The organism is Brevundimonas sp. Leaf168, from assembly GCF_001423685.1.
Lineage (GTDB): Bacteria > Pseudomonadota > Alphaproteobacteria > Caulobacterales > Caulobacteraceae > Brevundimonas > Brevundimonas vesicularis_C.
The window spans coordinates 1-55,402 of sequence record NZ_LMOY01000002.1 but is presented as its reverse complement, the minus strand read 5'-3'; the positions used below and the strand labels follow the sequence as shown (position 1 = coordinate 55,402).

The window sequence follows — 55,402 nt, the reverse complement described above, 5'->3', positions numbered from 1 at the left end:
AGGCTTACCTCTGAAAACCCGTCGGCGATTCGATTGGAGCGCGGAACCTAGTGAAACCAACCGATGAAAGCAAGAAGTTTTTCGCTTCTTTCTTCCGTGGGACAGTGGAGATTGTCATCCCCGCCGCCCCGCCGGCCGGCCCGTTTCCGAGCGAGGCGGCTCTATACGGAGAGGCGGATTTGTCAGCAAGCGGATTCTGACAGTCCGGGGGAAGTTTCTCGCAAAACCGGAATCGGCCAGCGGCGCACGCGCCTCTCAGCCTGCAATATAGGTCCGCAAGCTCTCGGCCTCATGGGCGTGTTCGGCGATCTGGCACTTCACCACGTCGCCGATGGAGATGACGCCGACCAGACGATCCGCCTGCATGACCGGCAGATGCCGGATGCGCCGATCGGTCATTCGGGTCATCAAGGCCGACATCTCCTCGGCCGGTTCGGCATAGATCACCTTGGCCGTCATATAGTCGGCGACAGGACGCGCCAGCGCCTCGGCGCCATCGGCCGCCAACGCCTTGACCACATCGCGTTCGGAAAACACGCCGACCACGCGGTCGCCGTCACAGACGACCAGCGCCCCTACCCGCTTCTGCTCCAATTCTGCGCACGCCTGCGTCACCGTCATATCCGGCGCGATGGAGAAGACAGCGTTTCCCTTGGTCTTGAGGATTTCGGCGACGAACATCGCGGTCCCTTCTCTCTATAAGAGACGACCGCAGGGCCGGAATGGCGACAGGGCCGCTCAGGGAGCGATGATCGCTCACCCCCCGTCCGGAATCAACGCGCCTCAAGGATGAGGCGCGGCGCCCGTTCCGAACATCCGCCCCAAGGGACCGATGGCCAAAAAGCCAACGATGAAGCCGACCGCGTGGGCCTCCCAGGCGATCCTGGCCCCTTCGGCGCCGGGTAGTCCGCCAATCATTCCGGTCACGGCGTTGACCGCCATCCAGGTGATGGCCGCGCCGATCACGCGGCGATCACCCATCGGCAGGACCCTGCCCTGTCCGCCCAGCAGTCGTGTCGCGGCGCCGATCAGGCCGAAGACGGCGCCGGACGCACCGACCATCGGCTCGCTGGATCCCCAGTGGATCAGTCCATAGCCCAACGACGCCAACACGCCGCAGACCAGATAGAAAAGCAGAAAGACCGTCGGACCAACCTTGGTCCCGAACAGCCGCGCCACCGGCGTCCCGAACGCCAGCGCCGCCACCGCATTCATGATCGCGTGTGTCCAGCCGCCGTGCAGCAGCATGGCCGTGAGCAGCCCGCCCCACCGTCCCCGTTCCAGATCAATGGGCGCAAACGCCATGCTCATGCCCATTTCGGGCAGGTCGCGCTGGAACAGATACAGCGTCGGCATCGATGCCACGATAAGCAGCACGACCAGCGGCACGTTGAACATCGGCTCTCGCGCCGGGCGGCTGTTCGGCGGATCGAATCGACCGGATGCGTCTGACATGACGCCACAAATGCTCAGTGACCTGCGTCACATCAAGCGCTTCTTAATAACCTTAATGCAGGTTGGGGTGCGGATCACGCTCGTGGTCCGGCGTTCGTTTGTGCGCGAGGAACCCCGGAATGCCCGCCAAGAGGCTGTTTGTATCCACCGCCGTCATGGCCTTCGCCGCCGCTGCGAGCGTGCCGGCGATTGCGCAGTCGACGGGTTCGGGCGGCGCTTCGCGCTTCCAGCAGGGCTATGGCGGCGCGCGAACGGCCGCCAATACGGCGGCGACCGGCTATACGCGTGACGCCAACGGCAATCGTCTGATCGTCAACGGCATCATCCAGTCCGGCGCTTCATCCTATTCCAGCCAGTCCGGCGGCGCGGCCTCGGCCTATGCCGGCGCAGGCGCGTCCAGCAACGGCGGCACGACCATCGGCGGCTCCACCGCCATCGGCAATCAGCTGAACGTGGTGGTCCAGGGCAGCCGGAACACCGTCATCGTCAACTCGACCCAGACCAATACCGGCGCCATCAACGCCGGTACGGCCCTGAACGGGAATATCAACCTGCCATGAGCCGCCGTCATCTCATCAAGGGGTCCGCCGCCGTCTCGGCCGTCGCCCTTCTGCTCGCCGGCTGCGTCAGCCCCGTCGCGGGTCCGTCGGGGCAATATGCGACGCCGATCGGCAATGCGCCGGTGACCGCAAACCCCACGCCCTATTCCGCCGCGCTGTATTGCCTGGCCGACTACGCCCGTCGCTACAACCTGCCCTCGCCGCGCATGGCCGTGGGCCGGATCAGCGACTACACCGGCACGGTGTCGTCCGATGGCGGTCGCCAGATCACCGGCGGCGCCTCCCTGATGGCCAACTCGGCGCTGGCCAAGGCCGGCGCCCGCATCGTCGAACGCTACGACACCTCGGTGTCCGAGCTTGAGCTGCGCTACGCCAACAACAAGCTAATCGGCGACCAGGCTCCCGACGCCAAGGGGCCAGAGGACACCCAGTACCGCCGTATCCTGGCAGGCCAGGTGCCGGGCTCTGACTTCTATGTCGTCGGCGGCATCACTGAGGTGAATTACAACATCCGCTCCGGCGGCTTCGACATCGCCGGCGGCGAGGTGGACAGCAACCGACCCGGCTCGGGCATCGTCAATCACCGCGTCTATGTGATGAACATCGCCATGGATCTGCGCCTGGTCCAGACGACCACGCTCGAGGTCGTCGATGTCGTCTCCTATCAGAAGCAGATCATCGGGCGCGAAATCTCGGCGGGCGTCTTCGACTTCCTGAACGGCAACGTCTTCGACATCTCGGCCGGCACCGGCGGGATGGAGCCGACGCAACTGGCGGTCCGCGCCCTGGTCGAACGGGCCACGGTCGAGTTCATGGCCAACCTCTATGGCGCGCCCGGCCCCGAAATCTGCCTGAACCCCGCTAACGACCCGCTCGGCGATTCCACGGTCGGCCCGACCGGCGGCTATTATCCGGCCTATCCCACTCAGGACACCAACAATGGCCAGACCCGCGCCGATCCGTCTCGTTGGCATGATGGCCGCGACGGCGACGTTCGCCGCGCTCGCCACTGAGGCGAGCGCCCAGCAAACGCCGACCTGCGACCCGCAAGCCGGCGAAACCTGCTCCAGCACCCAGACCCAGACCGGCGACGTCACCGGCCAAGTCGATCTCAATGTGTCTGTGGACCAGCTTACGGTCAGCACTAGCGCCCAGGGCAATGCGCTCTCGGGTGGGGTTACGGGGACGTCGGCCAGCCTGGTGTCGCGCCAGTCGATGACCGGAGCCACTGTGGCCCCCAGCACCGTTATCGTGAACGGAGAAGCCGACGGTCAGCTCAGCGTCGATACGACCGCGCGCGGCAACTATCTCGGCGTCACCACCGATCGCGCAACCTTCGCCGTGGACTCGAGCCAGTCCGCGACCGGCGACCGGGTCGAGGCCGGAACCTATGTTCAGGCGCCGAACGGCCGCGTTCTGCAGGGTGGTTTCGCGACCAGCACCGCCGTCGCCAACGCCGTCGCCCTGGGCGGCCCCTCCTCGTCCCTGACCGGCGTCATCGACCAGAGGGCCCAGACCACCGTCTCCGCCGAGACCGTCGCCGACGTTCAATACATCCCCGCGCCTGCGACCTTCTCGTCCCAGGCCGTCGCCAATGCGGTCCAGACCAATACGACCGGCGCCTCGCACCAGGATCTGGCCATCCGCCAGTCCAACGCCGCCTCGACGACCGAGGCGCGCACCGACGTCTATGTCGACAACGGCTGGGACCTGACGGTCGGCGCCAACGCCGGGGCCAATCAGGCGATCACCGCCAACGCCGGCGGCTCCATGCTGATCCAGACGGACCAGGCGAACGCCGGCCGCGTCCGCGCCGACGCCCGCGTCCAGACCAACCTCCAGGGCCAGACGGTTCTGGCGGCCCGCAGCGTCGCCAACGAGACCGTCGCCGGCAACAACGACATCTATCTGAAGCTGGACAACACCCAGTTGAACACCGGCGGGGTCGAGGCCAACGCGACCTATGTCGGCGTCAACGGCTATGACGCCTATGTCGGCTCCGACGCCGTCGGCAATGCGGTGACGGGCTATGCCTGTTCCCAGTGCGGCGGCGACGTCAACGTCAACAACAACCAGACCAACAGCGGCAATGTCACCGCGACCACCAATACCACGGTCTCGTCCGGACGCACAGCCGTGGTGGGCGCCAACGCCGTCGGCAACAGCGCCAGCTTCTACATCAGCCGCCCCGGCGGCTGATCCGAACATGACAAGTCGGTAAGGTTCGCCAGCCCCGCTTGTGGCGAAGGCAAGCACACTTTACACATCCGGCATCGCGCCATCGGGGGTTGCGGTTTCGGAGTGATACTATGCGTTCTGCGCGTCATCTACTGCTTGTCGCCGTCTCGGGACTGGCCCTGACCACCGGGGCGTTTGCCGCCCCTGCTCTCGCCCAAACTGCGCCGCCCGCTGCGGCCGCCGCCGGTCAGGTCGCGCCGTCCGCCCCCTGGGCCCAGGCCGCCAGCGACATTCCCGCCGACCCGGCCGTCCGTTACGGCCTGCTGCCCAACGGCATGCGCTACGCCCTGCTGCACAATGCGACGCCTCCGGGGCAGGCCTCGTTCCGCCTGCGCATTGACGCCGGCTCGCTGATGGAGCGCGACGATCAGAAGGGTCTGGCTCACTTCATGGAGCACATGGCCTTCAACGGCACCAAGGACGTGCCGGAAAACGAGATGTTGCGCATCCTCGAGCGCCTGGGCCTGGCCTTCGGCGCCGACACCAACGCCTTCACCAGCTTCGACCAGACCGCCTATATGCTGGAGCTGCCCAACACCAAGGACGAGACGGTCGATCCCAGCCTGCACATCCTGCGTGAGATGATGTCGGCGGCCCTGATGGCGCCGGACGCCATCGATTCCGAGCGCGGCGTCATCGTCGGCGAGGAACGCACCCGCGACACGCCGCAACTGCGCGTGCTGAAGACCCAGCTCGGCCTGCTGGCGCCCGGCCAGCGTCTGTCGGAACGCCTGCCGATCGGCGACCTCGACATCATCCGCACCGCACCGCGCCAGCGCTTCGTCGACTTCTACGACGCTTACTATCGCCCCTCGCGCGCCACCTTCATCGCCGTGGGCGACTTCGACGTGGATGCGATGGAGGCCAAGGTCCGGGCCGCCTTTGGCGATTGGAAGCCGACCGCCGCCGATGGTCCGGAGCCCGACCTGGGAACCGTCGCCCCGCGTCAACCGCAGACCAGCATCCTGGTCGAGCCGGGCATCCAGTCCTCGATCCAGATTAACTGGATCAAGGCCCCGGACCTCAGCCCCGACACGGCCGCCGAACGCGCCGCCGACGTCCGTCGCGGCCTGGGTCTGGCCGTGCTGAACCGTCGCCTGGGCGAGATCGCTCGCGCCGACAACCCGCCCTTCATCGGCGCCGGCGCCGGTTATCAGTCGCTGTTCGACAGCCTGGACGCCGGCACCCTGTCGGTCGCCTTCAATCCCGGCGGCTGGCAGCGTGCGCTGGAAAGCGTTGAGCAGGAAAGCCGTCGTCTGGCGGAGTACGGCGTCAGCGACGCCGAGCTTCAGCGCGAAATCGTCAACACCCGCACCGCGCTTCAGAACGCTGTCGCATCGGCCGCGACCCGTTCGACCCCGGCCCTGGCGACCGGCCTCCTGGGCGCCGTCAACGACGACCAGGTCTTCAGCGCGCCCCAGACCAACCTCGATCTCTTCAACAAAGCCGTCGAAGGCCTGACCGTCGATCAGGTCAATCAGGCCACCAAGGCGGTGTTCGAGGGCCAGGGCCCGCTGCTGCTGTTCAGCTCCCCCGACCCGGTCGAGGGCGGCGAGGCCGCCGTCACCGCTGCGCTGGAGGCCTCGCGCAATACGCCGGTTCAGGCCCGCGCCGCCGAGGCCGAACTGAAATGGCCTTATGACAACTTCGGCGCCCCGGCGGTCCCCGCCGCCCGTTCGGAAGTCGCAGATCTGGGCGCGACCCTGGTTCGCTTCCCGAACGGGACTTTGCTGAACATCAAGAAGACCGACTTCCGCGCCGATCAGATTCTGGTCAGCGCCCGCACCGGTCTCGGTGAACTGGGCCTGCCTGCCGACACCCTGTCGCCCCTGTCGATGGCCAGCACCGTCCTGGCCCCCGGCGGTCTGGGCAAGCTCAGCCTGGACGAAATGAACCGCGTCCTCAGCGGACGCACCTACAGCGCCGCAGTCAATCAGGCCGGCGACGCCTACATCTTCGCCGGCGCCACCAAGCCCGCCGATCTCCAGCTGGAGCTTCAGGTCCTGGCCGCCTATCTCACCGATCCGGGTCTGCGCGGCGCCTCGTTCGAACAGACCAAGGCCATGTTCCCGCAGATCCTGGCCCAGCTGGGCGCCACGCCGCGCGGCGTCTTCCAACGCGACGCCTCGGGCCTGCTGGCCAGCGGCGATGCACGTGAGACGACCCCGACGGCCGAACAGATCGCCGCGATCCAGATCGACGACATCCGCTCGGGCGTTCGCTCGGCCCTGGCCCAGGGTCCGGTCGAGATCACCGTCGTCGGCGACGTCGACGTCGACGCGGTCATCGCCGCCGTCGGCTCGACCTTCGGCGCCCTGCCCTCGCGCGGTCAGGCGCCCACACCGCCCGCCGGCTCGACGGTGCGCAAGTTCCCGGCCCCGACCGCTACGCCGGTCCAGCTGTATCACACCGGACCCGCCGAACAGGCGCTGGGCTTCGTCGCCTGGCCGACCACCGATCAGGTCGAGGATCGCAAGACCGCGCGTCAGCTGTCGATCCTGTCGGACGTCCTGCAACTGCGCCTAAACGACGAAATCCGCGAGAAGCAGGGCCTGGCCTATTCGCCCAGCGCCGGCTCGACCGCCTCGGACACCTATCCGGGCTACGGCTTCATCTCGGTGACTGCGGAAACCCCGCCGGCCGCCCTGCCCAAGCTGTTCGAGACGGTCAACGCCATCGCCGCCGACCTGCGCGACAAGCCGATCAGCGAGGACGAACTGAACCGCGCCCGTCGCCCGGCCGTCGAGCGCATCCGTCGCAGCATGGCCGACAATGGCTATTGGCTGACCCAACTGTCGCAGGCCCAGAGCGATCCGGCGACGCTGGACCAGACCCGCAACCAGATCGCCACCCTGGAAGCCGTCACCGCCGCCGACCTTCAGGCCCTGGCTCGCCAGTATCTGCAGTCCGACAGCGCCTGGCGCGCCACCGTCACGGCTCAGCCGGCGGCCCAGTAACGCCCACGAAAAAGGCCCCGGTTCTCGCGAACCGGGGCCAGTCGTCAGGATCGTCGACGGAGAGCCGACGGTCGACTTATCTCATGTTCCGCCTGATCGGCGGCTGAACGGGCGTGGTTAGGTCCGGTTCAGAAGACCCGGCCGCCGACGCCGCCGTCCAAGGTGATCACCCCGGTCAGCACGGTCGCGCTCTCGACCTGTTCTTCGCGGTATTCCGTGTATTCCTCTTCGCGGTACATCGTCAGGATCTTGATCCCGGCGCCGTAGCGACGCAGCAGCGAACGCTCGTTGCAATCCCGCTCTGGCTTCTCGGGCCGGCATTCCAGCTTGCCGCCCGTTCCGTACCACAGCGCCTCATGCTTGCGGCAGGTCAGGGTCGTGCCGTGATCGAAGCTGATGTCGCCATTGTAGTCGGCGATGGTCGCCTGCAGCCATGTGCCCGACAGGCAGCGATACAGCTCGCCTTCGAACCCTTCGGCGATCTCGCGGTCCGGCCGCACTTGTGAGGCGGGGTGCGGCACCTGGCGGTCGTCGATGCAGACGGCCTGGATGACGACCCGCTTCATCATGCTGCGGAAGGCGCTGTAGGGGGTGCGCACGGTCTGGGCGATCACGCCCTCGACGGCCAGGCCCTGGATGGTGGTCGGATAGGGTTGATCGACGCTGACATAGGCCGCGCCGCCGCCTCCGCCGAAGCTGCCCGAGAACCCGCCGGCCCGCGCATTGACATAGGACCGCGCGCCCGCGTTGGCGTTGGCCCCGGCGCCCGCGTTCGCATTGGCGCTCGCGCCAAGGTTCACGTTCACATTGACGTTGGTGTTGATGTTGCCGTTCCAGTTTCCACCGCCGCCAGGACCGCAATTTCCACCGCCGTTGCAAGGCGGCGGCTCGGGCGGAGGCGGCGGCTCGCACGAGGTGCAGGGCGGCGGCTGGCAGCCGGATGTGCATTGCGCCAGCGCGGCTCCGGCGCCCGCCGAGACGGCGAGACCGGCCGCCAGGCCCAGCATCCATTTCGTGATCCGCAGCCGCATCGGCGGGAACTCCCAAGCGAATATCGTGTCGGCCGAACAAGATTCCGGCCAATCCTCCCGTCACAAAACCGCAAAAGCCTTTCGTTTCCGTTGATGAGGCCTGCGCTTCGGGATGGCGCAATGCCGCATCCGTCTGCTAGACCGCCCGCACAATGACCGTCCGCGTCTCCATTCGCCTGATTTCGATTAGCCGCCCGGCGTAGCGCTCCTGGGCCTGATGGCCCCGTGCACGCCGGGAAGACCGCCCTGATGATCGGGCGAACGAAGACAGCGACCTATTTTTCAAGACGCCGAGACGACCCATGGCCGACGCCACCGAAAACACCTCTGAGTCCACCGCCCGCGACTATCGCGACACCGTCTTCCTGCCCGAGACCCCCTTCCCCATGCGCGGCGGCCTGCCCCAGAAGGAGCCGGTCATCCTGGAACAGTGGGGCGACCTTTACGGCGCCCTACGCGCCGAGCGGCAGCAGCAGAACGCCCCCCTCTACGTTCTTCACGACGGCCCGCCCTACGCCAACGGCGACATCCACATCGGCCATGCGCTGAACAAGACGCTGAAGGACTTCGTCGTCCGGTCGCGCTTCCTCCTCGGCTACGACGTCGACTACGTCCCCGGCTGGGACTGCCACGGCCTGCCGATCGAGTGGAAGATCGAGGAGCAGTTCCGCGCCAAGGGCCGCCGCAAGGACGAGGTGTCCAAGGACGAGTTCCGCCGCGCCTGCCGTGAATACGCCGGCAAATACATCGACCTGCAAAAGGATCAGTTCCACCGGCTGGGCATCGTCGGCGACTTCGCCAACCGCTACGCCACCATGGACTTCACCTCCGAAGCGGCCATCGTCGCCGAGTTCCACAAGTTCAAGACCTCGGGCCAGCTGTATCGCGGCTCCAAGCCGGTCATGTGGTCGCCGGTCGAGCGCACCGCCCTGGCCGACGCCGAGATCGAGTACCACGACCACGTCAGCCCGACCATCTGGGTCAAGTTCCCGGTCACGGCCATGTCCGACGACCATCCCGACGACCTCCTGGCCTTCCGCTCCAGCACCCCGTCCATCGTCATCTGGACGACCACGCCCTGGACCATCCCGGCCAACCGCGCCATCAGCTACGGCCCCGAGATCGCCTATGGCCTGTATGAAGTCACGGCCATGGAGGAAGGCCTAGAGTTCGCGCCGTGGGCCAAGCCCGGCGACCGCCTGATCCTGGCCGACAAGCTGGCCGAGGACGTGTTCAAGGCCGCAAAGATCGCCGCCTGGACCCGCGTCTACGACATCAATCCGTCGGGCCTTGAGACCGCGCACCCGCTGGCCGCGCTCGACGGCGGCTACGGCTTCTCCGTGCCCCTGCTGGCTGGCGACCACGTCACCGACGACGCCGGCACCGGCTTCGTCCACACCGCGCCCGGCCACGGCGCCGACGACTTCGAGGTCTGGAAGGCCCACGGTCATCACGAGGTGCCCGACACCGTCGATCCCGACGGCGCCTACTACCCCGGTGTCCCCCTGTTCGCGGGCCTGAAGGTGCTGGAGACCGAAGGCAAGAAGACCGGCAAGTTCGGCCCCGCCAACGGCGCGGTGATGGAAAAGCTGATTGAGGCCGGCAACCTCTTGGCGCGCGGACGACTGGAGCATTCGTATCCGCACAGCTGGCGCTCCAAGGCCCCGATCATCTTCCGCAATACGCCCCAGTGGTTCATCCGCATGGATCAGCCGCTGAAGAGCGGCGACACCCTGCGCGAGACGGCGCTGAACGCCATCGACGCCACCGCCTTCCATCCCGTCGCCGGCAAGAACCGCATCCGCTCGATGGTCGAAGGCCGTCCCGACTGGCTGGTCAGCCGCCAGCGCGCATGGGGCACGCCGCTCGCCATGTTCATCGACAAGCAGACGGGCCAGCCCCTGCATGACCCCGAGGTCGACGCCCGCATCGTCGCGGCCGTCGCCGAACACGGCGCCGACATCTGGTTCACCGCGCCGGACAGCGATTTCCTGGGCGCCCACGACCCGGCCCGCTACGAAAAGGTCGAGGACATTCTGGACGTCTGGTTCGACTCCGGTTCGACCCACGCCTTCACGCTCGACCCGCGCCTGCCGGAAAACGGCTACGCCGGCGACCGTCCCGCTCACTGGCCCGCCGACCTCTATCTGGAAGGCTCCGACCAGCACCGCGGCTGGTTCCAGTCGTCCCTGCTGGAAGGCTGCGGCACGCGCGGCCGCGCCCCGTTCAAGGCGGTCCTGACCCACGGCTTCACCCTCGACGAGAAGGGGGAGAAGATGTCCAAGTCCAAGGGCAATACGACCGACCCCCTGACCATCATCAAGGAATCCGGCGCCGACATCCTGCGCCTGTGGGTCGCCCTGGTCGACTATTCGGACGACCAGCGGATCGGCAAACAGATCCTGCAGACGACGGTCGACGCCTATCGCAAGCTTCGCAACACCGTTCGCTATCTGCTGGGCGCCCTGGCCGATTTCAATGAGGCAGAACGCCTGCCGCTGGACCAGATGCCGCCGCTTGAGAAGTTCGTCCTGCACCGCCTGCACGAGTTGGACGCTCAGGTCCGTGCGGCTTACGGCGAATACCGCTTCCAGGACGTCGTCCGTCCGGTGCTGGAGTTCTGCGCCGGCGACCTGTCGGCCCTGTATTTCGACATCCGCAAGGACGCCCTCTACTGCGACCGCCCCAATGCCTTGCGTCGCCGCGCCGCCCGCACGGTGATGCACGAAGTCTTCATGCGCCTCACCGCCTGGCTGGCCCCGCTGACGCCGTTCACGATGGAAGAGGCCTGGACCACGCGCTTCCCGGACGCGGGCTCCAACTGCGCGCGGGTCATCCCCGACACTCCGGCGGAATGGCGCAATCCGGCCGAGGCCGAGCGTTGGGCGGCGATCAATACGGTTCTCGAAGTGGTCAATGAATCGCTTGAAGCCGCCCGCCGCGAGAAGCTGATCGGCGGCGCCCTTGACGCGTGGCCGACCGTCACCGCCCCGGCCTCCGCCTTCGCCCCGTTCGAAGGCCTCGACGCTGCCGAGATCTTCCGCACATCGGGCGCCGATCTTGTCGAAGGCGAAACCATCTCCGTCACGGTCGCTGTCGCCGACTACCCGAAATGCGCCCGCTCTTGGCGCCGCGTCCCCGACGTCGGCTCCGACCCCGCCTACCCCGACCTCTCGGCCCGCGACGCCGATGCGGTTCGGTATTGGGACCAGACGCACGCCTGATCGCACCAAAGTCTCCTCCCCACGCGTGGGGAGGGGGACCGCGAAGCGGTGGAGGGGCTCTTTCAGTCCCACAGAGGTCGGGGATGCGCTGAAGAGCCCCTCCGTCTCTCCGCTGCGCTTCGAGCCACCTCCCCGTGAATGGGGAGGAGACGATGCTCAGCCATCGCAATGCCGCTGGCCCCTCCCCAGCGATTTCAACCGCTTGCCGATTTATGTCCGCCTTCTCCCATCCAAGGGGTCAAACGGCCGCATAATGCACCCGTCTCGTCGCATGGAGGGCTCGCCTGGCCGGGGGCGATGGTGAAATCCCATCGCGGCGCCGGGGCTGATCGGTCGGGGAATCGCCCCGGCGTCCGCAGTCGCGTCGCAGGGTCGAGGGGGATACTCGGCCGAACCGGGATCGGGAATCGCTGCTCCGACCCGCCCGTCGCAGGCTTATGGGTTAGGCGATAAGACCGCCACCGCTCGGCGCCCCGAGCTTGCAGGCCAACCCCCCGCGCGGAGCGTCACATCCTTCGTCGAAACGGTACTTACAAACTCACACTCCGGGCGAAGGCCCGGCGCTCCGCCCAGCCCTCCAGACTTCGCAGGCCGAACGCCGCGAAGACAAAGCCGTTTTCAGTCCCGCGCGACACTGCGTCATCTTGTCAAACCGCCCCTCGCGCCCCAACTGCAAAGCCTACCCAAATCACACCTTCGCTCGCGACAGGAGCCCTGATGCCGCATGCCGACAGCCTGATTCTCACCCTGGTCGGGGGCTTCGTCCTCGCCTTCGTGTTCGGCATGCTGGCGCATCGGCTGAAACTGTCGCCCCTGGTGGGCTATCTCGTCGCGGGCGTGATCGTCGGCCCCTATACGGGCGGCTTCGTCGCCGACACCCAACTGGCGCCGCAACTGGCCGAGATCGGCGTCATTCTGCTGATGTTCGGCGTCGGCCTGCACTTCTCGCCCAAGGACCTGATGCAGGTCCGCAAGGTCGCCATCCCCGGCGCCCTCGTTCAGATCGCTGTCGCCACCGTGCTGGGCTGGGGGCTCGGCCGGTTCGTGCTGGGGCTGGGCGATGTCGAGGCCCTGCTGATGGGCTTCGCCCTGTCCGTCGCCTCGACGGTCGTCCTGCTGCGGGCGCTGGAGGAGCGCAAACAGGTCAAGGGCGAGATCGGCCGCATCGCCGTGGGCTGGCTGATCGTCGAGGATCTGGTCATCGTCATCGCCCTGGTCATGCTGCCCATGGTGCTGGTTCCGGCTGGAACCCAGACGGACTTTGCGGCCCTGGGTGCAGACGTCGGCCTGACCCTGCTCAAGGTCGTGCTGTTCGTCGTCGGCATGCTGGTGGTCGGCGGCAAGGTCATTCCCTGGCTGCTGATCCGCATCGCCCACACCAAGTCGCGCGAACTCTTCACCCTGGGCGTCCTCGCCATCGCCCTGGGCATCGCCTGGCTGGCCTATTTCCTGTTCCACTCCTTCGCGCTGGGCGCCTTCCTGGCCGGCCTGGTGATGAACGCCTCGCCCCTGGGTCACAATGCGGCCGAGCGGTCCTTGCCCCTGCGCGACGCCTTCGCCGTGCTGTTCTTCGTTTCGGTCGGCATGCTGTTCGACCCGATGATCGTGGTGCGCCAGCCGTGGGCGGTCCTGGGCGTTCTGGGCATCGTCATCGTCGGCAAGTCGGTCGCGGCCCTGGTCATCGCCAAGACCTTCAAGCTGGATCGCCCGACCGGCTTCACCGTCGCGGCGTCCCTGGCCCAGATCGGCGAGTTCTCCTTCATCCTGGCCGCGCTCGGCGTGTCCCTGGGCGCCATGAGCCGCGAGACCCATGACCTGATCCTGGCCGCCGCCCTGCTGTCGATTTCGCTGAACCCCTTCGTCTTCCTGTTCACCGACCGGATGGGTGGAAGGCCGAAGCCGCCCGCCGCCGGCGCGATCCGACCCGCAGCCGCGGACGGCCCGATCACGGATGCGGTCGCGGCGCCCTGAGCCCCTTTCCGCGCCGCCCGCCGCCCGCTATCGTTCGCTCATGGACAAAATCGCCGCAGATCAGGCCGTGCTTCACTATGGCGACGGCGAGTTCGCCGTCTTGAAGCCCGGCCGCTTCGTGCGCTGCGCCGTCACGGACAAACCGATCCCGCTGGAAGTCCTTCGCTACTGGAGCCCCAGCCGTCAGCAGCCCTATTTCGGCCCGGCCGAGTTCATCGCGGCCCAGCAAGGCGAAAAATGATCCCGTCGCGCCGCGCCCTGCTGACCGGCGCGAGCGCCAGCCTGATCGCCGCGCCGCTGATGGCTGAAGACCGCAACGCCCTGCCGCTGGCCTTGAACGGCGCCTGGCGTCAGGGCGGCTACGCCTTCGGCCGCACCGCGCCGCGCGCCCTGATCTTCGTCGACGGCGAGGCCCTGACCACCGCCTCGGCCGCCGGCCTCTTCGTGATCGGCTTCGACCGTGACGCCGGTCCGACCACCCAGATCGAAGCCCGGTCCGGCGACCGGTCGGCCCGGCGCACGCTCGACATCGCCTCCTACGCCTTCCCCTCGACCAGCGTGAACGGCCTGCCGCCCTCGACCGTCGAGCCGAGCGATCCCGCCCTCCTGGCCCGCATCCAGCAGGAGATCGCGCTGAAGACCGAAGGCTTCGCCAGCCGCATCGACTCCGACGACTTCAAGGACGGTTTCGTCTGGCCGCTGGAGAGCTATCGGGTTTCCAGCGCCTGGGGCGCTCAGCGCGTCCTGAACGGAACGCCCGCCCGGCCCCACTACGGCATCGACCTGGCCGCCCCCCAGGGCAGCGTGATCCGCGCCCCCGCCGACGGCCGCATCGCCTTCGTCCGCCCGGACATGCATTTCGAGGGCGGCCTGACCCTGATCGACCACGGCCAGGGCCTGATCAGCTGCTATCTGCATCAGTCACGGCTGGATGTGGCGCTGGGCCAGCGCGTCCGGCGCGGCGATCCGCTGGGCCGTGTCGGCATGACCGGCCGCGCCACCGGTCCGCACCTGTGCTGGCGCATGAAATGGCGCGGTCGCAACCTGGATCCGTCACTCATGATCGGGGCGCGTGTTCCAGAAAGTCTAGCCTGATCAGAGGCTCCTCTTGCGAGACTACGCATATCCACCTAGCCTCGATCCAAGATCTGGCGGGGCCCGATGTTTTCTCTGAAATCGCTGAACGTCCTGCTCGTGGACGACAACCAGAACATGCGCGCCATCGCGTCGGCCGTGCTGCATTCGGCCGACATCCGCAACGTCTATGAGGCGTCAGAAGGGGCCACGGCTTTCGATCTGCTGCGTCGCCACGCGATCGATCTGGCCATCGTCGATTTCAATATGTTCCCGCTGGACGGGGTCGAGTTCACACGGCTGGTCCGCACCAGCCCCGACAGCCCCAATCCGTTTCTGCCGATCATCATGATGACCGGCCATTCCGAACGCAGCCGCGTCTACGAGGCTCGCGACGCCGGGGTGACCGAGTTCATCGTCAAGCCGATCACCGCCAAGGCCGTGCTGGATCGCCTGAACGCCGTCATCATGCGACCGCGCCCCTTCATCAAGGCCGACGGCTATATCGGCCCCTGCCGTCGGCGCCGCGAGACGCCCGACTACGCCGGGCCCTACCGTCGAGGATCGGACGCCTCGCGCTCCAACGCCGCATAGACCTTGTCCGGCCAGCGCTTGTGGACCCAGAACCAGTCCACGGGATGCTCTTTCACTCGTTCCTCGACGAAGCGATTGGCGGCCTGGATGCCGGCCAGCGTATCGGCCGCCTTGTCCTCGCTTTGATTGACCACGATCGGCTCGTGCGCCGTCACCCGGAACCGCACGCCCGGCAGGCGCACCACTGACAGCGGCAGCATGACCGTGTCGAACTTCAACGCCAGTCTGGCGGCTCCGGGCGAGGCGTTCACCGGCTGGCCGAAGAACTCCACCTCCGGCCCCTGATTGTATTTCTGATCGACCAGCAGGGCGATGGAATCGCCGCGCCTCATCCCCGCCATCAGCTCGCGCGTCCCGTCGCCTTTGGGCGCGAACAGGCGGATCCCGTATCGCTCCCGGCTCTGGCGGATCAGGGCGTCGACGTACGGATTATTGGCGGCGCGATAGGTCACCTGACACGGCACGCCAGAAGCCATGATCACCGCCGCCATCACCTCGAAGTTGGCCAGATGGCCAGAAATCAGCACTGCCGGCTTGCCGCTGTCGCGCAGGGCGTGCAGCCGCTCCATCCCGACCACCTCGACCCGCCCGCCTTCCGGCGTCAGATGATCCATGACCGCCAGTTCGGCGAAGGTCCGGCCCGTCTGGTCCCATTGCGCCAAGGCCAGCGCCTGACGCTCCGCCTCGCCCATTTCGGGAAAGGCGATGCGGAGATTTCGCATCACCGTTTTCTGCGTGCCGGTCAGCGGCCCCAGGGTGCGCAGCAGCCAGCCGCCCAACCCCGATGCCCGCTCGACGCCCAACAGGCGCAGAAAGCCGAACAGCGCCTGAAAGCCGAAGGCCTCCAGGCGCCAGATCAGATCCTGCTTCACGCTTGTCGCGCTATCGCCCTTCGGGCTGCTCGAGCGCGTGTCTTCACCAGGCAATCGTCAATCCACCGTCCACCACAAGGGTCTGGCCGGTCACATAGGCCGACGCAGGGCTGCACAGATAGACCGCCGTGCCCGCGATTTCATCGGGCTGACCGATCCTTTTCAGCGGCGCCGGCTCGGTGACCTGTTTCAGCAGCTCCGGATTCTCCCACAGATATTTGGCGAAATCGGTCTGAACCAGCCCAGGCGCGATGCAGTTGACCCGCACGTTCGACGGTCCCCACTCCACCGCCAGATTGCGCACCAGCTGCATGTCCGCCGCCTTGGAGATATTGTAGGCGCCGATCAGGGCGTTGCCGCGAAGCCCGCCGATGGACGAGATCACCAGGATCGCCCCGTCTTTCCGCTCCACCATCTGCGGCGCGACCATCTGGATCAGCCAGTGGTTCGAGATGACGTTATTCTGCAGGATCTTTTCGAACTGGTCATCGGCGATGCCCGCCATCGGCCCGGCGTAGGGATTGGTCGCGGCGTTGCAGACCAGGATGTCGATCTGGCCGAAGGCGGCGTTGGTCTCATCAACCAGCCGCTGCAAATCCTCCTTCGAGGCGATGTTGGCGGGAACGGCGATAGCGCGTCCCTCCCCATATTTGCCGTTGATCTCGGCGGCAACCTCGTCGCACGGCCCGGCCTTGCGCGACGAGATGACGACCTTGGCGCCGTGTTCGGCCAGCCGTTCGGCGATGGCCTTGCCGATTCCCCGCGATGAGCCGGTGATGATTGCGACCTTGCCGGTCAGATCGAACAGTTCCATTGCGTTTCCCGTAGGTTTGGCGGGGATATTTGCAGCCCCGCTCTAGCCGAATGACATTGATAGCCTGATACTCAGGCGATTCCATCCGGGAGTGGCCGACCGCCAGCCGATGCGCAACGTAACAACGGGCTTTCTCTACTTCGCCTATCTGTTCCTCGGCATGACCGTGGGCGCCTTCCTATGGCGCGCGGGCTTAGGGATCGGCGCGGGCGTGGCCGGAACGCTCGGCGCGCTGGGGCTGTTGGGCGCCTTCCACGGCATCGTCACCGGCATCGCCGAGCGCCGCGTCCTCAAAAAGGAGATCGGCCAGGTCCGCGAGGCCCACCGCCTGCTCGCCGATGCGATGGAATCGACCCAGGGCGCCCTGACCGAACTGGCGCACGCCATCGAGACCGGCGTCCTGTCCGACACCGACGCCCTGACCGGCGAGGTCCGGATGCTGGAGTCGCTGGTTCAGCAGATGAGCGAAAGCATCGACGAGCGCCTAGCCGCCGCTCCGCATATCGGCGTGGAGACTTTCGAGGGCCGCCGCATGGCCCAGTCCAACGTTCTGCTGCGCACTATCCACGAAGCGCTCAGCGAAGGCCGCGTCGATCTGTATCTTCAGCCGGTCGTCTCGCTGCCCCAGCGCCGGACCATCTTCTACGAGAGCTTCACCCGGCTGCGCGACGCCACCGACCGCGTGATGATGCCGGCGGAATATCTGTCCTTGGCCGAGGGCGAGGGTCTGGTGCCGGCGATCGACAATCTATTGCTGTTCCGCTGCGCCCAGATCGTGCGGCGGCTGGCGCGTCAGGATCGCAAGGTCGGCGTCTTCTGCAACGTGGCCCTGACCTCGCTGGGCGACGAGACCTTCTTTCCGCAGTTCCTGGACTTCCTCAGCGAGAACCGCGACCTGAACCAGGCCCTGATCTTCGAACTGGGTCAGGCGACGTTCGACGCGCGCGGCGCTATCGAGGCGCGCAACATGGCTAAGCTGGCCGACCTGGGCTTCCGCTTCTCGCTGGACAAGGTGCAGACGCTGGACCTCGACTTCGCCGACCTGCAACGCTCGGACGTCAAGTTCATCAAGGTCGCGGCCGACCTGATGATCGAACAGCTGCTGGACCTAGACGGCGGCGCGCCCTTGCGCTCCATGCCCGACATTCAGGCCGCCGACTTCGCCGCCCTGACCCGCCGCTACGGCGTCGAGGTCATCGCCGAAAAGGTCGAGAACGAACGCCAGGTCGTCGACATCCTCGAACTGGACGTCGGCATGGGCCAGGGCCACCTGTTCGGCGAACCCCGCGCCATCAAGGAACAGGTCCTGGCCGAGACCGACCCCCCCGCCGAGTTCCTGCGCTCCACCCTGCGCAGCGCCGAGCAGCGCAGGCGCCACTAGAGCCACTGTTCCGTCTCCTCCCCGCCTTGCGGGGAGGTGGCGCGGCACCCCTTCGCGCCGCGACGGAGGGGTTCTTCCCCCACAACAGGCGCCGAGCCAGTTTCAAGAACCCCTCCACCGCGTCGCGGTCCCCCTCCCCATTTCATGGGGAGGAGACTTTCGCCTCTGCGTCGTAGCGGCTACCAAAGTCCCATGACCCTCCCCCACGCCCTGCCCCACCTCGGCACCGTCGCCGGCGATTATGACATCCTGCTCTGCGACGTGTGGGGCGTGATCCATAATGGCCGCGAAAGCTGGGCTGGCCCGTGCGAGGCGCTGACGCGGTTCAACCGCGAGAGCGGCCATGTCGTGCTGATCTCCAACTCACCCCGTCCAGCGTCGGACGTGATCGCTCAGCTGGACGGGCTGGGCGTGCCGCGCGAGGCCTGGAAGGCCTTTGTCACCTCCGGCGACGCGACGCGCGCCGAACTGGCCAGGCGTGCGCCCGGTCCGGCCTGGATCGTCGGCCCCGAGCGTGACGCGCCGCTGTACGCGGGCCTTAACCTCGAGCGCGCTGCGTCGCCTGAGGACGCTGCCTTCATCTCCGTCACCGGCCCGGTCGACGACACGGTCGAGACGCCCGAAGACTATCGTGAGCGGTTCGCCGTCGGCGCCGCACGCGACATCGAACTGATCTGCGCCAATCCCGACCGGGTCGTGCAGCGCGGCGACCAGCTGATCTATTGCGGCGGTTCGCTGGCCGACCTGTATGAATCGCAGGGCGGCCGGGTCGTCATGGCGGGCAAGCCCTTCGCCCCGATCTACGACCTGGCGATCAAGGAGGCGGAAGGCCTGCTGGGCCGCCCCGTCGATCGCTCGCGCATCCTGTGCATCGGCGACGGCGTCGTCACCGACGTGATGGGCGCAAACGCGCAAGGGCTGGACTGCCTGTTCATCGCCCAGGGCATCCACGGCGACCAGGCCAAGGGCGAGGACGGCGCGCTCGACCCGGCCCGCGCCGCCGCTTTGCTGAAGGCGGAAACGACCTATGCGCGATACGCCGCGCTCGAACTGAACTGGTAAGGCTCGCCATTTTGTCGCACCACCGCTAAAGCCTCATCCATGGTCGAATTGGTTCAGCAGCATCCGTCCGGTGGTTACATCCTGGACGAACTTCACGTCGGCATGGCGGCCGAGAAAATCGTCGTCGCGACGGAGGACCGCATTCGGCTGTTCGCTGAGGCGTCCGACGACTTCAACCCGGTGCATCTGGACGAGGCCTTCGCCTCCAAGACCGCCTATCGCGGCCGTATCGCCCACGGCCTGCTCAGCGCTTCGTTCGGCTCTGCGGTGGTCGGCACCATCCTGCCGGGCGCCGGCTCGATCTACATTTCCCAGACCCTGGCCTTCCATCAGCCGGTGCGGATCGACGACGTCGTGCGCATCCTGATCACCGTGATCGAGGTCGAGCCCGAGAGCGCGCGGGTCAAGCTCAGCTGCGAAGGCTTCGTCGGCGAGACCATGATCATGGACGGCGTCGCCGTCGTCCGCGTCCCCCGCCGGCGCAAACCGTCCCAGCGTTGATGCAGATTGTCCGCGACTGGCGCGACCTGCCGGACGCGCTGAAAGGCGCGGCGGTCGCCGTCGGCGCCTTCGACGGCGTGCATCGCGGGCATCAGGCCGTCATCGCCGGCGCACGCGACGCGGCGGAACGGCTGAGCGCGCCGCTGGGCGTCGTCAGCTTTGATCCTCATCCGCGCCGCTGGTTCCAGAAAGACGCCGCGCCCTTTCGGCTGATGACGGCCGACCAGATGGCTGAGGCCTTGGCCCCACTAGGTGTAGGCATCCTTTATCTGCTGCCCTTCGACGCCGAGATGGCCGGCATGACCGACGCCGCCTTCGCCGAGCGGGTGCTGGCCGGGGGCCTGGGCATCCGCCACGCCGCCGTCGGGTTCGACTTCACCTTCGGCAAGGGCCGATCCGGCTCGCCCGAGGCCCTGCGCGTCTACGGCGAGCGGCTGGGCTTCACCGTTTCGGTCGCCGAACGGCTGGATGACCCGGACGGGCTGAAACTGTCGTCCAGCGCCGTTCGAGAGGCCCTGAAGGCCGGCGACATGGCCCGCGCCGCCGCGATCCTGAGCCGCCCCTTCGCCATTCGGGGCGAGGTCATCCACGGCGACAAGCGCGGCCGCACCATCGGCGTGCCGACGGCCAATGTCCCGCTGGGCGACTATATGCGCCCCGCCTATGGCGTCTATGCGACCCGCTGCCGATTGCCGGACGGGCGGGTGATCGACGGCGTCGCCAGCTTGGGCGTGCGTCCCATGTATGCGCTGGAGACCCCGCTGATGGAGGTCTGGCTGTTCGACTTCGACGGCGACCTTTACGGCCAGACGCTGGACACCGAACTGGTCGCCTGGCTGCGCGGCGAGGAGACCTTCGACGGTCTCGACGCCCTGAAGACCCAGATCGACGCCGACGCGGCGGCGGCGCGGACCGTCCTCAGCCGCTCATAGAGGCCGAAGCTCAGCCGCGAACCGCTTCCAGTTCTGCACATAATGTTCGGCCGACATCTGCAGCACGGCGATGTGCGCCGGATCACGTTCCCGCACCACCTTGCCGGGTTGCCCCACCACCAGACTATTGTCCGGGATGATCTTGCCCTCGGTGATCAGCGCATTGGCCCCGATGATGCAGTTTCGGCCGATCCTGACCCCGTTCAGCACCACCGCCCCGATGCCGATCAAGCTGTAGTCCCCGACTTCGCAGCCATGCAGCATGGCCTTGTGCCCCACCGTCACGCCGCGCCCCAGCGTCAGCGGCGACCCCATGTCGGTGTGAAGCACGCTGCCGTCCTGAATGTTGCTGTCAGGCCCCACGGTGATCGGATCGTTGTCCCCGCGCAGCACGGCGCCGAACCAGACACTGGCGTTGGGATGGAGAATCACATTCCCTATCACCGATGCGCTTGGCGCCACCCAGTATTCGCCCCGCGGCGGAAGCTGCGGTTTGCTGTCGCCCAAGGCGTAAATGGTCATCTGTACACCGCCTAATCTTTGAAAAACGAGGGCTTTAACGGATCGCTAACCACGATAGCATCATTCTGTTGATGCGATTCGTGGGTCGCCATTTCGGCCCCGGATCCGAAACCGGATCAAGCCCGATCCGGTCATCAAGTCGGGGCTTTCGCGTGGCGCGTTGGGATCCTGGTTCGGTTGTTCGGCGGCGGGCGCACCCCGTTGCAGACGGCCCTGCTGTCGATCCGGGCCGCTGCTCTGCAGGCCTCGACCTCTTCCTCCCCAAGACCATCCAAGGCGGCGCCCGTTCGGGTCCGCCTTTTTTCATGCCCTGGAGGCGTCCATGACCAAGCGTGCTGCAACCAAGCGTCAAACGCGTGAACACGGAATCCTGGATTCGCGTGATTTCATGGAGGAGTCGAAAGTTCGTCGGCTTCACGCCCCACATCACGAGCGATCAGGGTGGTCGCCCTATCCTTCGAACGACGACCGCGACCAAGGTTATCTGAAGACGCTGAAGCCCAAGTCTGAGGGCCAGGGCGAGTTGATGGAAGCCATCGACCACCACAACCTGGTCATGGCGCTGGGTCCCGCAGGCACCGGCAAGACCTACCTCGCCGTCGCCAAGGCGGTTGAGGCGCTGGAGGCGGGCAAGGTCGGCCGCATCGTCCTCAGCCGCCCTGCTGTCGAGGCCGGCGAATCCATCGGCTTCCTGCCCGGCGACATGGAAGACAAGCTGGCTCCCTATCTGCGCCCGCTCTATGACGCCCTGTCCGATCGTCTGTCGATGAAGCGGGTCAAGGCGCTGATGGCCGAAGGCCTGATCGAGATCGCCCCGGTCGGCTATATGCGCGGCCGCACGCTGAACAACGCCTTCATCGTCGTGGACGAGGCGCAGAACTGCACCTACGTCCAGCTCAAGATGTTGCTGACCCGCCTAGGCTGGCATTCGACCATGGTGGTGACGGGCGACCCGCAGCAGTCGGACCTGCTGCCCGGCATCTCGGGCCTGTCGGACATCTCGGCGCGACTGGAGGCCGTACCCGACATCGCCGTGGTGCGTCTGGCCGAGCGCGACATCGTCCGCCACCCGCTGGTCGCGTCGATGATCGGCGTCCTCTAAAGCCCGATCCTGCAGCCGCCGCTGGACGGCGTCGGCTGCAGGCGCGTTGCACCGCGAAACCAAAAGCCATTGTCCCCGGGCGCACCGCACCGCTAAAGGTCGGCTCGCGGCTGATGAGGGATTTCGATGCGCGTAGCGATGATTGGGACGGGCTATGTGGGCCTGGTGTCCGGCGCCTGTTTCGCCGACTTCGGCCATGTCGTCACCTGCATCGACAAGGATCCCTCCAAGATCGAGCGGCTGGAGCGGGGCGAAATCCCGATCTATGAGCCGGGGCTGGATGATCTGGTCGCCGCCAATGTGCGCGAAGGTCGACTGTTCTTCACCCTGGACGGCGCCGAGGCCATTCGCCGGGCCGACGCCGTCTTCATCGCAGTGGGCACGCCGACGCGTCGCGGCGACGGCCATGCCGACCTGTCCTACGTCCACGCTGCCGCCGAGGAGATCGCCGGCCTGATCGAAGGCTTCACCGTCGTCGTCACCAAGTCGACCGTCCCGGTCGGCACGGGCGATGAGGTCGAAGCCATCATCCGCAAGACCAATCCGAAGGCCGACTTCGCCGTCGTCTCCAACCCCGAATTCCTGCGTGAAGGCGCCGCGATCGGCGACTTCAAACGTCCCGACCGAGTCGTCATCGGCATCGACGACATGACCGGCGACGCCGGCGGTCGCGCGCAGAAGGTCATGAGCGAACTTTATCGTCCGCTGAACCTGAATGAGAGCCCGCTGCTGTTCGTGGGCCGTCGCACGTCCGAACTGATCAAATACGCCGCCAACGCCTTCCTGGCGATGAAGATCACCTTCATCAACGAGATGGCCGACCTGTGCGAAGCCGTCGGCGCCGACGTCCAGCAGGTCGCGCGCGGCATCGGCTTGGACAAGCGCATCGGCTCGAAGTTCCTGCACGCCGGCCCCGGCTATGGCGGCTCGTGCTTCCCCAAGGACACCATCGCCCTGGTCCGCACCGCCCAGCAGTATGGCGCGCCGACCAAGCTGATCGAGGCCACGGTCGAGGTCAACGACGCCCGCAAGAAGGCCATGGCCGACCGCGTCGCCGCAACCTTGGGCACAAGCGTCCAGGGCAAGACGGTCGCCCTCCTGGGCCTGACGTTCAAGCCGAACACCGACGACATGCGCGATGCGCCGTCGCTGGACATTGCGCCTGCTCTGATCGCCGCCGGCGCAACCGTCCAGGCCTTCGATCCCGAAGGCATGCATGAGGCCGCCAAGCTGTTGCCGGACATCCAGATGAAGGACAGCGCCTATGACGCCGTCGTCGGCGCCGACGCCGTGGTCCTCGTCACCGAATGGGACCAGTTCCGCGCCCTGGATCTAGACCGCATCAAGCTGCTGATGAAACAGCCGGTCTTGGTCGATCTGCGCAACATCTATCGACCCGAGGATATGAAGCATCGCGGCTTCCGCTACATGGGCATCGGGCGCGGCTGATGGGCGCGCCGATCCTCGTCACGGGCGCGGCCGGCTTCATCGGCATGCACGTCGCCGAGCGGCTGCTGGACCGGGGCGAGCAGGTGATCGGCGTCGATGTCTTCAACGACTACTACGATCCGCGCCTGAAGGCCGCCCGCGCCGCTCGGCTTGAGGGTCGCGACGGTTTCAGGATGGTCCGCGCCGACATCGCCGACCACGAGCAGATGCGTGCGCTGGTCGCGGATGCCGGGGTCAAGCGGATTGTCCACCTCGCGGCCCAGGCCGGGGTCCGCTACTCCCTCGAGAACCCCTTCGCCTACGAGCGGTCCAACCTGGCCGGCCATCTGTCGATGCTGGAGGCCGCGCGGCACAATGACGTGACCCACCTGGTCTATGCCTCGTCCAGTTCGGTCTATGGCGACCGGCCTCTGGAGGGTTCGGGCTTCCGTGAAGACGACCCGACGGTCAATCCCGTCTCGCTCTACGCCGCCACCAAACGCTCGTGCGAACTGATGAGCCAGAGCTACGCCAGGCTCTATGGCTTTCCGCAATCGGGGCTGCGGTTCTTCACCGTTTATGGCCCCTGGGGCCGGCCCGACATGGCCTATTTCAGCTTCACCCAGAAGATCGTGCGCGGCGAGCCGATCGAGGTCTTTGGCGAAGGCAAGATGGCGCGCGACTTCACCTATATCGACGACATCGTCGACGGCGTGGTCGCCGTGCTGGACCGCCCCCCGGCGCGGGGCGTGCATGAAATCTACAATATCGGCGACAGCCAGCCCGTCGGCCTGATGGAGATGATCTCCACGCTGGAAACCGCGCTGGGCGTCAGCGCGAACAAGATCATGCGGCCGATGCAGCCCGGCGACGTCACCGCCACCTATGCCGACATTTCAAAGTTGAACGCCCTGTGCGGCTATCAACCCAAGGTCCCGTTGAAGATCGGACTGGAAAAGTTCGTCGCCTGGTGGCGTCAATACGAGAACGGTTGACGCAAGAAGGCTGGGGGGCCGATGCGACGCGAAATCCTGCCGGCGGGCGTCGCCCTGATGCTGTTCGGCGCAACCGACGCCTCGGCTCAGGCTTTGCGCTCGGCTCAGGACGCGCAAATCGACCTCTTCGTTCGCAACCGCGCGGTCGCCGTGCGTGACCGGCCGCAACCCTCCTATGACCCGCTCGGCATCCGGGCCGGCGGCTTCACGACCTTTCCTCGGCTTCAGTCGGGCGTCGTCCAAAACGACAACGTCTTTGCAGCCGAAGACGACCGTCAGCCTGCAACGACCTTGCGCCTGACGCCTGAGGTCCTTGTCCGATCCAACTGGTCGCGCCACGCGCTTGAAACCCGCGCCCGCGCCGAAATCGACCGGAATCTCGATTTCGACAGCGAGAACACGACCGACTGGAGCCTGGGCGGCGCCGGCCGTCTCGACATCGTTCGAGGCGCCGACATCACCTTGGCCGCCGACTACGCCCACGATCACGAGGCCCGCACCGCCGCGGGGGCCGGCCCCGTTGCTCGCCGCCCGATCGCCTTCGATCTGGCCTCCGCCTCGCTTGCGGCGACGCGCACGCGGGGTCCATTGCGCCTCCGGGCCGACGCCGCCGTTCTTCGCTATGACTACCGCGATGGACTGAGCGCTGCCGGCGCCGTAATCGAACAGGACGACCGGGATCGCACCGTCGTCCGCCTGACCGGCCGCGCCGACTACGCCCTCTCTCCCGCGACGGCCCTGTTCGTCCAAATCGCCCGTGATGACCGCGACTATCGCAAGGTGGCAGGGTCGCCGGAACGATCCTCTTCCGGCCACGAAGCCCTCGCTGGCGTGGACTTCGAGCTGGGCGCGCTGATCCGGGGCGAGGTCGCCGCCGGATACATCCGCCAGGATTTCCAGGATACAGCCTATGGCGATCTCGACGGTGTCGGCGGTCGTGCGCGCCTGTCGTGGTTTCCCACGCAACTGACGACCCTGACCACCACCGCCGGGCGCAGCGTGGAGGACACCGGCGTGATCGGCTCGGCCGGCGCCCTGCGCACCGGCGTGTCGATCGGCGTGGACCACGAACTGCTGCGCAATCTCATCCTGACGGCGGAAACGGCGTGGAGCGAAGACGACTACAACGGCCTCGACCGCACCGACACGCGCTTTGCCGCCAGCTTCAGCGCCGTCTATCGCCTCAACCGTCGCGACGGTCTGACCGCCGGTCTGACCTATCTCGACCAGTCGTCGTCCGGCGGGGCGGCGGGACCGAGCTATCGCTCGACACGTCTTTCCTTCGCCGTCGTCTCGCAGTTCTGACTGCACGGCCACAGCGCGAAGATTGACAACCTGAAGACATCATCGCACCACTGGACGGGACGATCACCGTTCGATGGCGCGATGACCCACTACGACACCGCGATCGGCGGTCCCGGCCAGCCGGCGGACGACGCCATCGACCTCCACGCCTTGATCGCCGCCTTCCGCCGTCGGCTCGGTCTGTTCACCGCTATCGCAGCGGGTGTCTTTCTGATCGTACTGGCCCTGATGCTGGGTCAGCCTCCCGTCTATACTGCGACCGCCAGCCTCCAGATCAATACACGCAAGGAACAGGTCGTGGCGGGACAGGCCGTGCTGTCGGCGCTCGACGCCGAGGCGGCCATCGTCGACACCGAGGTCGAAGTTCTGAAGTCACCCCAGCTTGCCGCCCAAGTCGTCCAGACGCTGGATCTAATTCGCGATCCTGAGTTCAACGCTCGCCTGCGATCCTCGCCCCTTACCCGGCGCCTGCCGCGCGCCACGCCTGCGGCTACCGACCCTCAGATCGAGCGGCAACAGGTGATCGACGCCGTCCGGCGACGCCTGACCGTGCGCCGCGTCGGCCTGACCTATTCGATGGCGGTCAGCGTCACCTCCGAAAGTCCGATCAAGGCGGCCCGCATCGCCAACGCCTTCGCCGACGCCTATCTCCAGTCTCAACTCACCGCCAAATTCGACGCTAACGCCCAGGCAAACACCTTCCTGGGCGCCCGGCTGGAAGATCTGCGCCGCCAGGTCGAGGCCGCCGACGCGGCCGTCTCAGCCTACCGAATAGAAAACGGCCTGCTCAGCGCCCAGGGCGCCACCCTGACGGAGCAGGAGATCTCGGCCTACAACCAGCAACTCGCCTTGGCCCGCGCACAGCAGGCCGAGCAGGACGCCCGCCTGCGCACCGCCCGCGCCCAGATGGCGGCCGGCTCCAACGGCGACGATGTCGGCGAGGCCCTCTCCTCTCCCGTCGTCCAGAACCTGCGCGCCCAGCGCGCCGCGATCAGTACGCGCGTCGCGGACCTTTCTGTCCGCTACGGCCCTTTGCACCCCGACATGATCCGCGCCCGTCAGGAGCTGTCCGACATCGACGCTCAGATCCAGGCCGAGATCCGCCGTGTCGTCTCAAATCTCGACGCCCAAGCCCAGGTTGCCCGCCAACGCGCCGCCTCGGTCCAGTCCAGCCTGGACGCCGCGCGCGGCGCGCTGGCCGACAACAATGCCGCCTCGGTGCGCCTGCGCGAACTGGAAGGCGAGGCCGAAGCAGCCCGCGCCATCTACCGCGCCTTCTTGGATCGTTATCGCGAGACCAGCGCCCAGACCGGCGTCGAACAGGCGGACGCCCGCATCGTCTCGCGCGCCACGCCTCCGACCGCGCAAAGCGCGCCGAACCTGATGATCAGCCTCGCGCTGGGCCTAATGCTCGGCGCGGCGGCGGGAAATGGCGCCGTCATCATCGCCAACGCCACGCAGACAGGTCTCAGCGGCCCCGATGACATCGAGCGCAGGCTGAGCGTCGCCGCCGTCGGCGCCGTTCCGCTGGCCTCCTCCGTGGCGACGGCTGAGGATCAGACGCTGCATCCGATCGACCTCGTCGTCCAACGCCCGCTGTCGGTCTTCGCCGAGGCTTTCCGGGCGCTGCGCACGTCGATCACTCCCATCGTCAGCGTCGTGGGCGAACCGTCCGCGCGCATCGTCGCCGTCACCTCCGCCCTGCCTGGCGAAGGCAAGACCACTACAGCCGTCTGTCTGGCCCGCGTCGCCGCGCGCTCCGGCGGACGCGTTCTATTGATCGACGGCGACCCGCGTCGGCGCGGCGTGACACGGATGCTGGGCCTGAACCCCGATCACGGCCTGGCCGAGGTCCTGCACGGCGCGGCGGCCTGGCGAAACGTCTCGGTGCTGGACCCGGACTCCGGCGCACAGGTTCTGCCCCTGTCGGGATCAGGCCTGTCGGCCGACGACCTGTTCGGCGCCCCGCCGATGAACGCCCTGCTCAACGAACTGCGGCAGGCCTTCGACCTGATCGTCATCGACACCGCACCCGTCCTGGTCCTCGCCGACGCCCGCATCCTGGCGGTCAAGGCCGACACCGTCATCCTGCTCGCCCGCTGGCGAAAAACCCCCGCGCGCGCCGTCGCCGCTGCGATCCGCATCCTCAGCCAATCCGGTGTTCGCCTTTCCGGCGTCACCCTCAGCCAGATCGATGTTCGGGCGGAGGCCGGCCTAGGTTATGGCCAAGCCGACTATGATTACCGGGCCTATAGAAAATACTATGCGGCCTGATTGTCGGAAGAGATCAGGCCGCACAATCAGCTTCATATTCTGCCATCGACGACAAGCACCAGAGTTTGAAACACAACGCCGATTGCACCAAGCAAGCTCCCGGCTATCGCGAGCAGCAAGCCGAAGGATCGTGTCGCTTCCGGCTTTGCACGCAGGGCAATCAGGCATTTCCAACATAGGGCGCCAATGCTTGCCAGGCAGAGGGCGCTGAAAGTCAGCCCGACAGCGTTCCAGGCGCCGGCGTCGCCACGCGCCACGTCGCTGGCGCTCGACAGCAGATACAGGCCCAGGAAATGGGCGGCCCAGATCAGGAGGCCGCCCAGCATCAGCAGCCAGAACCTCATGCGCCGACGCCCGGGAACAGGCGGATCAGAAGGGTCGTCGCCGCGCCCTGAACCGCCGTGAAGGCCACGAACAGGGCGACCACTTCGAACGTCGCCGGATAGCGCGGCGACACCAGGCCGCAAAGCCAGCGCAGCAGGACGAACGGTCCCATCAACAACGAAATGCCGACGAATGTCCCCTGCCAGGCCAACAGCGCATAGACGGTCGCGCCCTGGCTGGAGACGTCGGGACGCAGGCCCGAGTTCCACCAGGCCGAGGCCTCGGCCGCAAAGGCGCCGCCCGCCGCCAGGGTGGCGACCAGCATCAGGACAGAGGCGATGCCGGCGCTGCGCGGCCGGTCCAGCTTCAGCGCGCCTTGCGAAGCCCAGGCGCCGAGTCCGGCGGCCGCCAGCAAACTCAGGGTCAAAGGCAGGGAGCCGATCTCGGGCGGCGCCTGCCAAAGGTCCGGTCGGCGGCTCCACAGGAAGACGTAGGAGAAGCAGGCCATGATCGCGACCATGCCCGACACGATCAGGGTGATGACCATCGCCCACCAGCCGTGGCTGCTGGGGCCGGACACATAGGTCGGCAGTCGAACGCCGCCGCCGACATCCACCGTCGCTGGACCGCTGGGGCGATCCAGTCCCCAGCACCATTTGAGGATGCAGTAGACGGCCAGCACGCCGCTGACCAAGGAGGCGACATAGGCCTGGATCGTCAGGATCAAAAAGAAGCCGGCGGTGAATATCGCCCCCCAGACGTACCAGCTGGACGGCCGGGGCATCCGCTGGAGATATTGGGGCTCGGCGTTGATCGGACTGGTGATCATGGTCTCGCGCTCACCGCGCGGCGCGCCGGGCAGGAAATAACGGCCGGCCTCGACGTCGCGCGCCAGGTTCGGCTGGTCCCACACCGGATAAAGGCTCTTGATCACCGGGACGGAGCGTAGCGAGTAGCGACCTGCGGGCAACCACTCCAACCCCGGCCCGCCAAAGACATTGCCCGCGTCCTTTTCGCCGAAGGGCCGGAAGTTGCGGATCATGTCGATCATCCACAACACCACCGCCAGGCCGAACATGAAGGAGCCGACGGTCGAGATCATATTGGGCAGGTCCCAGCCCCGATCCGGCAGATAGGTATAGACCCGCCGCGGCATCCCCATCAGCCCGGTCAGATGCATGGGCATGAAGGTGACGTTGTGACCAACGAACATCAGCCAGAAGATCCACTTGCCCCACCGCTCGCTGAGCGGCCGGCTGCTGGACATCGGCGTCCAGTAGTAGATGGCGGCGAAGAGCGGGAAGACCATTCCGCCGATCAGGACGTAATGCAGGTGGGCGACGATGAAATAGCTGTCGTGGGCCTGCCAGTCGAACGGCACCATGGCGACCATCACGCCGGTCAGTCCGCCCATGACGAAGATCACCAGTCCCCCGACGGCGAACAGGCCGGGCGTGTTGAACCGCATCTTGCCCGCCGCCAGGGTGGCGATCCAGGCGAAGACCTGCACCGCCGCCGGAACGCTGACGGCCATGGAGGCGGCGCTGAAATAGTTGATCGAGATCTGCGGCATGCCCGTGGTGAACATGTGGTGCGCCCAGACGCCGAAGCTGATGAAGCCGGTCGCCAGCATGGCCAGGACTACCAGCCGATAACCGACCAGCTTGGTCTGGGCGACAGCCGGGATCAGGGTCGACATCGCCCCCGCCGCCGGCAGGAAGATGATGTAGACCTCGGGGTGGCCAAAGAACCAGAACAGGTGTTGCCACAGCATGGGGTCGCCGCCCTTGGCCGCATCGAAGAAGGGCCAGCCCAGCGCGCGTTCCAGCTCCAGCAGCAGGGTCGACAGAATGATCGACGGGAAGGCGATGATGATCATGCAGGCGAAGATCAGCATGGCCCAGGCGAAGATCGGCAGCTTGTCCAGCGTCATGCCCGGCGCGCGCGTCTTCAGCACCCCAACGATGATCTCGATGGCGCCGGCGATGGCCGATATCTCGATGAAGCCGATGCCCAGGAGCCAGAAGTCTGCGTTGATCCCCGGCGAATAAGTCATCGACGTCAGCGGCGGGTACATGAACCAGCCGCCGTTCGGCGCCAGGCCGAAGAACAACGAGGCGAAGAAGCACAGCCCCCCGACCAGATAGGCCCAGAAGGCGTAGGCGCTCAGCCTCGGGAACGGCAGATCGCGCGCCCCCAGCATCTGCGGCAGCAACAGCACGCCCAGCGCCTCGACCGCGGGCACGGCGAACAGGAACATCATCACCGTGCCGTGCATGGTGAAGATCTGGTTGTAGGTTTCCTGCGCCAGGAAGCCCGTCATCGGCAGGGCCAACTGGGTCCGCATCAACAGCGCCAGCACGCCTGCCAGCACGAAGAACAGCATGGCCGCGCCGACGTAATAGACGCCGATGTAGTTGTTGTTGATCGCCGTGATCCACTCCCACGGCCGCCGCGGCCCACACCAGACCTCGTCGAGTTGCTCCAGCTCGCCCTCGGGCCGGGCTTCGGTGGTGGGGAAGCGCTTATAGAGTTCGGGATCGAACCCGGTTTCCGAACTCATTTCAGACTTTCCAGATAGGCGGCGACGGCGCGCACGTCCTGGCCCGACAGGACCGCATAGGACGGCATCCGATTTCCGGGCTTCAGGCTCTGGCTGTCCGAAATCCAGCCGGCCATCGTCCCCTGATTGTTCGGCAGGATGCCGGCGCCCAGCGTCTGGCGCGAGCCGACATGGGTCAGGTCCGGTCCCGCCAGACCGTTCGCCTCGGTGCCGCGAATGGTGTGACAGGCGGCGCAGCCCGAGGCGGCGAAGACGTTACGCCCCTGGTCGATCAAGGCGAGCGGCCCCTGGGCCGAGGGCACGACGGCGGCCGGCCGCGACTGACGCGCCAACCAGGCGGCATAGTCGTCCGGCGCATGGGCCACGACCACCAGCCCCATCAGGGCGTGAGGACCGCCGCAATATTCGGCGCATTGGCCGCCGTAGGTCCCAGGCGCATCGGCTTGCAGGCGCATGAAGTTGCGGCGGCCGGGGATCATGTCGGTCTTTCCGCCCAGGCGCGGCACCCAGAAGCTGTGGATCACGTCCGCGCTTTCCAGCTCGAACACGACGGGCTGGCCGGCCGGGATGTGGACCTCGTTGGCGTCCTGGACGATTTCTCGCCCCTGATCGTCCAGATAGGCCACGCGCCACCACCACATTTCGCCGGTGACGCGCACCCGCAGTTCGCCGGGCTTGGGCGCATCGGCCACCCGCGCGGTCGTGGTCAGCCCATAGACCAGCAGCCCGGTCAGAACGACCACCGGGAAGACCAGTCCCGCAATCCAGATCAGTCGCTCGCCGCCGACCCGCCGCTTCCACTTGCGCGGCCCGAACAGGGCGATGCCCAGCGCCACCGCCACCACGACCATCACCACCGCCACCATGATGAACAGCACCCAGGCGACGGTCTGGATCGGTCCGGCGAACGGCCCGGCCGGATCCAGCACGGGCGGCGGCCAGCCGGCGATTCCGGGAGGGGCGTCAGTCTTCATCGAGCGTGTACAGATAGGCCGCGACGTCGCGGGCTTGGTCTTGCGTCAGGGGCATGGGCGGCATGGCGGTTCCGGGGTCCATCGACGGCGCGTCGATCAGCCAGCGGATCAGGACATCGGGCTGGTTCGGCAAGCGTCCGGCGATCAGGGGGCGCGCGCCGAACCCCGCAAGGTTCGAGCCGGACCGGCCCTCGGGCCAGGCGACGCCGGGAATCCGGTGACAGGCCGCGCAACCGACCTCCTTAATCACCGCCAGTCCGGCGGCCGCATCGGCCTGAACCACCGGCCGGGGCAGGTCGGACTTGTCCACGCAGGCGCACAGGGCGAGCGCCAGCGCGCAGGCCGCCGCCCGTCGTCCCATCGCTTCGCCCTTCGTCCGAAAACCCATCCGCCCCCCGAAGCTTCGCCAGAGCAATCCTCTTGTCGGACGGAGGTTCCCGACTGCGACATGGAGCCTCGGCGCATCGCCACAAGGAACCTTCGCCATAAGCAGGTGTTGCACCGCCGTGCGCGCCTCCCTTTCCGTCCTTGTTCTGCTGACCGGCCTGGCCGCCTGCGACGCCACGCCGGGCCAGACGGATCGCACCTTCACGGCGAATGGTCAGGTCATCGCCATGAGCGGCGGCGCCGGCGGGGCGGCCAACGCCTGCTTTACCTGTCACGGCCTGGACGGCGGCGGTGACGGTATCGCCGCCCCGCGGCTTGCGGGCCTGGACGCTGGCTATCTGCAAAAGCAGTTGGAAGACTATGCATCGGGCCTTCGTCCCGACGACGCCATGACCCGCATCGCCAAGGCCTTGGACCAGCAGGGCCGACGCGAGGTCGCCGCCTACTACGCCGCCCTGCCCGCGCCGCCGACGCAACCGCCCGCGCCGACGGCGCCTGCGCCCGCCCTCTTTCTGAACGGCGACCCCTCGCGCGGCATCGTCGCCTGCGCCTCATGTCACGGCGACCAGGGTCAAGGCTCGGGCCAGGGCGGCAACCCGCAGATCGCCGGTCAGCCCGCCGCCTACACGCTGGAACAGATCAACCGCTGGAAAGCGGGCAAACGCCGCAACGACCCGCGCGGCGTCATGGCCGCCGCCGTCAAATCGCTTTCGGACCCAGAAGCCCGCGCCATAGCGTCCTGGCTGTCGACGCAACCCGCTTCTCCAGCGCGCGCCAGCGCCGCTGCCACCGGGTCCGCTTCGGTCGAAGCTGCGGCACGACCGGCAGCATCGCGTGAAACACGTCGTCCCTATCGATCAGATGGTGCTTGAGCGCCGCGCCGGCGTGGATCGGGATCATCAGCAACAGGGTGATGACCAGTCCCCAGTGCATCCATTCCGCTGCCGCCTCGATCGCCCATAGCTGGGTGTTGGATAGATCCTGCAGCGGCAGCAGCGGCCATTTGATGAACCCTAAAGTCTCCAGCTGGCGTGTCCGATCCGTCGCCGAAATCATGGCCCAGCCTGACAGCGGCAGGCCGAACAGGCAGATGTAGAAGACATAGTGGGTCACATGGGCGGCCATGCTCTCCCAACCCGGCTTGTCCGCATCATTGATCAGGTCGGGCGCCAGCAAACGCCATGACAGCCGGCCGATCACCAGGATCAGCATCAATACGCCGATCGCGAAATGCAGGTCGTAGGCGGCCATCATGGCGCCGCCCACCGGCTGGCGCCCCATCCACCAGCCCCAGCCGAGCTGGAAGATCACCAGCCCCGCCATCACCCAATGAAAGCCGATGCCGACGGGCGAGTATCGACCCTCGTCATGGTGACCCGCCGCCCATTCCAGCAGCTGCCTGAACAGTCTTTCGATCATGCCGGATGCGCCTCGGCGTCAGGGCCGATCATTCGCCCCAGCCGCCACAGGGCGGCGATCAGATACAGCGCGGCCGCCGGCGCCCACATGATCAGCCCGGCCGCCTGCTGATCCTCCAGCGGCGTCAGGCCCCAGGCCAGGGTCGAATAGGCATGGGGGGCATAAACCGCCTGCCCCGCAAAGGTCAGCACCGCCCCGAGCAGCCCCATCGCCAGCATGGCCGCCAATAGGGCGATGACCGCCGCCGGCGCAGACGCCGACCGCGACGCGCACCAGAACCAGACGGCGCTCGCCAGCAGACTGATCTGCATCACCCAATAGACCGCATCGTCCGACAGGGCGGCGCCATAGGCGTCAGGCGCATGCCAAGCCCAGAACACCACCGCCTGCACCGCCGTCGCCAGGATCAGCGACCCATATCGTCTTATCGGCAAGGCCGCCGCCAGCAAGGGCGCGGCGACGCCGACCAACAGCACATGATGCACCGTCCTCACCGAGAACAGCGCCGAGCTAAGGGCGCACAGCGGGGAGACAAATCCAACGGCTAAAACAGCGACAGCCGCCAGACCATAGCCGCGCCGCCGCCCTTCCAGCCGCCAAAGTACCAGGCCCGCGGCTGCAATGAGGACGGCCAGCAAGATCGGATCAAGATTCCAGCGCCACTCGCCAAAAGCTGGCGCAGGACCGCAATACGGCATCCAACTCAAACCTGCACCCTCGCCCCTTGCCGGATCTCCTGATCCCCGTGAAAGGGAAAAGCCAAGCCAGCTGTGACGGTTCCGCGCGGATCATTTCTACGACGAATTGCCGCGATCACCCCGTTTCAGCACTAGGGGCGACTTCGGTAGCGTCCCTTGCAACCGACCGTGGCCGCAGTTGATCGACCAAGAAGTCGACGAACACCCGGACGCGAGCGGGAACGCTGGCGCCGCCGACGAATACAGCATGGATGGGCTCACGATCGCCAGGATTGAAATCCTCAAGCAGCGGCACGAGCTCACCCTTCGCAATGGCGTCGGCGACGCTGAAGTCGGCAACTGGATCGGCGGCAAGTTTGCTGACCGTTCTGTCGATCGCACGCTGATCGTCACCCTCGCCGGCCTGTCGCTCGTCCTGCTGACCTTCGCCGTGGCCATGCCTTTCGCCAGCGTAAGCGCCGTTCTCATCTTCCTTTGGGGCATCGCCAGCTTCGCGCTCGTGCCGCCGCTTCAGGTTCGCGTGATGGATGCAGCGCGTGAGGCCCCAAACCTGGCTTCGGCCGTCAACATCGGCGCTTTCAATCTCGGCAACGCCATCGGGGCCGCTCTGGGCGGCGCCGTCATCGCCGGCGGCCTCGGCTATCCAGCTGTCGCTCTGGCCGGCGCCGGCGCGTCCGCCCTTGGTCTGCTGATGATCGTGCTGATGTCACGCCGACCGGTCGTCGTGGTCGCAGCCGAATAGGGACCCCGTCCGCTAGCCATTGTCGTTTCCGGCGCTTTGGCAGCGGTGTTCGAGCGATAGTCGGCGAACGTCGGCAGCGTTTTGAAAGACGGCGCGGCTGATGAAGGCGCCCATGTCGCGCCAGGCGTTGGATATGGTCTGGAAGGTCTGTTCGTCGGTCTGGCTGGCGGCCAGGGCTTCGTTCCAGCGCGATGTCAGCGCATTGATCTCGTCCAGCATCAAAAGCCGCCCGCAGGCCAAGGTCATCCGGTAGCTCGCGCTTCCTTCTCTCATTTTCAGAACTCCTCCCAGCCGGCCGTGTCCGCCTCCTCCACAACAGCCAGCGCGGCCGAGCCGGAAGATCGCAGGGCGGCCGGACGTGTGGATCGGCTCGCGCTCGGCTTGCGCGGCGGTGGGGCGGCGAGGGCTCGGCTGCTCAGCGCGGTTTCGCGCGTCAGGCTGAAGCGCTGGACCAGATCCGACAGCTGACGGCTCTCAGAGGTCAGGCTGTGGCTGGCCGCCGTCGACTGTTCGACCATGGCGGCGTTCTGCTGGGTCACCTGATCCATCTGGTTGACGGCGGTGTTGACCTCTTCCAGCGCCGTCGATTGCTCGCGCGTCGAGGCCGTAATCTCGTTCATCAGCTCGTCGATTTCGGCGACGCGCTTGACGATGGACGACAGGGCGTCGCCCGTTTCTGCGACCAGGGTCACGCCGGACTTCACCTGGACGGACGAGGTGGTGATCAGCGACTTGATCTCCTTGGCCGCCTCGGCGGACCGCTGCGCCAGGGCCCGAACCTCGGAGGCCACCACGGCGAACCCGCGTCCCGCGTCACCCGCGCGGGCGGCCTCGACGCCGGCGTTCAAGGCCAGCAAATTGGTCTGGAAAGCGATCTCGTCGATGACGCCGATGATCTGGTTGATCTGCGACGACGACTGTTCGATCGCGGTCATGGCCTCGACGGCGCGGACGACCACCTCGCGCGACTGCTCGGCGGATTGACGCGAGGTTTCCACGACCGCGGCGGCGCGACTGGCGCCTTCGGCCGCCCGCTTCACCGTAGCGGTGATCTCGTCCAGCGCGGCCGCCGTTTCCTCCAGCGTGGCCGCCTGATGCTCGGTGCGCCGCGACAGGTCGTCGGCCGCTTCGCTGATTTCGGCGGCGCCCAGCTGCATGGCGCCCGTATTGCCGGCGATCTCGGCCATGGCGTCGTCAAGGCGCTGCATGGCGGTGTTGAAGTCGGTCTTCAGGCGCGCATAGACGCCGGTGAAATCGGACGCGATGCGGGTGCGCAGGTCGCCCTGCGCCAAAGCCGCCAGAGCCGCCGCCGTATCCTCCACCACCCGCGTCTGCTCGGCCTCGGCCTCTGCGCGCTTCTGGTCCGCCTCCAGGCGCTTGGTCTCGGCGGCTTCCAGATACAGCGAAATGACGAAATCCATGTCGAGCATTGCGGCCTTCACGACGCTGGCCAGCGTCGCAGACAAGGCCTTGCCGTCGTCGCGCTTCGAAAACAGCGACCGCGTCTTGGCGTGGGATGTGACGATCGCCTCGATCAGCCCTTCCAGGACCAGGGCGTAGCCGCCGATATACCAGCGCGGCTCCAGGCCGATCCGGGCGTGGGTCTGGCCGATGCGGCGCACGCCCTCGACATAGGCCGGATCAAAGGCGCCCGAGGCGATCAAGCCCCAATGTCGCGCCTGGGCGTCCTTGGCCCCCGCGATCTGGCTCTCCACGCCGAAGAAGCGGGCCACGTCCGGCGTCGCGCGAACCTGGTCGTAAAAGGCTTCAAGGCTGGGTTGAAGCGCCGCCTCGATGACGGGCCTGGCGTCGGCGAGGCGGGACCTTGCGGCCTTGTCCATCTTCAAGAAGCGAAGTCTTTGGTCCAGATTCATTGCGTCCGACATGACGGCCCCCTTGCATGGCGGTCAGTTGGACGAGGTTCGATCTAAAGGCCGGTTGAAGTCTCTTCAGCCCGTAGACTGTTTCACAGCGGAAGCATTGTTTGCGCCGGTCTGACGTCAGGTCGCGGTATGACCGACGTCCTTCGCCATGGTCTGCAGCAGCGGGATCAGCTGGGCGGCGGTCTTCAGACCCTCGCTGGTCAAAAGGCCGGCCAGACGACCGTATTGGGACCGCCGATCTTCGAGAACAGCGCGGCCTGCCTCGGTGATTTCCAGCATGGTGACACGCCGGTCGTTCGGATGGGGCGAACGCTTGACCAGATCGGCGCGAACCAGATGATCAACCAGACGCGACAGCGAGGCCGGCGGCGCCTGAAGCGTCGATCCGAGAGCGCATTGTTTGACACCGCGACGGCCCTCGCCGGCAATCAGGCTCAAGGCGCGGACGGCGGCATTGCTTTGACCATCGGCGCGCAGGACGCGATCAAGCTGGCGATCGAGTTCGAGCAAGGCGGTGTCGAGCGCATAGAGCGCCATCGCGGGATCATCGAACTCCCGCACGGTGAACTCATCCATCGTCCCCCGAACACCCATAGGTCCGGTGTGACAGGATTGGCCGCAACCTGCAAGATAGACGAAGGTCAACCCTTAGGGCTATCGAACTCCTAACAGCGCATCCATGAGGAAATGATTTCATACCGGCGCAATCCTAGATTGCCGCGCAAGCCTTTGGGAACAGAGTGGGTGAGGCAACAACCGGAAAGAGCCGATGGCGTCGGTCAGAAGACATCCCGCCCACCCTATCACGGCGACCCGATCGCTGGGGATGAGCACGGGAGGCGCGCTCGATGCTGAACTTCGAAGGGCGCTCGAAGTCGCCGCTATCTTGGTGACGACCGATCGACATGGGGTCATCACCGACTGCAACGAGAAGTTCGTCGCAGTCAGCGGTTACAGCCGAGAAGAGTTGATCGGCTCGACCCATCGGATCGTGAACTCCGGCCTGCATTCCAAGGCCTTCTTCCAGGATCTGTATCGCACGATCCGCAGCGGCAAGGTATGGACCGGCACGTTGCGGAACCGTCGCAAGGACGGCAGCCTCTATTGGGTCGACACGACCATCGTGCCGGCGCTCAGCGGTCCCGAAGGTCCGGCGTCCTACACGGCCATCCGTTTCGAGGTGACCGAACATGTGCTGGCTCTGGAGGCCCTTTCCGAAGCGCGGCTCGTCGCCGAACGCGCCGCCGCGCTGCGCGACACCTTCCTCGCGACGATGAGTCACGAGGTTCGCACGCCGTTGAACGGCGTCTTGGGCCTGGCGCAGTCCCTGTCAGGCGCCGACCTGCCCGACGATGCGCGCCAGAAGGTCGATCTGATCATCAAGTCGGGCGAGACGTTGAGGCGCATCCTGGACGATGTGCTGGACCTCTCCAAAATCCAGGCTGGCGAGATGAACCTGGTCAACGAACCCTTTGCGCCGTCCGACACCATTTCCGGCGCGGTCGATCTGATGCGGCCGCTGGCCAGCGAAAAGGGACTTGAGCTGATCTCCCGGTTCGACGGCCTTCCGCCCCATCTCATGGGCGACGGGGCCCGCCTGCGTCAGGTCGTGCTGAACCTGGTCTCCAATGCCATCAAATTCACTGCAGTCGGCCAGGTGCTGGTCGATGCGCGCTACTCGACGCCGTCCGGGCGTCTTCGCATCCGCGTCGCAGATACCGGCATGGGCTTTGATCGATCGACGGCCAAACTGCTGTTCTCGCCGTTCAGCCAGGCCGACGATTCCATCTCGCGGCGGTTCGGCGGCACGGGCCTTGGCCTCTCCATCAGTCGTCGTCTGGCGGAGCTGATGAGCGGCGGCCTCAGGGTGCGTTCAAAGCCCGGTCGGGGAACGCTCTTCGTTCTCGACCTGCCGATGGATCCCAGCGGCGAAATCATCCGCGAAAGCGAGAGCCATGTGGAGGCGCTGGATCGACTCTATGGCGCGCGGATTCTCTTGGCGGAGGACAATCTCGTCAACCAGCAGGTCGTCCAGGCGCTCCTCAGCGGCTTCGGCTGTCAGATCGAGGTCGCCGAAAACGGCCAGGAAGCCGTCGATCTGTGGTCAGCGCACGCCTACGACCTGATCATGATGGACATGCAGATGCCGGTCATGGACGGCGTCGAGGCCATCCGCAGCATCCGCAGAGGCGAACAGCAACGGGAGGTCAACAGGCTTCCGATCGCCATGCTGACGGCCAACGCCTCGTCCAACCATCGCGATCTGGCCTCGCGCGCCGGCGCCGACGTCGTCATCCCCAAGCCGCTGTCCGCCGATCACCTGATCTTCGAATCCGCCCGCCTCCTCAACAACGCCGCCCGCTGTCACTGGATATAGGCCCTGACAGAACAGGCTTCCGGGCTCGCGTCCGGAAGCCTGCCTTGCATCAGAAGTAGAAGCGGACGGCCGCGGTGACGGTGCGTCCAGGCAGGGCCTGGGCCAGGACCACGCCGCTGGCGGGCAGGCTGTCGGCCGACACCTCCGTCAGGGCGGTTTCGTCGAACAGGTTGTTGGCGGTCACCGACAGCACGACGCGGTCGATGGGGCGCACCTGGACGAAGGCGTTGACCGTGGCGTAGCCCGGCATCTTCAACTGGTTGGCGTCCTGCGTATAGCTCTCGGTCGTGCCGACGACGCTGGCGCCCACCGTGAACAGGTCCGTCTCGTACTGCGGCATGACCTGGAAGATCAGGTCGGCCTGACGGCGCGGCGAGTTGCCGACCAGGGCCGCATCCTCGGCCTTGGTAATCTCGGCGCTGGTGACGGTGGCGCTGCCGGTCAGGCTGAACGGACCATGACGCACGCCGGCCTCGAACTCGGCGCCCTTGGCCTCGTAGCTGCGCTGGACCAGCACCAGGCGGGTGACGCCGCCGGCATCCGCGCGGATCTGCTGGTTGGTCTCGCTGACCTCGGCCCAGAAGCCCGTGACGTTGGCGAACAGGCCGTTGGCGCGATACTTCATGCCGATCTCGGCCTGGTTCACCGGATCATAGGCCGCGTCGGCCTGCAGCAAGTCGCCGTCGACATTGCTGATGGCCGGCGAACGCAGGATCTTGTCCGCCGCGGCGCGTGCGCCCTCGCTGTAACGAGCGAAGGTCGAGAAGCTGTCCGAGACGCGGTAGTTGGCGCTGAGCGAATACGAGACATAGTCGTAGTCGTAGTCGACCGGCGTCGCGCTGGCGGCAGGCGCGAAGGCGAAGGTGCGCTCGGCTTCCGAGATGACGCCGTCGTTGTCCACGTCGATGGTACGGACGTCGGTCAGGCCGTTGGCGACCGTGCGGCCGCTGACGTCGCCGCTGTCGAAGCGGATCGACCCGCCAAGCGCCAGCTTGCCCAGCCGGTAGTTCAGCGAGGCGTAGGGCGCCAGCACCTTGTAGGTCACATCGGTGCGCGAGTTGGACCCGGCGCCCGAGGGACCGAAGAAGTTGACGACGCCGTCCTGCGTGCGGGGCGTGCCGTTCGTATTGAAGATATCGACCAAGGCCGAGTTTCCGCCGCCCACGACGTCCTGAAGGAACGGGATGTACTGGCGATCGAACTTCAGATCCTGCTGGGCCGAATAGACGCCCACGGTGGTCGTCAGGTCGCCGCCGCCGATTTTCCAGACGCGGTTGGCGCGCAGGTCGTTGGTGAAGTTGTCCAGGCTATCGATGTCGGTATGGACCAGGGTCGAATAGGCCAGCAGGCCGTTGCCGTTCAGGGTCGTCGGGCTGGTGATCGACTGACCGGCGCGCGGTCCCGTGGCATAGGCCAGGGTTCCGGGACGACGGCCGAACGCCAGCGGCGCCTGGGCCGCCGGCACCACGGCCAGCGGGTAATTGAACGACTGATCGCCCGATTGTTGCGCGTAGCGCATGTGCTCGGAAATCGTCCAGCCGTGCAGGTTGAAGCGGGTCTGGAAGCCCAGCGCGCGCACCTGGACCTGATTGCCGTCCTGCAGATTGACGCGCTTCAGGTTGTTGTCGCCGTCCAGCAGCGGGAAGACCGTGGTGTTGCGCGACGTCAGAGTGTCGCGCGTCATCGAGAAGTTCGGAACGTCGCTGTAGTTGGGATCGTCGTTCGTGCCCGAAACCAGCAGCGGCGTCGGCCCATAGGCGATGACGGTGTCGTCCAGGATCTTGCCGTACAGACGCACGAAGCCGCCGTCGAAGGTCTTGGTGATGTTGGCCTTGATCTGGCCGCCCTTGTTGCCCGTGAAGCCGGCGTCGCGCGGGCCTTCACCCTCGCGATAGAAACCGCCGACGTGGAAGCGCACCGTGTCGCTCAGGTGACCGCCATAGCTGAAGTCGCCGCGATAGGTGTCGTAATCCAGGCCCGAAGATACCTGGACCGAGCCGCCTTCGACCTCACCCGTCTGAGAGATCAGGTTGATCACGCCGCCCGGCGCGTTCGATGCGAAGGTCGAGGACGACCCGCCGCGGATGGACTCGATCTGGCCGACGTTGAAGTCGTAGCGCATGAAATAGTCGGACGTCAGCGCCAGGATGTCGCCGAACTCCAGAACCGGCAGACCGTCTTCCTGGAACTGCAGATACTTCGCGCCGGTGCTGACCATCGGCAGGCCGCGGATCGTATAGTTGCCGTTGGTCTCGCCCGTGCTGGCCTCGGCGCGAATGCCGGGGATGGTGCGGAACAGGTCGTTGATGGAATAGGCGCCGATCTTGGCGATCTCGACATCGTTGATCGAGCTGGTGGAAGTCGCGCTGTCCAGCCTGTCGCGCGCCTTGGCCACGCCCGTCACGATCACGTCGTCATTGGCCCGCGTCCGGCTGGCCTCCCAGGCCGTCTGGCGCTGCGGCGCAGGCTGCGTCTGCGCATGAGCGGGCATGGCGAGGATAAGCGGCGCAAACGCGGCCGTGAGGTACAGGGATTTCAAGGAAGCCTCCAAGGCGTTGTCCGGCAGTACAGAGACTGGACAACTGATTTTCGTTCGGAAATTCTTCCATGCAGTTTCTTGCATGGCTGTTATCAATAAAACACAGATGTGTTTGATGATTTATAATGCCAGACTACGGATTAATACTGACATAACGGCGCTTACAAAGTCCGAATTGTTGCGCCGGATTCTTCAACACTCAACTGGATCGATATCTTAGAACTCGCTCCAGTCGTCCTCGGCCGCTTCGCTCGACAGGGCGAGCGCACCGACCGTGCGGATGACCTTGGGCGCCGGCCTCGGGGCGGACGCGGTATCTCGGCGAGGCGCTGGCGCGGCCGAGGTCGTCGCATTCAACCGGAATCTGGAAACCAGGGTCGCCAGTTCATCGGCTTCGGTCGCCAGGATGCGCGCCGCCGCCGTCGCCTCTTCCGCCATGGCGGCGTTCTGCTGGGTCATGCGGTCCATGCTGCCGACGGCGCTGTTGACCTGCTTCAGGTTCTCGGACTGGACCTGCGCCCCTTGCGCGATGTCCACGATCAGGGTGTTGGCGTCGCCGATCTTGGACACGACCCGCGCCAGCATCTCGCTCGTTTCGCCCACGCGATCGACGCCCAGCCGCACCTCGTCCGACGACCGGCTGATCAATTGCTTGATGTCCTTGGCGGCGTCGACGGTGCGCTTGGCCAGTTCGCGCACCTCGCCGGCGACAACGGCGAACCCACGTCCGGCATCGCCCGCTCGCGCGGCCTCGACGCCGGCGTTCAAGGCCAGGAGATTGGTCTGCAAGGCGATGGCGTCGATCATGTTGATGATCTCGCCAATCTCCTGCGATCCGGCCTTGATGGCGTCCATCGCGACGATCGCTTCTTCAACGATCACGCGACCGTCTGCGGCGTCGCCATTGGCCAGGGTGATGGCGTTGCGGGCGTTGGCCGCGCTGCGCGCCGTGTCGCCGACCATGTCGGTGACGTGGTTGGTCGCTGTGGTGGTTTGCTGCAGGCTGGACGCCTGCTGTTCGGTTCGCAACGACAGGGTTTCGGACGCCGAGCAGATCTGCGTGGCGCCCAGCCGCACGCTCTGGGCCGACCCCGCCACGCTGGCCAGGCTTTCTTCCAGACCCTGGACCGCTACGTTGAAGGCCGTGCGCAGGCGCTCATACTCTGGGGCGAACGGCGTGCGGATGGTGTGGGTCAGATCGCCGGCGGCCAGGGCTTCCAGAGCTGTGTCGAGCTCCTCGACGACGTGACGTTGCGCGGCGTCGGCGACGATCTTCTCGCGCTCGGCGGCGTCCTTGGCTAGATCGGCGGCCGCCTTGGCCCGTTCGGCCTCGGCCTTGGCCAACGCCGTGTCGCGGAACACCAGAACCGCGCGCGCCATGTCGCCCAGTTCATCGGCATGGCTGGCATCGACGACGATGTCGTTGTCGCCCTTGGCCAGCTGCCCCATGGCTTCGGTCAAGACCGTGATCGGGCGCGCGATCATGCGGCTGAGCATGGCCGACAGGACCATGGCGATCGTGATCAGGGCGATGCCGCCGACGATCAGGGCGATGATCGCGGTGACGATCGCAGCCTGCTGACGTTCCAGATTTTTCTCGGTGACGGCGGCTTCGGCCTCGCGCAGATCGCGCAGAGGCAGGACGGCGTCGCTGACCAGCACCTTCTTGCCGGCGTCGCGCACCTCTTGCTGCGCCTGCTCGCGCTTGCCGGCGCGAACCTCAGCGATCATGCGATCACCCCAGTCGGCTCTCCACGCCAGGGTGGCGAGGCGCGATTTTTCGAGCAGCGCCTGTTTTTCGGCGTCGCCCAACTGACCCTTCAGCTCGACGACGACCTTGTCGAACTCGTCGCGTCCTTCGTAATAGGATTTCAGATAGGTCTCGTCGCCGGTGACCAGAAAGCCTCGAAACTGGCTATTCTGGCGCAGGATCGCGGTTTCCAGCGACATCGCCTCCGCCTCGACCGTGCGGCTGAGATTGTTGCTCTCGATGGACGAGCGGATCATCATGATCGTGGCGAAAAAGACCGCCATCATGATCGCCGCCGAGACGCAGATCAGGATGAAGGAAAGCCGCAGCTTTCTCGGAATTCGCATCTTCGACATCATGAACTCGCCCCCGTTACGCACTTATACTTACCTAGGGGCAACCGATTACTCAGCTGACGCCACTGCGCACAGCCCGTCTCGGTTCGAGCTACGCAAAACACCCTTTTTTTCAGGTGACTATCCACCCCTATGACGGAACGACTAAAAAGATAGTTAAGCTGCCGACGCCCGGCGCTTACATCGACCGGACCCGAATTTCGCGAGATTCATGCGCTGTTAAGCGAGGTGATCATAGGTAAGTCACCCTTCCCGTCCGTGCTTCAAGAAACGCCGGGTCGCAACCCCCGGGCGAATACTTCTTCAGGCCGGGGACACACAAGTAACAGTTCGTTTTATTCGGAATGCGCGACGATGCGATTGGTGACTGGATGATCTGCCCCGTCGCCGACCGTTTCACCCAGGAACTCGCGGCCCAGGCCGACCGCTGCCGCGCCATGGGGTCACCCTTCGTCGCCGGCGTTCTCGAAGCCGCAAGCCGGCAGCTTTCGAATGCGCCGCTCACCGCCGCACGGCTGTATGACTGGCCGGGAGATCAGGCTGCGGCAGCCCTGGCCCTGCGCTTGAACGGCGCCTTGCACGCCTTGGCGCGCGCGGGCCGGTCCTACGCCCTGACCAGCCTTTATCGTCGCGAACACACCGACTTCGACGCGGCCGTGGCCGACGCCTTGGCCCGGAACGATCGATACATCGCCGACTGGATCCTCCATCCGCCGCAAACGAACGAGGTGGCGCGCGCCGCCGCGCTGATGAGCGCGCTGCTGGCCGCCCCTCTGGATCGCGCCATGCCCTTCGAACTGCTTGAGCTCGGGTCCAGCTGCGGCCTGAACCTGAATCTGGATCGCTACGCCTATGCTCTGGGGTCGAGGTCAGCCGGCGATCCCTTCTCGGACGTGCAGATCGAACCCCTGTGGCAGGGCGCGTCGCCGAAGGCCGGCCCGGTTTCCATCGCGGCGGCGCGCGGCGTCGATCTGCACCCGCTGAACGCCGCAGACCCGGCGCATCGCGAACGACTGCTGGCCTTCGCCTGGGCCGACCAGCCGGCGCGCACCCAACGCCTCGAGAACGCCCTGCGCATCGCCGCCGATCATCCGCCGCGCATCGATCAGGGCGACGCCGTGACCTGGTTGGCCGACCGGCTGGCCGAGCCGCAGGCGGCCGGTCGATGCCGCGTCGTCATGCACACCATGGTGCTGCAATATCTGAGCGACGACGACCGGCGCCAGATCGCAGCGCTGCTCTCGACCGCCGGCCGCCGCGCCGACGCCGACCACCCGCTGCTCTGGATCAGCTTCGAATGGACCCGCGACCGCAGCCACGTCGAACTGCGCCTGACAGCCTGGCCCACCGGCGACACCCGCGTCCTGGCCCACTGCCATCCCTACGGCGACGCGTTGGAATGGTTGTCGACATCGACAACGACTCTCGCGGCCTAGCCAACCTTCTTTGTCCGGTAGCCTTGGATCTTAGGCGTCTGCGACCGCACATCGCGATCTGGGCACCTACTACGCGTGTGCGGAGGCTGAAATCGTCATGTGAAGCGCCAGAGTTTCGCCGGGCTGCAGTGCGACCAGGCCGTTGGCGCTGCTTCCCCAAGATGCGGGCCCGTTGAAAGCGTCGGGACAGTGAGTGACGGGTTCAACGCAGAAGAAATCGGCATCTGCGGGAGCATAGACCTGGGCCCAGGCGGTAGACGGCGATGCCCTCATCACGACATCGCCCAACCCGCCCGTCATCCGGGCGACGCCGTTCCAACCGCCATAGGCATGATCGACGAACGGCGCTTGCGCCAGGGCGAGACCCGAGGACCAATCGACCAGGTCGGCTGGGGGAACAAAACGATCAGGAAGCTCAAGCGCATTCGTGGCCAATACACCGGACGCCGTCAGCGCCAGACGAGAGTCTGAACAACGATGGAAGTAGGGATGTAGTCCTAATCCAGCGGGCATGATCTCGCCGCCCGAATTCGTCACGGAAAGCTCGATTTCTAGTCCGGCATCCGACAAGGACACGATCTGCTTCGCTCGCCAAGGCCACGGCCAGCTAGCCGGTTCGCCTTGCCAGTCCAGCGTCATTGCGACGACATCGGAGGATCGGCCTTGAATGGTCCAAGGCTGCATCCAGCCCTCGCCGTGAATGGCATGAGGCGCAAATTTTTCCAGGACCGGCAACCCAACCGAGCGCCCTTCAAACACAAAACGTCCGTTCGCAATTCGATTGGCGTATGGCACCAGTGGGAAACAGGCGGTTTGCAAGATATCGGTCGTACCGTCAGGCGTCGGACGAAAAACAGCTCGCTCCTGCCAATCCAGGCTTAGCATCGCACCGCCCATGTCCGGCGCCAGAATCGCGCGCCAGTCGCCGGCTTCTAGCAGGATCATAGTTTGATCCGGTTTTGCGGCAGGCCCGGCGTCTCGGCGCGGACGCGATAAAGCCCGCCCAGCGTCGGCTGCTCCGCGCGCTTGTCGGCGTTCCCCAGCCAGGCCGTGGTAATATATAGGTCGCGCAGATCAGGGCCGCCGAAGGCCGCCTTGGTCACGGTCTGGACCGGCATGTCGATGTTGCCGATCCGCGTCCCGTTCGGGGCGAAACGCGCGACGCCCCAGCCGTTGAATAGGCCGACGTGCAGCACACCTGCAGCGTCCATGCTGGGACCGTCGGCATAGCCGTCCTCCGTCACGGCGAAGACGCGCAGGTTCGAGATCACGCCGTCTTGGTGGTCGAAAGCCAGGATCGTCTTCTTCAGCGTGTCGTGGTGATAGAGGGTGCGGCCGTCGGGGCTGAGGCAGGGGCCGTTGGTGACGACGTAGCCATCGTCGTGCCGCTTCAGCTCGCCCCGGAACCAGCGATAGAGTGCGCCGGTCTCGACCTGTTCGCTGTCGTCCATCGAACCGAACCACAGGGAGCCGTCCGGCGCGACGAAGCCGTCGTTCAGCCTGTTCTGGGGTCGGTCCTCCTCGACCGGCTGGAAGCGGGAGAAGTCGCCCTCCTCCGGGTCGAAACGATAAAGACCGCCCCTCACGCCGCAGACCAGCGAACCGTCCTCGGCGGGCAACGCGAAGCCGGTCTGATCGGGCGTGTCCCACGAGCGTTTCTCGCCGGTCGCGGGGGTGTAGCGATGCAGCTTTCGCCCCTTGATGTCGACGAACCACAGCGCAGCGCGCGCCGCGTCCCAGACGGGGCCTTCGCCCAGCTCCGCCTGAATATCCCAGATCAGTTCCGGCTCGCTCATCGATCAGCCCGCCGAATAGGAGGTCTTGATCTGGGTGTAGAATTCCACAGCCGCAAAGCCCTGTTCGCGCGAACCGTAGGAGGACTTCTTGGAGCCGCCGAAGGGCACATGATAGTCGACGCCGGCGGTGGCGAGGTTGACCATGGTCATGCCGGCCTTGGCGTTCTTCTGGAAGTCGCGGGCGTGTTTCAGCGACTGGGTGACGATGCCCGCCGACAGGCCGAACTCGACGCCGTTGGCGACGGCGAGCGCCTCTTCATAGCTGGCGACGCGGATGGTCGAGGCGACGGGGCCGAAGACCTCTTCGTTGTTGATGCGCGCGTCGGCGGCGGTGTCGGCGATTAGGGTCGGCTGGACATACCAGCCGGGGGCGTCGAAGCTCAGGCGCTCACCGCCCGTGACGATGCGGCCGCCGGCCTCGCGGGCGATGTCGATGTATTTGTAGGAGACCTCGCGCTGAGCCTTGGTCACGGCCGGACCCATCTGGGTATTGGAATCCAGGGCGTTGCCGACGCGCAGTGCGGCGACCTTCTCGGCCAGGGCGGCGACGAAGCGGTCGTGGATGCCGTCCTGAACGATCAGGCGGCTGGAGGCGGTGCAGCGCTGGCCGGTGGCGAAGAAGCTGCCGTCCAGGGCGATGTTCACCGCCCGGTCCAGATCGGCGTCGTCCAGAACGATCAGCGGGTTCTTGCCGCCCATCTCCAGCTGAACGCGCGCCTGACGCTTCACCGCGCCTTCGGCGACGCCCGCGCCCACGGCCTGCGAGCCGGTGAAGCTGATGCCGTCGATGCCTGGGTGGGCGACGATGGCGCGGCCGACGTCGCCGTCGCCGATGACCATATTGACCACGCCCTTGGGCAGGCCGGCCTCATGCAGGATGGCGATCAGGGCCTCGGCCGTCGCCGGGGTCGGGCCGGCGGGCTTGATGACGACGGTGTTGCCGAAGGCGATGGCCGGGGCGATCTTCCAGGCCGGAATGGCGATGGGGAAATTCCAAGGCGTGATCATGCCGAACACACCGACCGCCTGGCGATAGGTTTGGATCTCCACGCCCGGACGGGTCGAGGCCAGGTTCTGGCCGTGGACGCGCAGAGCCTCGCCGGCGAAATATTTCAGGATGCGGGCGGCGCGCATGGTCTCGCCGATGCCTTCGGGCAGGGTCTTGCCCTCTTCACGAGCCAAGAGGCGGCCGATCTGGGCCGCGCGCTCCATGATCAGCGAACCGGCCTTGTCCAGCACGTCGAAGCGGACCTCGGGCGAGGCGTCGGACCAGCCGGGGAAGGCGGCGCGGGCGGCCTGAACGGCCTGGTCCACCTCGGCGGCGCCGCCCTTGGGCGTGCGGGCCACGACGTCGCGCGTATCCGACGGGTTCAGGCTCTCGCCCGCCAGGGCTCCCGCGACCTTCTCGCCGCCGATCCAGTGCGAAAGTTCAAGCGTGTCGGTCATGGGACGTCCTTTTCATAAGGCTGACGGGCGGCGGGGGAGCGCCGCCCGTTTCGGGGAGATGGGTATGGGAGGGCGAAAATCAGCCCGTCATGTCTTCCAGTTCGCGACCGCGCGTTTCCTTCACCCAAGCCTGGACCAGGAAGAAGGAGATCAGGGCGCTGACCGCGTAGAAGCCATAGGTGAAGACCAGCCCCAGGGTGGCGGCCATCCACGGGAAGCTGACCGAGATGGCGAAGTTGGCGATCCACTGTGCAAAGCCGGCGACGGCCAGGGCCGAACCGCGCATCTGGTTCGGGAACATCTCGCCCAGCATGACCCACATGACCGGCCCCCAGCTGAAGTTGAAGAAGACCACATAGGTGTTGGCCGCGATCAGCGCGATCAGGCCGGTCTGGTCGTCCAGGTGCAGCGATCCGTCGATCAGGGCGGCCTTGGAGAAGCACCAGGCGACGACAGCCAGGGTCACAAACATGCCGGCCGAACCGATCAGCAGCAGAGGCTTTCTGCCGATCTTGTCGATGACGGCGATGGCGGCCAGGCAGGCGGCGATCGACAGGACGCCGGACAGGATGTTGATCTGCAGCGCGTCGTTCTCCGAGAAGCCGACCGACTGCCACAGCACAGCGCCGTAGTAGAAGACGATGTTGATGCCGACCAGCTGCTGGAACACGGCTAGAATCAGCCCGGCCCAGACGATCGGGCGCACCTTCCTCGTCGCGGGGTCCAGCAGATCGGCGAACTTGGGCTTGTGGTCGGCCGCCAGCGAGGCGCGGATTTCCTGGACCTTGCGCGCACCGGCGTCGGCGCCGAACAACTTGGACAGGACCGTCTCGGCCTGGGCGTCCTTCTTCTTGACGACCAGGAAACGCGGGCTTTCCGGGATGACCAGGAGGGCGATCAGATAGACGGCGGCGGGGATGACCTGCAGCCAGAACATCCAGCGCCATGCGGGGAAGCCCAGCCAGAATTCCGCCGTTGATCCGCCGGCGGTCTTGGCCAAGGCGTAGTTGGCCACGAAGGCGCCGGTCAGGCCGGTGATGATCATGATCTGCTGCACCGACGACAGCCGGCCGCGGATCGAGGCTGGCGTCACTTCGGAGATATAGGCCGGCGACAGGACCGAGGCCGCGCCCACGCCCAAGCCGCCGATGAAGCGGGCGATGATGAAGTGGGCCGAAGTGTCAGCCGCGCCGGCCCAAAAGGCCGAGATGATGAACAGAACGGCGGCGATCTGCATCACCGTGCGACGGCCGATGGCGTCGGCCAAGCGTCCGGCGATAAAGGCGCCGACCGCGCAGCCCAAGAGGATGGCGCCGACGTTGAAGCCGGTGCCCAAGGCCGATAAGTTGAAGGCCGCCTCCAGCCCGTCCTGGGTGCCGTTGATGACTCCGGAATCATAGCCGAACATGAAGCCGCCGATGGTGGCGACCGCCACGATCAGGGCGATGAACGCCATGTTGACGCGGTCGTCGCCCGCAATGTCGGGGCCTGAGCCCCCCGTCGGTCCTGCCATCTCGATATTCCCTCCGAAAGCCCGTCTGACGCGGGCATGAAATCACAAAGCCCTAACGCCAGCCGGCGTCCACGAAATACTCATGGCCCGTGATCAGACGGGCGTCATCGGACGCGAGGAACAGGCCCAGCGCCGCGACGTCGTCGGGCTGGAGACGACCGGGCAGGCATTGCGCCGCCACGATCTCGGCCTCGCCTTCCGAGGTGTACCATTTCATCTGGCGCGGGGTCTGGACATTGCCCGGCACGATGCAGACGACGCGAACACCGTCGCCGCCCAGCTCTCGCGCCAGAGCCCGCGTCATGCCTTCGATGCCCGCCTTGGCGGTCTCGTAAAGCGACAGGTCGGGCAGGCCCAGGTGCCAACTGATAGAGCCGAGGTTGATGATGACGCCTCGGCCCTGCTCGCGCATGCCAGTCGCCACCGACTGAGCCGCGAAATAGAGGTGGCGCAGGTTCACGTTGATCCGGTTGTCCCAATAATCAGGCGTGACCTCGGCCAGCGTATGGCGATCATCGTTGGCGGCGTTGTTGATCAGGACGTCGATGGGGCCATGCTCGGCAACGATCTCGGCCAGACACATTTGCAGCGCCGCCACGTCGGTCAGGTCGCAGGGACGGAAGGTCGGCGCCGGCGACAGTGCGGAAAGGGATGCCTGCAACGCCTTCGAATCCGCCTCGGCGATGTCGAAGAAGACGACGCGGGCGCCCTGACGCGCAAAGGCCTCGGTGAAGCCTGCGCCGATGCCCGAACCGCCTCCTGTGACGACGACCAGCCGGCCTTTCAGCGACGGATAGATGGCGCCGCTCATGTGGTGGCTCCCAACAGGCCGCGACCGGCCAGATTGCGCATCAGCTCCAGCACACCGAACTCCCACGGCGGGGCCTGGTCACACGTCGCAACGATATTTTCCAGCACGCCAAGCTTGTCGGACGAGACGCGAACCCGGTCGCCGATCTTGTGGGTGAAGCCCTTGCCCGGCGCATCGCGGTCGTCGATCGGCGCGAACATGGTGCCGAGATACAGGGCAAAGCCGTCGGGATACTGGTGCGCGCTCAGGGTCTGGCGCACCAGTTCCTCGGGATCGCGGCTGATCAGGCTCATCGTGCTTTCGCCCGTCATGACGAAGCCGTCCGTCCCCTCGACCTCCAGCCTGACGTTGGCTGAGCGCACGTCGTCCATGCCGAAGCAGTCGTCGAACAGGCGGATGAAAGGGCCGACCGAGGCCGAGGCGTTGTTGTCCTTGGCCTTGCCCAGCAGCAGGGCCGAGCGCCCTTCGATGTCGCGCAGATTGACGTCGTTGCCCAGGCTGGCGCCGACCGAACGGCCTGCGGGATTACAGATCACCACCACCTCCGGCTCGGGGTTGTTCCAGGCCGAGTCCGCCCTCACCCCGACCTCGGCGCCCCAGCCGACCGAGGCCAGCACCGGCGCCTTGGTGAATATCTCGGCATAGGGGCCGATGGCGACTTCGAGATATTGCGACCACAGACCTTCGGCGATCAGTTGCGCCTTGACGACCTCTGCCGCCGCCGACCCGGGACGCAGGTCCTTCAGGTCGCCACCGATCCGGTCAAGGATGGACTGGCGAACGGCGTTGGCGGCGTCGGCGTCACCGCGCGCCCGCTCCTCGATCACCCGTTCCAAGGCCGAGACCGCAAAGGTCACGCCCGAGGCCTTGATGCATTGCAGGTCCAGCGGCGACAGCAACTGGACGCCCTGCGCCGACCAGGCCGAGGCGACGGTCAGTTCGTCCAGCGGCCCCATGTCGACGCCCGCGGTATCCAGGTCGCTCCGCCCGACAGCTTGAGCCGTCGTGGCGACGTGGTCAGAAAGATCATAGAGCCGCCCGCCCCGCACCAGAACGGGCGAGGGTCCAGCCTCGGTCATTACACGTCCGAGCAGGCGCGCGTTACGCCAGTCCGCCGGCAGGCATTCAGTAAGCAACACGATCTCATCCTCCCCACGCTCTGAGGCGTGTTAGCGCTAACATCTTGTAGCGGAGGGCGGATGTCAATCGTGCGGAGGGGCGGTGCTTTCTCTGGCGATGAACTGGTGGGGGACAGCACCCTCCGCCTCACCATCCCGCCCCAAGATGACGGCGGCAGAACGGGCCATTTCGGCGACCGGCTGGCGGATCGTCGTCAGGGTCGGCCAGACGCTCGCGGCCAGATAGGTATCGTCGAACCCAGCCACCGAAATGTCGCCCGGGGTCGACAGGCCGGCCGCATGAACGGCGGCCAAAACTCCGGCGGCCATATCGTCGTTACTGGCGAAGATTGCGGTCGGCCGGGGCGAGCGCGCCAGCAGTCTCTGTCCCGCCTTGAAGCCCGAGCGATAGGTGAAGTCGCCGGGCTCGACCCACATCGTCGCGCCTGCAACCGCATTGACGGCGGCCTGAGCGCCCTGGCGGCGATCGGCGCTAGCGCTCTGGTCGGGATGGCCTTCGACGAAGCCGATGGCGCGGTGACCCAAATCCAGCAGATGCCGCGTCATCTCATGCGCCGCATCCTGATCATCCACCCGTATTGAGATGAGGCCGTCCCGCAGCGCGGGGGCCGCCAGAACTACAGCCTTCATCCCGCTGATCGCGATTGCGTCCAGTGTCGCCGCTGATTCGCCCAGGGGCGGCGGCACGATCACCCCTTGAGCTCCGCCGGCCGCAAGCCTCTGCACCGCCTCCCGCTCCTCCTCGGGCGCCCCTGGCCGAGACGGTTCGATCAGCAGCAAAAGGCCAACCGATCGCGCCCCATCCAGAGCGCCAGACAGCAACTCGGCCAGATAGGCGCTGGACGGGTTGGCGTAGAGAAGACCGATCCGCCCGCCCCCGGCCCGCGCCAGGATCCGCGCGGCGGGATCGGGCACATAGCCAGTCTCTCGGATGATGGCCTCGACCCGCTCGCGCGTCGCCTCGCGCACCCGCGCATCGCCGTTGACCACCCGCGACACCGTCATAGGCGAAACACCGGCGAGACGCGCGATGTCGCCCATGGTGTAGTTGCGGCGGGGATTCTGTTGATCGGTCACGCCAAGGACAGCAGCACGCTCGACACGGCGCGTCCACCATTCCGGCGCACACCGCTCGATGTTTGCCGCAACCCGCTCGCGGCCATGGACGGATCGCCGCCGCCCGAACCTACGTCAGACACGCTTTGCCGCTCAGAGATCGGACGACGCGCCGATTTCGACCAGCACCACATCTTGGACACGCATCGGCAAATCCACCTGCGTGGTTCCGTCAGCGCCAGCGGTGATTGTGACAGTCCTGGGCTCGTCCAGGGTCAAGGTTTGCAGGGTCTCCAGTTGCCCTTCGGACAGCGTCGCGGGCGAACCCATCTCGAGATAGGCGGTGTAGGCGTCATTGGACTTGAAGCCGACGCGCCGGACCGAGGCAGTGTGCGCGCCGGGTCGAAGACCCCGCAGGACAATCTGCAACGGCGCGGCCGCCGCCGGCTCGCGCACCTGGCGGAAAAAGGGCCGATTGCTGACCGGCTGATCCGGCAGTTCATAGCGCCAGGCCAACACCTGGACCGTGTCGCCCTTCAGCGCGGCGATGCTCTGGTCGTCGCCGGTCGGCAGTTTGCGGTCGCCCAGGCTGTTTAGGTATTTGTAGGCGAACCACGTCGGCTTGCGCACGCCCTGAGGAGTCATCAGGCCGAAGCCGCCTTCGAACGGCTTCGCCTGCGGGCCCGGCTCCTCGAACAGATCGCTGTAGGCCCAGTAGCTCATCCCCTGAACCAGACCTTCGCTTCGGTGCAGCTTGTCCAGCACATAGGCGGCGCCGAAATAGTCGTCGTGGATCGGATCGCGCGGATTGTAGCTGGTGCTCCATTCGGTGAAGAACAGCGGCAGACCCGGACGCGTCGACGCCTCGATCTCGGTCCTCACCTTGCGCACGTCGCTGACGATGGCGTGAGGATTTCGCGACAGCTTGTTGTCGCCTTCACCCTTCTCGTCCAGGAAGCCGCCTTCGACGCCATAGGTGTGCGTGGTCACGAAATCGACCGGCGCCCGGTGTTGATCGGCGTGGGCAAGGAACTCTGGGACCCAGGCCGCTCCGGCCGTCGCCGGCCCGCCGACGCGAAGTCCGGGATCGATCGCCTTGATCGCCTGCGACGTCCGTACGTAGTAGTCGAAGTAGGCGGTCTGGTCCGCTCGCTCCCAGAATCCGTCCAGGTTCGGCTCGTTCCAGAACTCAAAATACCAGCTCCGCACTTCCTCGACGCCATAGCGGTCGATCAGATGCCGCACAAAGGTGTCGATCAGACCTGTCCATTTCTCCGGCTGCGGATGGGACGTGTTGCCCTTCCAGTAGAAGATGGTCTGATCCGACGTCTTCATCGCATCTGGGGTGAAGCCCAGCTCGACGAAGGGCTTGATCCCCATCGCCAGGAAGCGGTCGTAAAGCTGGTCGATCCGCGTCCAGTCATAGACCGGACGGCCGTCGACTTCGCGGTAGACGCCCATGTCGTCGTGGAAAATGTCGTGGAATCGGATGTAGCGGAAGCCCAGTTCTTCGCGCGCGGTCTTCAACTGCGCCAAGGCATCCTCACGGATCGTCGAGCCCGGATAGTCGGCGCCGACCGAAAAATCAGCCATTCGGTCGCGGGGTGTGGACGGCCCGCCGACATCGACCGAGATCACCCTCGGATCTGCCATCTGGGCGCTCGCAGTCATCGGGGAGCCGACAAGCGCTGCGACCAGCGCCAGGCTTCTGATGTGTGAGCGCTTCATGGGTATAGTCCTTGATCGTAGCCGGTTGTTCGGGCGTGTATCGGCGCAGTATCATCGGGATCATCTCCAGCACGCAGTTCGCCCCGCTCTCTCGCCTTCCTGCCGTAAACCCACTCGAACAGGGGTGAGGCCATCAGGGTGGTGATGATTGCCATCAGCACCAGGATGGAGAA

The 55,402-nt window shown here is 66.2% G+C and carries 46 protein-coding genes and 2 pseudogenes; 22 read left to right on the top strand and 26 right to left on the bottom strand.

All coding sequences use genetic code 11. The features are described from left to right. Window positions 1–255: 255 nt before the first annotated feature. Together ASF81_RS04675 and ASF81_RS04670 are read right to left on the bottom strand one after the other, a co-directional pair. On the bottom strand, window positions 256–681 hold the full coding sequence (locus tag ASF81_RS04675; RefSeq protein ID WP_055805580.1) for a CBS domain-containing protein: 426 nt from the start codon (window positions 679–681) through the stop codon (window positions 256–258). 102 nt (window positions 682–783) lie between these two features. After that, the gene (locus tag ASF81_RS04670) at window positions 784–1,455 is read right to left on the bottom strand and encodes a rhomboid family intramembrane serine protease (RefSeq protein WP_200932878.1); all 672 of its coding nucleotides are present in this window, start codon (window positions 1,453–1,455) and stop codon (window positions 784–786) included. Between the two features lie 119 nt (window positions 1,456–1,574). Here ASF81_RS04670 and hfaA point away from each other — a divergent pair, with 119 nt between their 5' ends. The 4 genes from hfaA to ASF81_RS04650 all read left to right on the top strand — a co-directional run bounded on the left by hfaA (window position 1,575) and on the right by ASF81_RS04650 (window position 7,210). Further along, window positions 1,575–2,015: a holdfast anchoring protein HfaA gene (gene hfaA, locus ASF81_RS04665; protein ID WP_055754167.1), complete on the top strand. Its 441-nt coding sequence runs from the start codon at window positions 1,575–1,577 to the stop codon at window positions 2,013–2,015. Beyond that, on the top strand, window positions 2,012–3,028 hold the full coding sequence (hfaB, locus tag ASF81_RS04660; RefSeq protein WP_055805574.1) for a holdfast anchoring protein HfaB: 1,017 nt from the start codon (window positions 2,012–2,014) through the stop codon (window positions 3,026–3,028). The genes hfaA and hfaB overlap by 4 nt, the downstream gene beginning before the upstream one ends. Beyond that, window positions 2,955–4,214 carry a holdfast anchor protein HfaD gene (gene hfaD, locus ASF81_RS04655; RefSeq protein WP_235559238.1) on the top strand — a complete coding sequence of 420 codons (1,260 nt, stop codon included), beginning with the start codon at window positions 2,955–2,957 and terminating at the stop codon, window positions 4,212–4,214. The genes hfaB and hfaD overlap by 74 nt, the downstream gene beginning before the upstream one ends. Before the next feature lie 110 nt (window positions 4,215–4,324). Further along, the gene (locus ASF81_RS04650) at window positions 4,325–7,210 is read left to right on the top strand and encodes a pitrilysin family protein (protein ID WP_055805568.1); all 2,886 of its coding nucleotides are present in this window, start codon (window positions 4,325–4,327) and stop codon (window positions 7,208–7,210) included. 128 nt (window positions 7,211–7,338) lie between these two features. Here the strand turns inward: ASF81_RS04650 and ASF81_RS04645 are convergent, their stop codons facing one another. After that, entirely contained in the window at window positions 7,339–8,241 is a 903-nt protein-coding gene (locus ASF81_RS04645) for a hypothetical protein (RefSeq protein WP_235559236.1), read from the bottom strand. Window positions 8,242–8,543: 302 nt separating this feature from the next. Between ASF81_RS04645 and ileS the strand changes: the two genes are divergently transcribed. The 5 genes from ileS (at window position 8,544) to ASF81_RS04620 (ending at window position 15,104) form a co-directional block, all read left to right on the top strand. Next, window positions 8,544–11,465, top strand: a complete 2,922-nt coding sequence (gene ileS / locus ASF81_RS04640) for an isoleucine--tRNA ligase (protein WP_055805565.1) — start codon at window positions 8,544–8,546, stop codon at window positions 11,463–11,465. Between the two features lie 717 nt (window positions 11,466–12,182). Continuing rightward, window positions 12,183–13,436, top strand: coding sequence for a cation:proton antiporter (locus tag ASF81_RS04635; protein ID WP_055805562.1), 1,254 nt, complete (start codon window positions 12,183–12,185; stop codon window positions 13,434–13,436). A gap of 40 nt (window positions 13,437–13,476) precedes the next feature. Next, a complete protein-coding gene (locus ASF81_RS04630) occupies window positions 13,477–13,677 on the top strand; it encodes a DUF2093 domain-containing protein (protein ID WP_055805601.1) in 201 nt (66 codons plus the stop codon). Next, window positions 13,674–14,531 (top strand): M23 family metallopeptidase, encoded by an 858-nt coding sequence (locus tag ASF81_RS04625; protein ID WP_055805560.1) that lies wholly within the window; start codon window positions 13,674–13,676, stop codon window positions 14,529–14,531. The genes ASF81_RS04630 and ASF81_RS04625 overlap by 4 nt, the downstream gene beginning before the upstream one ends. A gap of 66 nt (window positions 14,532–14,597) precedes the next feature. Beyond that, complete coding sequence (locus ASF81_RS04620; protein WP_055805557.1) at window positions 14,598–15,104, top strand: response regulator; 507 nt, start codon at window positions 14,598–14,600, stop codon at window positions 15,102–15,104. Here the strand turns inward: ASF81_RS04620 and ASF81_RS04615 are convergent. Together ASF81_RS04615 and ASF81_RS04610 are read right to left on the bottom strand one after the other, a co-directional pair. Beyond that, the gene (locus tag ASF81_RS04615; protein ID WP_055805554.1) at window positions 15,062–15,976 is read right to left on the bottom strand and encodes a lysophospholipid acyltransferase family protein; all 915 of its coding nucleotides are present in this window, start codon (window positions 15,974–15,976) and stop codon (window positions 15,062–15,064) included. The two genes, ASF81_RS04620 and ASF81_RS04615, sit on opposite strands and share 43 nt — an antisense overlap. A gap of 43 nt (window positions 15,977–16,019) precedes the next feature. After that, complete coding sequence (locus tag ASF81_RS04610) at window positions 16,020–16,790, bottom strand: SDR family NAD(P)-dependent oxidoreductase (protein WP_055805552.1); 771 nt, start codon at window positions 16,788–16,790, stop codon at window positions 16,020–16,022. A gap of 109 nt (window positions 16,791–16,899) precedes the next feature. On the opposite strand from ASF81_RS04610, the gene ASF81_RS04605 reads away from it, so the two are divergent. The 4 genes from ASF81_RS04605 to ASF81_RS04590 all read left to right on the top strand — a co-directional run bounded on the left by ASF81_RS04605 (window position 16,900) and on the right by ASF81_RS04590 (window position 20,666). Continuing rightward, a complete protein-coding gene (locus tag ASF81_RS04605; RefSeq protein ID WP_055805597.1) occupies window positions 16,900–18,171 on the top strand; it encodes an EAL domain-containing protein in 1,272 nt (423 codons plus the stop codon). 192 nt (window positions 18,172–18,363) lie between these two features. Next, complete coding sequence (locus tag ASF81_RS04600) at window positions 18,364–19,233, top strand: TIGR01459 family HAD-type hydrolase (protein WP_055805549.1); 870 nt, start codon at window positions 18,364–18,366, stop codon at window positions 19,231–19,233. 39 nt (window positions 19,234–19,272) lie between these two features. Further along, window positions 19,273–19,734, top strand: coding sequence for a MaoC family dehydratase (locus ASF81_RS04595; protein ID WP_017506733.1), 462 nt, complete (start codon window positions 19,273–19,275; stop codon window positions 19,732–19,734). Then, window positions 19,734–20,666, top strand: a complete 933-nt coding sequence (locus tag ASF81_RS04590) for a bifunctional riboflavin kinase/FAD synthetase (protein ID WP_055805544.1) — start codon at window positions 19,734–19,736, stop codon at window positions 20,664–20,666. Before ASF81_RS04595 ends, ASF81_RS04590 begins: the two co-directional genes overlap by 1 nt. On the opposite strand, the gene ASF81_RS04585 is transcribed toward ASF81_RS04590, so the two are convergent. Then, window positions 20,661–21,188, bottom strand: a complete 528-nt coding sequence (locus ASF81_RS04585) for a gamma carbonic anhydrase family protein (protein WP_055805541.1) — start codon at window positions 21,186–21,188, stop codon at window positions 20,661–20,663. The two genes, ASF81_RS04590 and ASF81_RS04585, sit on opposite strands and share 6 nt — an antisense overlap. 310 nt (window positions 21,189–21,498) lie before the next feature. On the opposite strand from ASF81_RS04585, the gene ASF81_RS04580 reads away from it, so the two are divergent. The 5 genes from ASF81_RS04580 (at window position 21,499) to ASF81_RS04560 (ending at window position 28,292) form a co-directional block, all read left to right on the top strand. Next, window positions 21,499–22,290 carry a PhoH family protein gene (locus ASF81_RS04580; RefSeq protein WP_088582943.1) on the top strand — a complete coding sequence of 264 codons (792 nt, stop codon included), beginning with the start codon at window positions 21,499–21,501 and terminating at the stop codon, window positions 22,288–22,290. A gap of 126 nt (window positions 22,291–22,416) precedes the next feature. Beyond that, on the top strand, window positions 22,417–23,739 hold the full coding sequence (locus ASF81_RS04575; protein ID WP_055805536.1) for a UDP-glucose/GDP-mannose dehydrogenase family protein: 1,323 nt from the start codon (window positions 22,417–22,419) through the stop codon (window positions 23,737–23,739). Beyond that, on the top strand, window positions 23,736–24,713 hold the full coding sequence (locus tag ASF81_RS04570; protein WP_156363150.1) for an SDR family NAD(P)-dependent oxidoreductase: 978 nt from the start codon (window positions 23,736–23,738) through the stop codon (window positions 24,711–24,713). Before ASF81_RS04575 ends, ASF81_RS04570 begins: the two co-directional genes overlap by 4 nt. 21 nt (window positions 24,714–24,734) lie before the next feature. Beyond that, entirely contained in the window at window positions 24,735–26,018 is a 1,284-nt protein-coding gene (locus tag ASF81_RS04565; protein WP_055805529.1) for an outer membrane beta-barrel protein, read from the top strand. A gap of 81 nt (window positions 26,019–26,099) precedes the next feature. Further along, the gene (locus ASF81_RS04560; protein ID WP_055805525.1) at window positions 26,100–28,292 is read left to right on the top strand and encodes a polysaccharide biosynthesis tyrosine autokinase; all 2,193 of its coding nucleotides are present in this window, start codon (window positions 26,100–26,102) and stop codon (window positions 28,290–28,292) included. Between the two features lie 32 nt (window positions 28,293–28,324). Here ASF81_RS04560 and ASF81_RS04555 read toward each other — a convergent pair whose 3' ends face one another. The 4 genes from ASF81_RS04555 to ASF81_RS04540 are packed head-to-tail and all read right to left on the bottom strand — an operon-like array spanning window position 28,325 to window position 32,514. Next, window positions 28,325–28,636 (bottom strand): hypothetical protein, encoded by a 312-nt coding sequence (locus ASF81_RS04555; RefSeq protein ID WP_055805523.1) that lies wholly within the window; start codon window positions 28,634–28,636, stop codon window positions 28,325–28,327. Then, window positions 28,633–31,179, bottom strand: a complete 2,547-nt coding sequence (locus ASF81_RS04550) for a cbb3-type cytochrome c oxidase subunit I (RefSeq protein WP_055805520.1) — start codon at window positions 31,177–31,179, stop codon at window positions 28,633–28,635. The genes ASF81_RS04555 and ASF81_RS04550 overlap by 4 nt, the downstream gene beginning before the upstream one ends. Beyond that, complete coding sequence (gene coxB, locus ASF81_RS04545) at window positions 31,176–32,153, bottom strand: cytochrome c oxidase subunit II (RefSeq protein WP_055805517.1); 978 nt, start codon at window positions 32,151–32,153, stop codon at window positions 31,176–31,178. Before coxB ends, ASF81_RS04550 begins: the two co-directional genes overlap by 4 nt. Further along, window positions 32,143–32,514 (bottom strand): cytochrome c family protein, encoded by a 372-nt coding sequence (locus tag ASF81_RS04540; protein WP_055754907.1) that lies wholly within the window; start codon window positions 32,512–32,514, stop codon window positions 32,143–32,145. The genes coxB and ASF81_RS04540 overlap by 11 nt, the downstream gene beginning before the upstream one ends. A 253-nt stretch (window positions 32,515–32,767) precedes the next feature. Between ASF81_RS04540 and ASF81_RS15395 the strand changes: the two are divergent. Continuing rightward, window positions 32,768–33,262: pseudogene (locus ASF81_RS15395) on the top strand (cytochrome c); the annotation flags it as partial. Here ASF81_RS15395 and ASF81_RS15390 read toward each other — a convergent pair. Together ASF81_RS15390 and ASF81_RS04530 are read right to left on the bottom strand one after the other, a co-directional pair. Continuing rightward, entirely contained in the window at window positions 33,240–33,959 is a 720-nt protein-coding gene (locus ASF81_RS15390) for a cytochrome b (RefSeq protein ID WP_039245638.1), read from the bottom strand. The pseudogene ASF81_RS15395 and the gene ASF81_RS15390 sit on opposite strands and share 23 nt — an antisense overlap. Continuing rightward, window positions 33,956–34,597, bottom strand: coding sequence for a cytochrome c oxidase assembly protein (locus ASF81_RS04530; RefSeq protein ID WP_235559234.1), 642 nt, complete (start codon window positions 34,595–34,597; stop codon window positions 33,956–33,958). Before ASF81_RS04530 ends, ASF81_RS15390 begins: the two co-directional genes overlap by 4 nt. A gap of 307 nt (window positions 34,598–34,904) precedes the next feature. Between ASF81_RS04530 and ASF81_RS04525 the strand changes: the two genes are divergently transcribed. Next, entirely contained in the window at window positions 34,905–35,399 is a 495-nt protein-coding gene (locus ASF81_RS04525) for a hypothetical protein (protein ID WP_235559233.1), read from the top strand. A gap of 12 nt (window positions 35,400–35,411) precedes the next feature. Here the strand turns inward: ASF81_RS04525 and ASF81_RS04520 are convergent, their stop codons facing one another. From ASF81_RS04520 to ASF81_RS04510, 3 genes are all read right to left on the bottom strand, one after another. Then, the gene (locus ASF81_RS04520) at window positions 35,412–35,672 is read right to left on the bottom strand and encodes a hypothetical protein (protein ID WP_156363147.1); all 261 of its coding nucleotides are present in this window, start codon (window positions 35,670–35,672) and stop codon (window positions 35,412–35,414) included. Window positions 35,673–35,674: 2 nt separating this feature from the next. Beyond that, window positions 35,675–37,285, bottom strand: coding sequence for a globin-coupled sensor protein (locus ASF81_RS04515; RefSeq protein WP_055805511.1), 1,611 nt, complete (start codon window positions 37,283–37,285; stop codon window positions 35,675–35,677). Window positions 37,286–37,399: 114 nt separating this feature from the next. Continuing rightward, window positions 37,400–37,858 carry a MarR family winged helix-turn-helix transcriptional regulator gene (locus ASF81_RS04510; RefSeq protein ID WP_055805507.1) on the bottom strand — a complete coding sequence of 153 codons (459 nt, stop codon included), beginning with the start codon at window positions 37,856–37,858 and terminating at the stop codon, window positions 37,400–37,402. Window positions 37,859–38,108: 250 nt separating this feature from the next. Here ASF81_RS04510 and ASF81_RS04505 point away from each other — a divergent pair, with 250 nt between their 5' ends. Next, a complete protein-coding gene (locus tag ASF81_RS04505) occupies window positions 38,109–39,659 on the top strand; it encodes an ATP-binding protein (protein WP_162237573.1) in 1,551 nt (516 codons plus the stop codon). Window positions 39,660–39,708: 49 nt separating this feature from the next. Here the strand turns inward: ASF81_RS04505 and ASF81_RS04500 are convergent, their stop codons facing one another. Both ASF81_RS04500 and ASF81_RS04495 read right to left on the bottom strand, forming a co-directional pair. Then, window positions 39,709–42,198 carry a TonB-dependent receptor domain-containing protein gene (locus ASF81_RS04500; RefSeq protein WP_055805594.1) on the bottom strand — a complete coding sequence of 830 codons (2,490 nt, stop codon included), beginning with the start codon at window positions 42,196–42,198 and terminating at the stop codon, window positions 39,709–39,711. A gap of 216 nt (window positions 42,199–42,414) precedes the next feature. After that, entirely contained in the window at window positions 42,415–44,295 is a 1,881-nt protein-coding gene (locus tag ASF81_RS04495) for a methyl-accepting chemotaxis protein (protein WP_235559231.1), read from the bottom strand. A 353-nt stretch (window positions 44,296–44,648) separates the two neighbouring features. On the opposite strand from ASF81_RS04495, the gene ASF81_RS04490 reads away from it, so the two are divergent. Further along, the gene (locus ASF81_RS04490; RefSeq protein WP_055805501.1) at window positions 44,649–45,740 is read left to right on the top strand and encodes a DUF2332 domain-containing protein; all 1,092 of its coding nucleotides are present in this window, start codon (window positions 44,649–44,651) and stop codon (window positions 45,738–45,740) included. A gap of 69 nt (window positions 45,741–45,809) precedes the next feature. On the opposite strand, the gene ASF81_RS04485 is transcribed toward ASF81_RS04490, so the two are convergent. The 9 genes and pseudogenes from ASF81_RS04485 to ASF81_RS15380 form a co-directional block, all read right to left on the bottom strand. Further along, a complete protein-coding gene (locus tag ASF81_RS04485) occupies window positions 45,810–46,685 on the bottom strand; it encodes an aldose 1-epimerase (RefSeq protein WP_055805497.1) in 876 nt (291 codons plus the stop codon). Then, window positions 46,682–47,536, bottom strand: a complete 855-nt coding sequence (locus ASF81_RS04480; protein WP_055805493.1) for an SMP-30/gluconolactonase/LRE family protein — start codon at window positions 47,534–47,536, stop codon at window positions 46,682–46,684. Before ASF81_RS04480 ends, ASF81_RS04485 begins: the two co-directional genes overlap by 4 nt. Before the next feature lie 3 nt (window positions 47,537–47,539). Further along, the gene (locus tag ASF81_RS04475) at window positions 47,540–48,982 is read right to left on the bottom strand and encodes an aldehyde dehydrogenase family protein (protein ID WP_055805490.1); all 1,443 of its coding nucleotides are present in this window, start codon (window positions 48,980–48,982) and stop codon (window positions 47,540–47,542) included. 79 nt (window positions 48,983–49,061) lie between these two features. Further along, entirely contained in the window at window positions 49,062–50,495 is a 1,434-nt protein-coding gene (locus tag ASF81_RS04470) for a sugar porter family MFS transporter (protein ID WP_055805487.1), read from the bottom strand. A 52-nt stretch (window positions 50,496–50,547) separates the two neighbouring features. Beyond that, window positions 50,548–51,306, bottom strand: a complete 759-nt coding sequence (locus ASF81_RS04465; RefSeq protein ID WP_055805484.1) for an SDR family NAD(P)-dependent oxidoreductase — start codon at window positions 51,304–51,306, stop codon at window positions 50,548–50,550. Continuing rightward, the gene (locus ASF81_RS04460) at window positions 51,303–52,445 is read right to left on the bottom strand and encodes a fumarylacetoacetate hydrolase family protein (RefSeq protein WP_055805481.1); all 1,143 of its coding nucleotides are present in this window, start codon (window positions 52,443–52,445) and stop codon (window positions 51,303–51,305) included. The genes ASF81_RS04465 and ASF81_RS04460 overlap by 4 nt, the downstream gene beginning before the upstream one ends. Before the next feature lie 63 nt (window positions 52,446–52,508). Further along, window positions 52,509–53,522, bottom strand: a complete 1,014-nt coding sequence (locus ASF81_RS04455; RefSeq protein WP_235559230.1) for a LacI family DNA-binding transcriptional regulator — start codon at window positions 53,520–53,522, stop codon at window positions 52,509–52,511. 132 nt (window positions 53,523–53,654) lie between these two features. Further along, window positions 53,655–55,229 carry a beta-xylosidase gene (locus tag ASF81_RS04450; RefSeq protein ID WP_369814898.1) on the bottom strand — a complete coding sequence of 525 codons (1,575 nt, stop codon included), beginning with the start codon at window positions 55,227–55,229 and terminating at the stop codon, window positions 53,655–53,657. Then, window positions 55,226–55,402: pseudogene (locus tag ASF81_RS15380) on the bottom strand (hypothetical protein); the annotation flags it as partial. The gene ASF81_RS04450 and the pseudogene ASF81_RS15380, both read right to left, overlap by 4 nt.

Bases quoted from the DNA above. Each gene is read 5' to 3' on its own strand.
- ASF81_RS04590 (WP_055805544.1), top strand. From the start codon at position 19,734: ATGCAGATTGTCCGCGACTGGCGCGACCTGCCGGACGCGCTGAAAGGC.
- ASF81_RS04515 (WP_055805511.1), bottom strand. From the start codon at position 37,285: ATGTCGGACGCAATGAATCTGGACCAAAGACTTCGCTTCTTGAAGATG.
- ASF81_RS04625 (WP_055805560.1), top strand. From the start codon at position 13,674: ATGATCCCGTCGCGCCGCGCCCTGCTGACCGGCGCGAGCGCCAGCCTG.
- ASF81_RS04480 (WP_055805493.1), bottom strand. From the start codon at position 47,536: ATGAGCGAGCCGGAACTGATCTGGGATATTCAGGCGGAGCTGGGCGAA.
- ASF81_RS04595 (WP_017506733.1), top strand. From the start codon at position 19,273: ATGGTCGAATTGGTTCAGCAGCATCCGTCCGGTGGTTACATCCTGGAC.
- ASF81_RS04620 (WP_055805557.1), top strand. From the start codon at position 14,598: ATGTTTTCTCTGAAATCGCTGAACGTCCTGCTCGTGGACGACAACCAG.
- ASF81_RS04635 (WP_055805562.1), top strand. From the start codon at position 12,183: ATGCCGCATGCCGACAGCCTGATTCTCACCCTGGTCGGGGGCTTCGTC.
- ASF81_RS04585 (WP_055805541.1), bottom strand. From the start codon at position 21,188: ATGACCATTTACGCCTTGGGCGACAGCAAACCGCAGCTTCCGCCGCGG.
- ASF81_RS04490 (WP_055805501.1), top strand. From the start codon at position 44,649: ATGCGCGACGATGCGATTGGTGACTGGATGATCTGCCCCGTCGCCGAC.
- ASF81_RS04550 (WP_055805520.1), bottom strand. From the start codon at position 31,179: ATGAGTTCGGAAACCGGGTTCGATCCCGAACTCTATAAGCGCTTCCCC.
- ASF81_RS04475 (WP_055805490.1), bottom strand. From the start codon at position 48,982: ATGACCGACACGCTTGAACTTTCGCACTGGATCGGCGGCGAGAAGGTC.
- ASF81_RS04630 (WP_055805601.1), top strand. From the start codon at position 13,477: ATGGACAAAATCGCCGCAGATCAGGCCGTGCTTCACTATGGCGACGGC.
- ASF81_RS04670 (WP_200932878.1), bottom strand. From the start codon at position 1,455: ATGTCAGACGCATCCGGTCGATTCGATCCGCCGAACAGCCGCCCGGCG.
- ASF81_RS15390 (WP_039245638.1), bottom strand. From the start codon at position 33,959: ATGATCGAAAGACTGTTCAGGCAGCTGCTGGAATGGGCGGCGGGTCAC.
- ASF81_RS04495 (WP_235559231.1), bottom strand. From the start codon at position 44,295: ATGCGAATTCCGAGAAAGCTGCGGCTTTCCTTCATCCTGATCTGCGTC.
- ASF81_RS04465 (WP_055805484.1), bottom strand. From the start codon at position 51,306: ATGAGCGGCGCCATCTATCCGTCGCTGAAAGGCCGGCTGGTCGTCGTC.
- ASF81_RS04675 (WP_055805580.1), bottom strand. From the start codon at position 681: ATGTTCGTCGCCGAAATCCTCAAGACCAAGGGAAACGCTGTCTTCTCC.
- hfaB (WP_055805574.1), top strand. From the start codon at position 2,012: ATGAGCCGCCGTCATCTCATCAAGGGGTCCGCCGCCGTCTCGGCCGTC.
- ASF81_RS04565 (WP_055805529.1), top strand. From the start codon at position 24,735: ATGCGACGCGAAATCCTGCCGGCGGGCGTCGCCCTGATGCTGTTCGGC.
- ASF81_RS04485 (WP_055805497.1), bottom strand. From the start codon at position 46,685: ATGATCCTGCTAGAAGCCGGCGACTGGCGCGCGATTCTGGCGCCGGAC.
- ASF81_RS04575 (WP_055805536.1), top strand. From the start codon at position 22,417: ATGCGCGTAGCGATGATTGGGACGGGCTATGTGGGCCTGGTGTCCGGC.
- ASF81_RS04645 (WP_235559236.1), bottom strand. From the start codon at position 8,241: ATGCGGCTGCGGATCACGAAATGGATGCTGGGCCTGGCGGCCGGTCTC.
- hfaA (WP_055754167.1), top strand. From the start codon at position 1,575: ATGCCCGCCAAGAGGCTGTTTGTATCCACCGCCGTCATGGCCTTCGCC.
- ASF81_RS04560 (WP_055805525.1), top strand. From the start codon at position 26,100: ATGACCCACTACGACACCGCGATCGGCGGTCCCGGCCAGCCGGCGGAC.
- ASF81_RS04520 (WP_156363147.1), bottom strand. From the start codon at position 35,672: ATGAGAGAAGGAAGCGCGAGCTACCGGATGACCTTGGCCTGCGGGCGG.
- ASF81_RS04450 (WP_369814898.1), bottom strand. From the start codon at position 55,229: ATGAAGCGCTCACACATCAGAAGCCTGGCGCTGGTCGCAGCGCTTGTC.
- ileS (WP_055805565.1), top strand. From the start codon at position 8,544: ATGGCCGACGCCACCGAAAACACCTCTGAGTCCACCGCCCGCGACTAT.
- ASF81_RS04605 (WP_055805597.1), top strand. From the start codon at position 16,900: ATGCGCAACGTAACAACGGGCTTTCTCTACTTCGCCTATCTGTTCCTC.
- hfaD (WP_235559238.1), top strand. From the start codon at position 2,955: ATGGCCAGACCCGCGCCGATCCGTCTCGTTGGCATGATGGCCGCGACG.
- ASF81_RS04610 (WP_055805552.1), bottom strand. From the start codon at position 16,790: ATGGAACTGTTCGATCTGACCGGCAAGGTCGCAATCATCACCGGCTCA.
- ASF81_RS04510 (WP_055805507.1), bottom strand. From the start codon at position 37,858: ATGGATGAGTTCACCGTGCGGGAGTTCGATGATCCCGCGATGGCGCTC.
- ASF81_RS04470 (WP_055805487.1), bottom strand. From the start codon at position 50,495: ATGGCAGGACCGACGGGGGGCTCAGGCCCCGACATTGCGGGCGACGAC.
- ASF81_RS04555 (WP_055805523.1), bottom strand. From the start codon at position 28,636: ATGAGGTTCTGGCTGCTGATGCTGGGCGGCCTCCTGATCTGGGCCGCC.
- ASF81_RS04540 (WP_055754907.1), bottom strand. From the start codon at position 32,514: ATGGGACGACGGGCGGCGGCCTGCGCGCTGGCGCTCGCCCTGTGCGCC.
- ASF81_RS04505 (WP_162237573.1), top strand. From the start codon at position 38,109: ATGAGCACGGGAGGCGCGCTCGATGCTGAACTTCGAAGGGCGCTCGAA.
- ASF81_RS04525 (WP_235559233.1), top strand. From the start codon at position 34,905: ATGGATGGGCTCACGATCGCCAGGATTGAAATCCTCAAGCAGCGGCAC.
- coxB (WP_055805517.1), bottom strand. From the start codon at position 32,153: ATGAAGACTGACGCCCCTCCCGGAATCGCCGGCTGGCCGCCGCCCGTG.
- ASF81_RS04600 (WP_055805549.1), top strand. From the start codon at position 18,364: ATGACCCTCCCCCACGCCCTGCCCCACCTCGGCACCGTCGCCGGCGAT.
- ASF81_RS04650 (WP_055805568.1), top strand. From the start codon at position 4,325: ATGCGTTCTGCGCGTCATCTACTGCTTGTCGCCGTCTCGGGACTGGCC.